54 protein-coding genes and 2 pseudogenes (1 of these 56 running past the window's edge) are annotated in these 57,671 nt (G+C 42.3%); 47 read left to right on the forward strand and 9 right to left on the reverse strand.

Features of this window, described 5'->3' with window-relative positions; genetic code table 11:
* The first annotated feature begins 94 nt into the window (after positions 1-94).
* Entirely contained in the window at positions 95-1,348 is a 1,254-nt protein-coding gene (locus DXB52_RS03210) for an RNA-binding domain-containing protein (protein ID WP_118106557.1), read from the forward strand.
* Positions 1,349-1,426: 78 nt separating this feature from the next.
* Here the strand turns inward: DXB52_RS03210 and DXB52_RS03215 are convergent, their stop codons facing one another.
* Positions 1,427-2,947: a sodium/proline symporter gene (locus tag DXB52_RS03215; RefSeq protein ID WP_117541340.1), complete on the reverse strand. Its 1,521-nt coding sequence runs from the start codon at positions 2,945-2,947 to the stop codon at positions 1,427-1,429.
* A 344-nt stretch (positions 2,948-3,291) separates the two neighbouring features.
* Between DXB52_RS03215 and nagA the strand changes: the two genes are divergently transcribed.
* From nagA to dnaB, 13 genes are all read left to right on the forward strand, one after another.
* Positions 3,292-4,416 carry an N-acetylglucosamine-6-phosphate deacetylase gene (gene nagA / locus DXB52_RS03220; protein WP_118106526.1) on the forward strand — a complete coding sequence of 375 codons (1,125 nt, stop codon included), beginning with the start codon at positions 3,292-3,294 and terminating at the stop codon, positions 4,414-4,416.
* 121 nt (positions 4,417-4,537) lie between these two features.
* Positions 4,538-5,263 carry a glucosamine-6-phosphate deaminase gene (gene nagB, locus DXB52_RS03225; protein ID WP_118106529.1) on the forward strand — a complete coding sequence of 242 codons (726 nt, stop codon included), beginning with the start codon at positions 4,538-4,540 and terminating at the stop codon, positions 5,261-5,263.
* A gap of 308 nt (positions 5,264-5,571) precedes the next feature.
* Positions 5,572-6,321, forward strand: coding sequence for a copper homeostasis protein CutC (locus tag DXB52_RS03230; RefSeq protein WP_117541346.1), 750 nt, complete (start codon positions 5,572-5,574; stop codon positions 6,319-6,321).
* A 94-nt stretch (positions 6,322-6,415) separates the two neighbouring features.
* Complete coding sequence (locus DXB52_RS03235; RefSeq protein WP_118106531.1) at positions 6,416-7,303, forward strand: Cof-type HAD-IIB family hydrolase; 888 nt, start codon at positions 6,416-6,418, stop codon at positions 7,301-7,303.
* A gap of 209 nt (positions 7,304-7,512) precedes the next feature.
* Positions 7,513-8,148 (forward strand): lactate utilization protein, encoded by a 636-nt coding sequence (locus tag DXB52_RS03240; protein WP_117541350.1) that lies wholly within the window; start codon positions 7,513-7,515, stop codon positions 8,146-8,148.
* Positions 8,149-8,174: 26 nt separating this feature from the next.
* Positions 8,175-9,026, forward strand: a complete 852-nt coding sequence (gene srtB, locus DXB52_RS03245; RefSeq protein ID WP_118106533.1) for a class B sortase — start codon at positions 8,175-8,177, stop codon at positions 9,024-9,026.
* 1 nt (position 9,027) lies between these two features.
* Complete coding sequence (locus DXB52_RS03250) at positions 9,028-9,216, forward strand: DUF951 domain-containing protein (protein ID WP_117568712.1); 189 nt, start codon at positions 9,028-9,030, stop codon at positions 9,214-9,216.
* A gap of 127 nt (positions 9,217-9,343) precedes the next feature.
* Positions 9,344-9,631 (forward strand): 30S ribosomal protein S6, encoded by a 288-nt coding sequence (gene rpsF / locus DXB52_RS03255; protein ID WP_015527517.1) that lies wholly within the window; start codon positions 9,344-9,346, stop codon positions 9,629-9,631.
* Between the two features lie 16 nt (positions 9,632-9,647).
* A complete protein-coding gene (locus DXB52_RS03260) occupies positions 9,648-10,094 on the forward strand; it encodes a single-stranded DNA-binding protein (RefSeq protein WP_117541356.1) in 447 nt (148 codons plus the stop codon).
* Positions 10,095-10,115: 21 nt separating this feature from the next.
* Complete coding sequence (gene rpsR, locus DXB52_RS03265) at positions 10,116-10,382, forward strand: 30S ribosomal protein S18 (RefSeq protein ID WP_015527519.1); 267 nt, start codon at positions 10,116-10,118, stop codon at positions 10,380-10,382.
* A 195-nt stretch (positions 10,383-10,577) separates the two neighbouring features.
* Positions 10,578-12,623, forward strand: coding sequence for a DHH family phosphoesterase (locus DXB52_RS03270; protein WP_015527520.1), 2,046 nt, complete (start codon positions 10,578-10,580; stop codon positions 12,621-12,623).
* A 2-nt stretch (positions 12,624-12,625) separates the two neighbouring features.
* Positions 12,626-13,075: a 50S ribosomal protein L9 gene (rplI, locus tag DXB52_RS03275; RefSeq protein WP_015527521.1), complete on the forward strand. Its 450-nt coding sequence runs from the start codon at positions 12,626-12,628 to the stop codon at positions 13,073-13,075.
* A gap of 15 nt (positions 13,076-13,090) precedes the next feature.
* Entirely contained in the window at positions 13,091-14,446 is a 1,356-nt protein-coding gene (gene dnaB / locus DXB52_RS03280) for a replicative DNA helicase (RefSeq protein WP_015527522.1), read from the forward strand.
* Between the two features lie 104 nt (positions 14,447-14,550).
* Here the strand turns inward: dnaB and DXB52_RS03285 are convergent, their stop codons facing one another.
* Both DXB52_RS03285 and DXB52_RS03290 read right to left on the reverse strand, forming a co-directional pair.
* Positions 14,551-15,168, reverse strand: coding sequence for a helix-turn-helix domain-containing protein (locus tag DXB52_RS03285; RefSeq protein ID WP_015527523.1), 618 nt, complete (start codon positions 15,166-15,168; stop codon positions 14,551-14,553).
* Between the two features lie 190 nt (positions 15,169-15,358).
* Positions 15,359-15,528 (reverse strand): annotated as a pseudogene (locus DXB52_RS03290) (DUF362 domain-containing protein).
* Between the two features lie 309 nt (positions 15,529-15,837).
* Between DXB52_RS03290 and DXB52_RS03295 the strand changes: the two are divergent.
* Positions 15,838-17,169: a substrate-binding domain-containing protein gene (locus DXB52_RS03295; protein WP_117541358.1), complete on the forward strand. Its 1,332-nt coding sequence runs from the start codon at positions 15,838-15,840 to the stop codon at positions 17,167-17,169.
* 144 nt (positions 17,170-17,313) lie between these two features.
* On the opposite strand, the gene DXB52_RS03300 is transcribed toward DXB52_RS03295, so the two are convergent.
* The 3 genes from DXB52_RS03300 to DXB52_RS03310 all read right to left on the reverse strand — a co-directional run bounded on the left by DXB52_RS03300 (position 17,314) and on the right by DXB52_RS03310 (position 21,914).
* A complete protein-coding gene (locus DXB52_RS03300) occupies positions 17,314-18,717 on the reverse strand; it encodes a sensor histidine kinase (protein WP_117835823.1) in 1,404 nt (467 codons plus the stop codon).
* A gap of 67 nt (positions 18,718-18,784) precedes the next feature.
* On the reverse strand, positions 18,785-19,486 hold the full coding sequence (locus tag DXB52_RS03305) for a response regulator transcription factor (RefSeq protein WP_117541362.1): 702 nt from the start codon (positions 19,484-19,486) through the stop codon (positions 18,785-18,787).
* Between the two features lie 52 nt (positions 19,487-19,538).
* A complete protein-coding gene (locus DXB52_RS03310) occupies positions 19,539-21,914 on the reverse strand; it encodes an endonuclease MutS2 (RefSeq protein WP_117541364.1) in 2,376 nt (791 codons plus the stop codon).
* Between the two features lie 238 nt (positions 21,915-22,152).
* Here DXB52_RS03310 and DXB52_RS03315 point away from each other — a divergent pair, with 238 nt between their 5' ends.
* From DXB52_RS03315 to DXB52_RS03395, 21 genes and pseudogenes are all read left to right on the forward strand, one after another.
* Positions 22,153-23,463: a S1C family serine protease gene (locus tag DXB52_RS03315; protein ID WP_118106535.1), complete on the forward strand. Its 1,311-nt coding sequence runs from the start codon at positions 22,153-22,155 to the stop codon at positions 23,461-23,463.
* A gap of 19 nt (positions 23,464-23,482) precedes the next feature.
* Positions 23,483-24,427, forward strand: a complete 945-nt coding sequence (locus DXB52_RS03320) for a 3'-5' exoribonuclease YhaM family protein (RefSeq protein ID WP_117541368.1) — start codon at positions 23,483-23,485, stop codon at positions 24,425-24,427.
* Positions 24,428-24,522: 95 nt separating this feature from the next.
* Entirely contained in the window at positions 24,523-25,917 is a 1,395-nt protein-coding gene (gene rlmD, locus DXB52_RS03325) for a 23S rRNA (uracil(1939)-C(5))-methyltransferase RlmD (RefSeq protein ID WP_118106537.1), read from the forward strand.
* Between the two features lie 286 nt (positions 25,918-26,203).
* Positions 26,204-26,671: a DUF6075 family protein gene (locus DXB52_RS03330; RefSeq protein ID WP_096241087.1), complete on the forward strand. Its 468-nt coding sequence runs from the start codon at positions 26,204-26,206 to the stop codon at positions 26,669-26,671.
* Entirely contained in the window at positions 26,658-26,822 is a 165-nt protein-coding gene (locus DXB52_RS16095) for a hypothetical protein (RefSeq protein WP_173700017.1), read from the forward strand. The genes DXB52_RS03330 and DXB52_RS16095 overlap by 14 nt, the downstream gene beginning before the upstream one ends.
* 15 nt (positions 26,823-26,837) lie before the next feature.
* A complete protein-coding gene (locus DXB52_RS03335) occupies positions 26,838-27,614 on the forward strand; it encodes a ParA family protein (protein WP_118106540.1) in 777 nt (258 codons plus the stop codon).
* Positions 27,607-28,512: a ParB/RepB/Spo0J family partition protein gene (locus DXB52_RS03340; protein ID WP_118106542.1), complete on the forward strand. Its 906-nt coding sequence runs from the start codon at positions 27,607-27,609 to the stop codon at positions 28,510-28,512. The genes DXB52_RS03335 and DXB52_RS03340 overlap by 8 nt, the downstream gene beginning before the upstream one ends.
* Positions 28,493-29,659: a DUF6017 domain-containing protein gene (locus tag DXB52_RS03345; protein WP_055214045.1), complete on the forward strand. Its 1,167-nt coding sequence runs from the start codon at positions 28,493-28,495 to the stop codon at positions 29,657-29,659. The genes DXB52_RS03340 and DXB52_RS03345 overlap by 20 nt, the downstream gene beginning before the upstream one ends.
* Before the next feature lie 15 nt (positions 29,660-29,674).
* Entirely contained in the window at positions 29,675-30,004 is a 330-nt protein-coding gene (locus tag DXB52_RS03350) for a DUF6050 family protein (protein ID WP_242856332.1), read from the forward strand.
* Positions 30,005-30,113: 109 nt separating this feature from the next.
* Positions 30,114-30,470, forward strand: a complete 357-nt coding sequence (locus tag DXB52_RS03355) for a helix-turn-helix domain-containing protein (protein WP_096241082.1) — start codon at positions 30,114-30,116, stop codon at positions 30,468-30,470.
* A gap of 126 nt (positions 30,471-30,596) precedes the next feature.
* Entirely contained in the window at positions 30,597-30,746 is a 150-nt protein-coding gene (locus tag DXB52_RS16100) for a hypothetical protein (RefSeq protein ID WP_004612798.1), read from the forward strand.
* Positions 30,747-30,915: 169 nt separating this feature from the next.
* Positions 30,916-31,203 (forward strand): hypothetical protein, encoded by a 288-nt coding sequence (locus DXB52_RS16555; protein WP_472519933.1) that lies wholly within the window; start codon positions 30,916-30,918, stop codon positions 31,201-31,203.
* Positions 31,194-31,550 (forward strand): sigma-70 family RNA polymerase sigma factor, encoded by a 357-nt coding sequence (locus tag DXB52_RS16560; protein ID WP_472519934.1) that lies wholly within the window; start codon positions 31,194-31,196, stop codon positions 31,548-31,550. Before DXB52_RS16555 ends, DXB52_RS16560 begins: the two co-directional genes overlap by 10 nt.
* 3 nt (positions 31,551-31,553) lie before the next feature.
* Entirely contained in the window at positions 31,554-31,976 is a 423-nt protein-coding gene (locus DXB52_RS03365; RefSeq protein ID WP_096241080.1) for an RNA polymerase sigma factor, read from the forward strand.
* 409 nt (positions 31,977-32,385) lie between these two features.
* Positions 32,386-38,367, forward strand: coding sequence for a SpaA isopeptide-forming pilin-related protein (locus DXB52_RS03370; RefSeq protein ID WP_118106544.1), 5,982 nt, complete (start codon positions 32,386-32,388; stop codon positions 38,365-38,367).
* Positions 38,368-38,468: 101 nt separating this feature from the next.
* Complete coding sequence (locus tag DXB52_RS16105) at positions 38,469-38,621, forward strand: hypothetical protein (protein WP_004612794.1); 153 nt, start codon at positions 38,469-38,471, stop codon at positions 38,619-38,621.
* 39 nt (positions 38,622-38,660) lie between these two features.
* Entirely contained in the window at positions 38,661-39,188 is a 528-nt protein-coding gene (locus tag DXB52_RS03375) for a PcfB family protein (protein ID WP_118106546.1), read from the forward strand.
* Positions 39,189-39,277: 89 nt separating this feature from the next.
* A pseudogene (locus tag DXB52_RS03380) lies at positions 39,278-39,874 on the forward strand (type IV secretory system conjugative DNA transfer family protein); the annotation flags it as partial.
* A 681-nt stretch (positions 39,875-40,555) separates the two neighbouring features.
* The gene (ltrA, locus tag DXB52_RS03385; protein WP_181989151.1) at positions 40,556-42,433 is read left to right on the forward strand and encodes a group II intron reverse transcriptase/maturase; all 1,878 of its coding nucleotides are present in this window, start codon (positions 40,556-40,558) and stop codon (positions 42,431-42,433) included.
* 561 nt (positions 42,434-42,994) lie between these two features.
* Positions 42,995-44,881: a DUF4368 domain-containing protein gene (locus DXB52_RS03390; protein ID WP_416242136.1), complete on the forward strand. Its 1,887-nt coding sequence runs from the start codon at positions 42,995-42,997 to the stop codon at positions 44,879-44,881.
* Complete coding sequence (locus DXB52_RS03395) at positions 44,878-45,222, forward strand: TnpV protein (RefSeq protein ID WP_117553333.1); 345 nt, start codon at positions 44,878-44,880, stop codon at positions 45,220-45,222. The genes DXB52_RS03390 and DXB52_RS03395 overlap by 4 nt, the downstream gene beginning before the upstream one ends.
* A gap of 249 nt (positions 45,223-45,471) precedes the next feature.
* Here DXB52_RS03395 and DXB52_RS03400 read toward each other — a convergent pair whose 3' ends face one another.
* Together DXB52_RS03400 and DXB52_RS03405 are read right to left on the reverse strand one after the other, a co-directional pair.
* Positions 45,472-46,767, reverse strand: a complete 1,296-nt coding sequence (locus tag DXB52_RS03400) for a tyrosine-type recombinase/integrase (RefSeq protein ID WP_009321335.1) — start codon at positions 46,765-46,767, stop codon at positions 45,472-45,474.
* A 160-nt stretch (positions 46,768-46,927) separates the two neighbouring features.
* Positions 46,928-47,557 carry a helix-turn-helix domain-containing protein gene (locus DXB52_RS03405; RefSeq protein ID WP_009243739.1) on the reverse strand — a complete coding sequence of 210 codons (630 nt, stop codon included), beginning with the start codon at positions 47,555-47,557 and terminating at the stop codon, positions 46,928-46,930.
* Between the two features lie 175 nt (positions 47,558-47,732).
* On the opposite strand from DXB52_RS03405, the gene DXB52_RS03410 reads away from it, so the two are divergent.
* The 6 genes from DXB52_RS03410 (at position 47,733) to DXB52_RS03440 (ending at position 53,083) form a co-directional block, all read left to right on the forward strand.
* Positions 47,733-47,963, forward strand: coding sequence for a helix-turn-helix domain-containing protein (locus tag DXB52_RS03410; protein ID WP_002578307.1), 231 nt, complete (start codon positions 47,733-47,735; stop codon positions 47,961-47,963).
* A gap of 144 nt (positions 47,964-48,107) precedes the next feature.
* Positions 48,108-48,422 (forward strand): DUF3847 domain-containing protein, encoded by a 315-nt coding sequence (locus tag DXB52_RS03415; protein WP_002578306.1) that lies wholly within the window; start codon positions 48,108-48,110, stop codon positions 48,420-48,422.
* 328 nt (positions 48,423-48,750) lie between these two features.
* Positions 48,751-50,472, forward strand: a complete 1,722-nt coding sequence (locus DXB52_RS03425) for a MobA/MobL family protein (protein ID WP_109214826.1) — start codon at positions 48,751-48,753, stop codon at positions 50,470-50,472.
* On the forward strand, positions 50,456-51,160 hold the full coding sequence (locus tag DXB52_RS03430; protein WP_117485168.1) for a DUF6040 family protein: 705 nt from the start codon (positions 50,456-50,458) through the stop codon (positions 51,158-51,160). The genes DXB52_RS03425 and DXB52_RS03430 overlap by 17 nt, the downstream gene beginning before the upstream one ends.
* Before the next feature lie 155 nt (positions 51,161-51,315).
* Complete coding sequence (locus DXB52_RS03435) at positions 51,316-51,774, forward strand: MarR family transcriptional regulator (protein WP_117485166.1); 459 nt, start codon at positions 51,316-51,318, stop codon at positions 51,772-51,774.
* Positions 51,764-53,083, forward strand: a complete 1,320-nt coding sequence (locus tag DXB52_RS03440) for an MATE family efflux transporter (protein WP_117485164.1) — start codon at positions 51,764-51,766, stop codon at positions 53,081-53,083. The genes DXB52_RS03435 and DXB52_RS03440 overlap by 11 nt, the downstream gene beginning before the upstream one ends.
* 133 nt (positions 53,084-53,216) lie before the next feature.
* Here the strand turns inward: DXB52_RS03440 and DXB52_RS03445 are convergent, their stop codons facing one another.
* Positions 53,217-53,474: a DUF6061 family protein gene (locus DXB52_RS03445; RefSeq protein ID WP_009321643.1), complete on the reverse strand. Its 258-nt coding sequence runs from the start codon at positions 53,472-53,474 to the stop codon at positions 53,217-53,219.
* Positions 53,475-53,764: 290 nt separating this feature from the next.
* Between DXB52_RS03445 and DXB52_RS03450 the strand changes: the two genes are divergently transcribed.
* The 5 genes from DXB52_RS03450 to DXB52_RS03470 form a co-directional block, all read left to right on the forward strand.
* Entirely contained in the window at positions 53,765-54,283 is a 519-nt protein-coding gene (locus DXB52_RS03450) for a ClbS/DfsB family four-helix bundle protein (RefSeq protein ID WP_117485977.1), read from the forward strand.
* Between the two features lie 297 nt (positions 54,284-54,580).
* Complete coding sequence (locus tag DXB52_RS03455; RefSeq protein WP_015516227.1) at positions 54,581-55,105, forward strand: hypothetical protein; 525 nt, start codon at positions 54,581-54,583, stop codon at positions 55,103-55,105.
* Between the two features lie 127 nt (positions 55,106-55,232).
* Positions 55,233-55,592 (forward strand): DUF3847 domain-containing protein, encoded by a 360-nt coding sequence (locus tag DXB52_RS03460; RefSeq protein WP_118106548.1) that lies wholly within the window; start codon positions 55,233-55,235, stop codon positions 55,590-55,592.
* Positions 55,558-57,054, forward strand: a complete 1,497-nt coding sequence (mobQ, locus tag DXB52_RS03465; RefSeq protein ID WP_118106549.1) for a MobQ family relaxase — start codon at positions 55,558-55,560, stop codon at positions 57,052-57,054. Before DXB52_RS03460 ends, mobQ begins: the two co-directional genes overlap by 35 nt.
* A protein-coding gene (locus tag DXB52_RS03470; protein WP_118106550.1) for an AAA family ATPase crosses the window boundary here: on the forward strand, positions 57,051-57,671 show its beginning. Its footprint extends 1,251 nt past the window's final position; the window shows 621 of its 1,872 coding nt (coding positions 1-621); it begins with the start codon at positions 57,051-57,053; its stop codon lies off the right edge, out of view. Before mobQ ends, DXB52_RS03470 begins: the two co-directional genes overlap by 4 nt.

A 57,671-nucleotide genomic window follows, 5' to 3' on the forward strand; every position in this document is an offset into this window, starting at 1 on the left:
AAACGTTCATAAATCGGTCTAAATATTTACGATTGTTTTTATGAACGTTTTTGTATATAATAGAATCAATAGGATTGGAAAGGATGTGGGTGATATGCGTGAAACACGAATATTAGAATTCAAGGAAACGATTACAAATACTTTTTTGAAAACAGTAAGTGCCTTTTCGAATTATGATGGAGGAACCATTGTCTTTGGGATTGATGACGATGGAAAGATCAAAGGGTTAGCAGATGCTAAGCAATCGTGTCTGGATATTGAAAATAAAATAAACGACAGCATTTCTCCACAACCGAATTATACACTTGAGATACAGAATAATGATCAGACAATAAAACTTACTGTAAAAAGTGGACTTCAAAAGCCGTATTTATACAAATCAAAAGCATACAAACGAAATGATACAGCAACGATAGAAGTCGATACACTAGAATTTTCAAGACTTATTTTAGAAGGGCAAAATATCAGATTTGAAGAACTGACATGTAAAGACCAGGAGTTATCTTTTGAAGTGTTGCATCGCAAATTATCAGAAAACATTCAGATTGAAAGTTTTAGCAAGGATACATTGAAAACACTGAACTTATATGATAATGACAATGGTTACAATAATGCAGCAGGGCTGTTAGCAGATAAAAATCATTTTCCAGGAATTGATATGGTAAAATTCGGTGAAAATATCAGTATCATTCAAAAAAGATCAACATTTGAAAATATATCTGTATTAGAAGAATATGATAAGTCAGTAAATGTGTTTAGAGATTATTATCAATATGAAGTAATTCAAGGAATTGAAAGGAAAAAGGTCGAGAAGATTCCGGAAGCTGCGTTTAGAGAGGCGATTGCTAATGCATTGATTCACAGGGCCTGGGATGTAGAAGCACAGATCAGGGTATTGATGTTTGATGACAGGATTGAAGTTATTTCTCCTGGAGGTTTGCCATCCGGAATAACAAGGGAAGAATATTTGTCTGGTAAACTTTCTGTTTTAAGAAACTGGAATCTTGCCAATGTATTTTATCGTTTAGGTTTTGTTGAGATATTCGGAACCGGAATCACACGAATAAAACAACTGTATGAAGAAGGATTGATGAAACCAGAATTTGAAGTATCAGAGAATACGATTAAGATTGTACTTCCATTATTTGCAAAGAACATGAATCTTTCAGAGGATGAAAAGATGATTTATCGGATTCTTAGCCGAACAATGCTGAAACCAGTGAGTGAAATCATACCGTATGTACCGTTTGGTAAATCAAAGACGACAAAGCTGTTGAAAGAGATGGAACAAAAAGGTGTTATAGATATCCAAGGGCGAGGAAGAGGTACGAAATATATAATAAGATAAATATGAATCATAAACGCACAAAAAATCAGCCGTAAATATTTACGACTGATTTTTGCGCATTTATAATTCATTTGCAGTTTATTCAGTTTCAGCTTTGATTCCCTGCTCGAAAATCTCAACAGCTTTTTCATTCGGTTCGGCAGTAAGATTAGCCACAACGACAGCAATCAAAAGACTTGCGAAGAATCCAGGGATGATCTCGAAGATACCTGTGGCATCTGTCATTCCTGTCAGCAGCCATCCAAGATCTACAACGAATCCGGAGATTACACCTGCTACAGCGCCCTGGTAGTTAAAGCGTTTCCAGAACAGAGACAGCAGGATTGTAGGTCCGAAGGAAGCACCGAAAGCGCCCCATGCATTTTCAACCATATCCATAATAGCCTGAGCACCGCTTCCCTTGGAGTTCGCGATACCGAAAGCAATCAGGGAGAGGATCAGTACGAGGATACGTCCAACCATCAGTGTCTCTTTTTCAGAAGCATTTTTTCTGAAGAAAGGCTTGTACAGATCCGCTGTGAAGGAGCTGGATGCTACCAACAGCTGGGAATCTGCTGTGGAGATTGAAGCGGCAATGATCGCTGCAAGCAGAAGTCCACAGATGCCGGCAGGGAAGAACTTTCTGGCCATAGCAATGAAAACAAGTTTCTGATTTCCCTGAGTAAGCAGTTCCGCACCCATAACCATTCTTCCAAAGTAAGCAATCAAAACAGCAGAGAACAGTGAGATGATTACCCATACGATAGCTACGATAGAAGATTTCTTGATCATGGATGGTTTCTCGATAGACATAAAACGTACCAGGATATGTGGCATACCGAAGTATCCTAATCCCCATCCAAGTCCGCTGACAATATCCTGCCAGCTGGCATCAAAGATACCGCCTCCGAAAGCACACTGTGTTACAGCGCCTGTAGCGGCATCAGTATACTCATATACCGTAGTAAGAGCAGTAGGATCCAACAGATCACTGTGACCGATACAGACTACAAGAGGTACAAGCATCAGTGCAAGCATCATCAGTAATCCCTGGAAGAAGTCTGTCCAGCAAACAGCAGTAAAGCCACCAAAGAAAGTGTAGGCAACAATGATCAGCAAGAATGCGAACATAGCAATCTTAGGAGAAACTGTTGGGAACAAAGTTGTAAATACGGAAGTACCGGCTACCAGTGCAGATGCTACATAAATGGTATATGCAAACAGGAAGATCAGTGCACATGTCAACTGCAGTGATCTGGAGTCTGTTGCAAAACGATTTGTCAGATACTGTGGTAATGTGATCGCATCATCTGCAGCTTTAGAGAATGTACGCAGACGTTTTGCGCACAGAATCCAGTTGGCAGCTGTACCTAATGCAAGACCAATACCAATCCACATCTGTCCGAAACCGAAAGCTAAGATCGATCCCGGAAGCCCCATCAGCAGCCATGCAGACATATCGGATGCCTGTGCGGACAGTGCTGTTACCCAAGGTCCCATGGATCTTCCACCAAGGAAGAAGTCCTCGGAGTTCTTATTGGTACCGTTAAAGTAAAATACTAACGCTACGCCAAGCAAAATGGCGAAATACGCAATAAAAGTAATGATTTCCCAATTCATATTCTTTTATCCTTTCCTTATATTATTTTATATGATGATATCGGGCAGGATTGTAAGAAGGCATAGCATTTATACAATCCATAGGTATCAAAATCATAACTGAAGGCGTTTTTAACCCACAATAACATTTAATTTACCGCAATTGGACGGATATTGTCAATAGTTTGAGGAAAATACGTTGTTGCCCGGTATTTTTCATGTTTTGCGGTTAGTTAAAGCGAACAGATTATTTTTTAACAAATTATGTAAAAATCACGAAATATTGATGGAATATCGCGTGGTATTGTGAGATAATAGAAAAGTAAGAGTTGTGTTCTAAAAAATAGAAAACGAGGTAGAACAGCATGAAACTGATCAAAGAAAAGAAGATCTATACAGGGGATGGTATGATTGAAAATGGTTATATCCGCTTCGATGAGAAGATTGAAGAAGTCGGAGATATGACAGGATTTGAGCCGAAAGAAGATGATCTTGAGGTGAACTGTGCTGGAACGATGGTGGTTCCGGGATTTATCGATATTCATAGCCATGGTGGTTATGGAAAAGATAATATGGATGCTACACCGGATGAGATTGATGAGATGGTTAAGCAGATGACAAAGCAGGAGGGAATCACAACTTACTTCTGTACAACTATGACTCAGACCTATGAGAACATCGAGAAAGCAATGCAGAATATTCATGATGCGGCACAGAAGAACCCGGTGATCAAAGGAATCCACGTAGAGGGACCATTTATCTCAACTGTGTTTAAGGGAGCACAAGATCCTTCTTATATTAAGAAACCAGATGAAAACACACTGGAAAAATGGAATGAGATCAGTGGTGGACTGATCCGTATTGTTACTTATGCACCAGAAGAGGCTGATCCGTCATTTGAGATATGGTGCAAGGAAAATGGAGTTGTCTTAAGCGCAGGACATTCGAATGCATTATACGGGGAATTGAATGCAAGCGGAGCAACACATGTGACTCATCTTTACAATGCACAGCGAGGACTGAATCACAGAGAGCCGGGGGTAACAGGATATGGTATGCTGGCAGAAGGGATACACGCAGAGCTAATCTGTGACGGAAAGCATATTGTACCGGATATGGTGAAACTCGCATGCAAAGTAAGAGGGTATGATGGAATCGAGCTGATCACAGACTCTATGCGTGCGAAAGGAATGCCGGAAGGAAAGAGCGAATTGGGCGGACAGGTCGTAATCGTAAAAGATGGTATGGCAAAACTGGAAGACGGAACGATCGCAGGAAGTATCCTTACATACATTCAGGCATTTAAAAATGTTATGGAATTTACAGGAGCTACTGTTGAAGAAGCGGTTAAGATGACATCCGGAAACCAGGCGAAGGAATTTGGACTTGAGACCAAGGGTGCAATCGCAGTTGGAAAAGATGCAGATATGGTTGTATTAAATGATGCGTTTGATTTAGTACAGACAATCAGCTATGGTAAACTCGCATAAGGAATAAGAAGTTATAAAATATATTTACTGAAGCAGGAAGCAAATAGATTTGATCTATGAAAATATGGGGTGGCTTCCAAAGCACTCGATATAAATATAATGAAATGAGAGGGTATTAAACATGGAAGTAATTGTAAAGAAGAATTATGAAGAGATGAGCAAGGCAGCGGCAACATTGTTTGCAGCAGAGATTATGGAGAATCCAAAGACAATCCTTGGAATGGCAACAGGATCTACACCGGTTGGTCTGTACAAAGAGCTTGTTAAGATGTATGAGGCGGGAGATCTTGATTTCTCTCAGGTTACTACATTCAACCTGGATGAGTATATCGGGCTGGCACCGGAGCATGATCAGAGCTATCATTATTTCATGAATGACAATCTTTTCGATCATGTAAATATCAACAAAGAGAATGTACATGTACCGGATGGGGTTGGATTTGAAGCTGGAGAGTCAGGAAAAGCATATGAAGAGCTGATGGCAAAGACAGGACAGGTAGAAATCCAGCTGCTTGGACTTGGATGCAATGGACATATCGGATTCAACGAGCCGGCAGATGAGTTTACAAAAGTAACAGGTGAGATCGACCTGACAGACAGCACAATTGAAGCGAATAAGCGTTTCTTTGAGAAGAAAGAAGATGTGCCGAGAAAAGCTGTTTCTATGGGGATCGGAACAATTATGCGTGCAAAGAAGATCGTACTTCTTGTAAACGGAGAGAATAAAGCAGAGATCCTGAAAGAAGTAGTAAACGGACCGGTTACACCAAAGGTACCTGGAAGTATCTTACAGTTCCATCCACATGTAACAGTGATCTGTGACGAAGAGGCAGCAAAGTACCTGTAAAATGCCTGTAAGAGGTCCTTAACTGACATACGGTTAACGCTTAATAGCAGCTTGTGTCCAGAGAGACTTCTTAGTAAACGATAAGAACCATGAAGAAGCTGCCAACGGCAGCTTCTTCTAATATATAAAATTCTTGTAACTATTCAGAGCCAACCTCCAAAATGCTATGCATTTCGGAGGTGTGGCGTATCCGCCAAATAAAATTTCAAAAACAGTCTAAAAAATGCAAGCATTTTACACCTTTTTTTGAAATTTTGCTTGGCTCTGAACAGTTACAAATTCTTAATTATTGAAGGAAAACAGAACAGATGAAAACAACAATATTAGAAGCATGCACAGATTGTGTACAATCAGCGATCAATGCGCAGAAAGGTGGCGCAGACCGAATCGAGCTTTGTAGTAATCTTGTGATCGGAGGACTTACTCCGGGAAAAGCATTATTTGATCTTGTAAAAAAATATACGAATATCAAGACAAGAGTTCTTCTTCGTCCAAGATATGGAGATTATTGTTATGACCAGTATGAGTTTGAACAGCTAAAAGAGGAAGTTCAGATGTACTGTGAGATGGGAGCTGATGGAGTTGTCATCGGAATGCTCAATCCGGATGGTACGTTGGATACAGAGCATATGGCAGAGCTTATTAAGGCAGCAGGAAATAAAGAGAAAGCGCTTCACCGTGCATTTGATGTCTGCATAGATCCGATGAAAGCACTCGAAGAAGCCATTGAACTTGGATTTGATACGATTCTGACAAGTGGACAGAAGGAAACAGCATGGGAAGGAAGAGAGATGCTGAAAGCACTTCAGGAAAAAAGCGCAGGAAGAATAGAAATCCTTGCCGCAAGTGGGATTGGTGCAGAATCAATAGAAAAGCTTCTTCCATATACTGGAATTACTTCTTATCATATGTCTGGAAAAATCGTAGTGGACAGTGCGATGAAATATAGAAAAGAAGGAATAGGACTTGGATTGTCAGAGCGTGGAGATTATGCGCTCTGGCAGACTTCGGAAGAAGAAATCGTGAAAGCAGTAAAGGTTTTAAAAACAATAGATTAACTTCAACAGACGTGTCTTGCACAGCTTGAAAAAAACAGTTATACTCATAGACAAAGGTAAAAACAGTAACAATTTTAACAGGAGAAAGCGGATTATGATCAAAGTAATAGCAAGTGATATGGATGGAACACTTCTTGGAGACAATCATAAAGTAGCACCGGAGACAGTAGAAGCGATCCGTGAAGCACAGGCGGCGGGAATCCGCTTTATGATAGCAACCGGAAGAAGTTATAATGGAGCAATGGAAGAATTAAAAGATCTGGATCTTGGCTGTGATTTTATTGTGGGCTCAGGCGCAGAGGTACGCAACCCAAAGGGTGAAATTCTAAAAAGCATAGGATTTACATATGAGGTCTGCAATGAGGTGGCAAAGGTATTGGAAGAATATCCAATCTCGGTATTGTATTGTGCCGGACCTTATGAGTATCGTGTGGGAACACCGGAGGAAGTAGAGGAGAGTATTGTTCGTCAGATTCAGTTGTTCCATTTATCTGAGTGCAGAGACCAAATAGAGCAGTCAGAACTTTATAAGCGAGTGAAGGCAAGTTCAAGACGAATCGATTCTGTGGACGAATTAGAGAAACAGGGAATTATAATCCATAAGATTTTCCTTTTTACAGGCGATCTGGAGATGCTTGATAAGATCAAGCGCAGACTGATGCAGAATCCGGAGCTCGCAGTTGCGTCTTCCTTCTATAATAATCTGGAAATCACGGTAAAAGGAGCGGAGAAAGGACCTGCGATTCAGGAATATATTGAATCTTTAGGTTATACAAAAGATGAAGTGATGGTATTTGGTGACAGCCTGAATGATTACTCTATGTTGTCTATGGATTTTGGCGCAACTGTTGCGATGGAAAATGCAGATGATGAAGTGAAGCAGGTTTCAAAATATGTTACAAAGTCAAATGAAGACTTAGGGGTGGCATATACCATTCATGAACTGTTGAAAAAGCAGGGGATAACTAATTCAAATTGCTAACTGTTCAGAGCCAACCTCCAAAATGCTATGCATTTTGGAGGTGTGGCGTATCCGCCAAATAAAATTTCAAAAACAGTCTTAAAAATGCAAGCATTTTACACCTGTTTTTTGAAATTTTGCTTGGCTCTGAACAGTTACTCAAATTGTGAATAACTTTTCAAAAAATGAAACTGTATGTTGATAACACAAAATGAAGCGAGGCAATTAAGATGGATGCAAGACAGAAAAGAAACAAAGTACTTGGAGAACGTGTGGTGAAAGCGCTTGAATCCAGAAATATGGATGCTTATTATGCTGAGACAAAGGAAGAAGCAGTGAAGAAAGCACTGGAGTGGATTCCGGAAGGAAGCACGATTAATATGGGAGGTTCCTCTTCTGTTCGTGAGTGTGGATTGATTGATGCAATCTGTTCCGGAAATTATAATTTCTGTGACAGAGATAAAGCATCTACACAGGAAGAGAAACAGAAAATCGCGAGAGCAGCTTTTTCCTGCGACTGGTTCCTCGGAAGCGTGAATGCGATGAGTGAGGACGGTGTCTTCATTAATATTGACGGAAATGCAAACCGTGTGGCAGCATATGCATTTGGACCCAAGAATGTACTTTTAATTGTTGGCATGAACAAAGTTGTAAAGACACAGGAAGATGCAATGAGCAGGGCGAGAAATGAAGCTGCACCTGTAAATGCACAGCGTTTTGGAATTGATACACCATGTTCCAAGGCTGGAAGCTGCTTTGACTGTAAGAGTCCGGAATGTATCTGCTGTCAGATATTGATGACAAGATTCAGTCGTCAAAAGGGGCGCTTTAAAATTATCCTTGTAGACGAGAATCTTGGCTTTTAGAGAATAGAATAAGTGGGGGAAAACAAATGGGAAGAAACGTAAAAAAGCCGGTACGCCGCAGAGGGGCAAAACGGCAGGCAGAGAGAAGAGGCGGGCGAAAGAAAAAACGTGTTGCATTTGATGTAGTAACAACGACGATTTTGATCGTGGCAATCTGTGTTTTTGCATTTTCACTTTTTCAGTTGGTTAAAATGCTGATACCGTACTATTCCGGTGGAAAAGAGTACGACAAACTCAAAGATAAAGCAATTACGATAGAGACTACGAAGGATTCAGAGGACACCTCGGAAGCTCGATTTAAGGTGGATTTTGATGTACTCTTGCAGGAAAATCCGGATACTGTTGCATGGATCCGTTTTGATGAACCGTCGATCATTAGTTATCCGGTTGTGAAAAGTGCGGATAATAAGGAATACCTTACAAAGACATTTACGGAAAGTGATAATAAGCTTGGTGCGATTTTCATGGACATGAGAAATACAAGTGATTTCTCAGACAAGAATACAATGATTTATGGTCATAATATGAAAATAGGCGGAGAGATGTTTTCGCAGCTGAAAGAGTATGAGGAAGAATCTTTCTATAAAGAACATCCGAATTTCTATATTTATACACCGGATGGAAAAACAAGGACTTATACCGTGTTTTCAGCAGCTGTTGTGAAGGATACTTCAGATCAGTATAATCTGACTTATGCGACAGACGAAGCGTTTGAGAGTTATTTGAAAATGTGTAAAGAAGATTCAGCATATGACACAGGAACAGAAGTGAATGCGCAGTCTCAGATTGTCAGTCTTTCAACTTGTACCAATGTAAGAGAAGATGAGAGATTCCTTTTGCAGGGAGTATTGACGGCGACAGACGGAGGAGAAAATTAGAATGGCAGACAGATTTGATGTAGGCGACATTATTAAGATGAAGAAACCGCATCCATGCGGAAGTCAGCAGTGGGAGATTCTCCGGGTCGGAGCGGATTTTCGTCTCAAATGTATGGGGTGTGGGCACCAGATTATGGTGCCAAGAAAATTGGTAGAAAAAAATACAAGACAAATTACAAAAAAGGCTTGAAACAACAAATTCTTTATGGTATTATAAGAAACTGTGACATGCTGATGGAACAATTCCAATCAGTCATTCAATTTCCTTGTTCCCGGGAGGAACCGGGGGCCAAGAGACCATAAGGAGGTAAAATAAGATGAATAAGTATGAATTAGCTGTTGTTGTAAGCGCAAAACTCGAAGACGAAGCAAGAGCGGAAGTAATCGAGAAAGTGAAAGCAATGATCACTCGTTTCGGCGGTAATGTAACAGACGTTGATGAGTGGGGCAAGAGAAGATTCGCTTACGAGATCCAGAAAATGAAAGAAGGATTTTATTACTTCATCCACTTCGAGGCTGAAAGTACAGTTCCAGCTGAAGTAGAGCAGCGTATCCGCATTATGGACAATGTACTCAGATATTTATGCGTGAAACAGGAAGCATAAGCGGAAAGAGGTATATATGAATAAAGTAGTTTTAGTAGGACGGTTAACAAGAGACCCAGAGGTGAGATATTCACAGGGAGACAGTGCTACAGCGGTTGCAAGATATACACTTGCTGTAGATCGCAGATTCAGAAGAGACGGTGAGCCGACAGCGGATTTTATTCCGTGTGTTATATTCGGACGTTCCGCAGAGTTTGCTGAGAAGTATTTCCATCAGGGAATGCGTGTCTCAATTTCCGGACGTATCCAGACAGGAAGCTACACGAACAAAGATGGTGTGAAAGTATACACAACAGAAGTGATCGTGGAAGAACAGGAGTTTGCAGAGAGCAGAGCCGAGGCCGAAGCTAACAGAGCAAGTTTCCAGCGTCAGTCTGCACCGAGTCCGGCACCTAGCGCAGATGCAGGTGATGGCTTTATGAATATCCCGGATGGTATCGATGAGGAGTTACCGTTTAACTAAGTCGGAAAGGAGATAACCATCATGGCTTACGAAAAAGGAAGCAGACCAGAGGGTGGATTCAAAAGAAGAGGCCCAGCTCGTAGAAGAAAAAAAGTTTGCGTGTTCTGTGGTAAAGAAAATAACGAAATCGATTACAAGGACGTTGCAAAATTAAAGAAATATGTTTCTGAAAGAGGAAAAATTCTTCCTAGAAGAATTACAGGAAACTGTGCTAAGCACCAGAGAGCTCTTACAGTAGCAATCAAGAGAGCTAGACACATTTCTCTTATGCCTTACGTTCAGGACTAATTGAGATAATTAGCTAATAACAAGATCGAATTTTTGGAGAAATTCAGAAATTCGATCTTTTTGCTTTTTTCTAACTCATTTTTGCATAATACAACCTATAGCATCTTAGGGGAAAAGATGCTATAATAGATTAGCTATATTGTAATTAGTCACATATGGTGGTGATTGATAGTAGTCCCAGGTGAGGTATTAGTTATGAAAAAGAATAAAATGCAGCTGAAGGGACAGCTCAGAATGTACATGCGATGGCCGCTGATCATGACACTTCTCTTGATTGGCATGGATGTATGGGTGTACATGGTAGACAAGAAAGCCGGACTTTTGATGTCAGTGATCATAATTATATATGTAGGAATCGCTTTTTCGCTATATTTCTATAACAGATCTTTGATCCTGGCAGATCTGATCCAGTTTTCAGTACAGTACAAAGGTATTGAAAACCGACTGCTCAAAGAACTGGCAATTCCCTATGCGATTGCGCTTGAAGACGGGAGGATTCTGTGGAAGAATGATTGTTTTTTAAATCTGACAGAGGGTCAGAGAAAAGAACGTTATCTGAACCGTATGATTCCAGAATTACATCCGGGTGTGTTTCCAAAAAATGATGTGGATCATGTAGAATTGGAAGTAACTTATCGTGAAAGAAGTTATCAGGCAGAGCTTCGAAAAGTATCATTGGAGGGATTCAGTGAGAAAGAAGAGTTGCTTCAGATTCCGGAAGAGCAGGAATATTTTGTTGCAGTTTCTTTAAGAGATGTGACAGAACTGAATGCCTACATCCGAGAGAACGAAGACCAGAGAATGATTGCCGGATTGATTTATATCGATAACTATGACGAGGTCATGGAAAGTGTTGAGGAAGTCAGACAATCCCTTCTTGTGGCATTGATCGACCGTAAGATCAATAAGTATATCGGAGACGTAGATGGTATCGTAAAGAAACTGGAGAAGGATAAGTATTTTATCGTACTTCGAAAGGATGCTTACAAAAAGCTGAAAGAAGACAAGTTTTCCCTTCTGGAAGAGGTAAAACAGGTTAATATCGGTAATTCAAGATCAGCAACGCTGAGTATTGGTTTGGGATTGAATACGGCAACGTATGCGTTGAGTTACCAGTATGCACGTGTGGCAATCGACCTTGCACTTGCCAGAGGCGGGGATCAGGCAGTTATTAAGGACTGCAACGGAATTACGTATTTTGGTGGTAAGAAGGAGCAGACAGCGAAGAATACACGAGTGAAGGCGCGTGTTAAGGCTGAGGCACTTCGAGAGTTTATTGTGACCAGAGACAAAGTTATTGTTATGGGCCATAAGATTGCTGACCCGGATTCTTTCGGTGCATGTATGGGTATTTACCGTGCTGCAGTAAGTCTGGAGAAAAAGGCACATATCGTGATCAATGAAGTTACCGGATCTGTTCGCCCGTTGTATGATGAGATTCTGGAGAGCCCTGCATATGAGGATGATATTTTTATTACGTCAGAACAGGCATTGGATTATGTGGATGACAATGCAATGGTCATTGTGGTAGATACAAACAAGCCACAGATGACAGAGTGTCCGGAACTCTTGAAGAGATCAAAGATGATTGCAGTGCTGGATCATCACAGGCAGAGCAGTAATATTATTGAGAACGCGGTACTTTCTTATGTGGAGCCGTATTCCTCTTCCACTTGCGAGATGATCGCAGAAGTTCTACAGTATATGGTAGATGACATCAAATTCCCGGCACTTGAAGCAGAGTGCATGTATGCCGGAATTATGATCGATACGAGAAACTTTATGAACCGCACAGGTGTGAGAACCTTTGAAGCAGCAGCATTTTTGAGAAGATGTGGTGCAGATATTACACGGGTACGTAAGATGTTCCGTGATGATATGGCATCTTATCAGGCAAAGGCTGAGGCAGTCCGCAATGCAGAAGTTTATCGTAAGGAGTATGCGATTGCAGTATGCCCAAGCGATATTGACAGTCCTACAGTGCTTGCAGCACAAGCGGCGAATGAATTGTTGGATATTAGCGGAATAAAGGCTTCTTTTGTATTGACAGAATATGAAAATAAGATTTATATGAGTGCGCGTTCTATCGATGAAGTGAATGTTCAGATTATCGCGGAGAAGCTCGGTGGAGGCGGTCATATTAATTCCGCGGGAGCACAGTTTGACCACACGAATATGCATGAAGCAGTCAGTGCATTGAAAGAGACTATTGATAAAATGATAGAAGAAGGAGATATTTGATAATGAAAGTTATTTTATTACAGGATGTAAAATCTCTTGGAAAAAAAGGAGAGATCGTAAACGTAAATGATGGATATGCTAGAAACTTTATCATTCCAAAGAAGCTTGGACTGGAAGCAACAGGAAAGAATCTGAATGATCTGAAGCTTCAGAAGAATAACGAGAAAAAAGTTGCGGAGGAGAACCTGGAGGCAGCGAAAGAGCTTGCAGCTAAGATCGCAGAAGCTAAAATTGTAACACACATCAAAGTTGGAGAAGGCGGAAGAACTTTCGGTTCTGTATCAAGCAAAGAGATTGCAGAGGAAGTAAAAGCACAGTTGAATCTTAATGTTGATAAAAAGAAGATCCAGTTAAAAGAAGCGATCAAGACACTCGGAACACACAACGTGTCTGTAAAGCTTCATCCACAGGTTACAGCAGAGCTGAAAGTAGTTGTACAGGAAGAAGCATAAGGAGACGAAATCTTTATGGATATGGAAGCAGCAATGAAACGAATTCCTCCGCACAGTGCGGAGGCTGAGCAGGCAGTGCTCGGTGCGATGCTGATGAACAAGGAGGCCATTACGGTGGCCTCCGAGATATTATCAGGGGATGATTTTTATCAGACAGCATATGGAATCTTGTTTAATTCTATGGTGGAACTGTTTCATGCGGGAAAACCGGTCGATCTGATCACCTTGCAGGAATATTTGAAAGAAAAGGATGTCCCGCCAGAGATCAGCAGTATGGAGTTTGCAAGAGATTTGCTGATGGGAACACAGACTTCTGCGAATATCAAGAGCTATGCTGAAATTGTACGTGAAAAATCAATCATGCGTCGCCTGATCAAAGTAAATGAAGAGACAGCAAATGCCTGTTATCTGCAGAATCAGCCATTAGAGGAGATTTTGGAAGATGCACAGAAGCAGGTTTTTGCACTTGCAGAGACAGGGAATTCAGAAGAGTATGTACCGATCAAGCAGGTTGTACTCAATGCATTGGATGTAATTGAGCGTGCGTCCAAGACAAAAGGAACAGTAACAGGAATTCCGACAGGATTCATTGATCTTGATTATAAGTTGTCCGGTCTGCAGCGCTCAGACCTTGTACTGATCGCAGCCCGTCCTTCTATGGGTAAGACAGCGTTCGTATTGAATATCGCACAGCATGTGGCATTTCGTCAGAATAAAGCAGTAGCAATCTTCAGTCTCGAGATGTCCAAAGAGCAGTTGGTAAACCGTTTGTTCTCATTGGAGTCTCATGTGGATGCACAGATACTAAGAACCGGTAATCTGTCAGATACGGATTGGGAGAAGTTAATCGAAGGAGCCGGAACAATAGGATCATCAAGAATGATCATTGATGATACGTCAGGTATTACGATTTCAGAGATGCGCTCAAAGTGTAGAAAATACAAGTTGGAGATGGGACTTGACCTGATCATTATCGACTACTTACAGTTGATGAGCGGAAGCAATTCAAGAAAGAATGAGAGCCGTCAGCAGGAGATTTCTGAGATCTCCCGTTCTTTGAAAGGTCTTGCTAGAGAATTGAATGTGCCGGTGCTTGCACTGTCACAGCTGAGCCGTGCGGTTGAGCAGAGAACAGATAAGCGTCCGATGCTTTCAGACCTCCGAGAGTCCGGAGCAATCGAGCAGGATGCCGATGTCTGTATGTTTATCTATCGTGATGACTATTATAATCCTGACACGGAAGATAAGAATATTGCAGAAATTATTATCGCAAAACAGAGAAACGGCCCGATCGGTACCGTGCGTCTTGCGTGGATGCCACAGTACACTCGTTTTGGAAACGAGCTGCGTCAGCAGGATCAGGAGATGTAAAAAAGAAAAGGACAGGCACTTGTTGGAGAGCCTGTCCTTTTTCGGTATACAAATCCAATAAATCTACCGGTATGTGCAGTGTGCAATTAGAAATCGAAGAAATGCTATGTAAATCTTTTTTTGAATCTCAGTACCGGACTATTCTTCACACTTTCTCTTCGGGTCGCCTGCTGCTGGCGAATCAGGCTGTCCAGTTTACGGAAATGTTCTTCTTCCTGCCGTTCTTTTGCCTGGAAAAGAAAATCCATCTCACGTATGACATCGGCGGTGACCTGAGTGCTGATTTCTTTTTCTAATGTTTTGTTATTTTCAGTAACAACTTCCGTAAGTACCTCTCCGATGAGTGAACGTACATGTTCTAGCTGGGTATTTGTGATGACTTCGACCGGAGTAGTGGTGGTGGCCGGTTTGCACTCAGATGTCAGGTCAGGTGCGGGTGTTTTGGCAATGGCATTCTTTTCCTTGTTTTCAGCGTGTCTCATTATCTGACGTGTAGATTTCAACTCTGGGATCAATGGCTTCAGATCGCGAAGCAGAACCCCTTCATTCTTAAGTTTTTTAATACAGCAAAAGAGCTGGATATCATCCTGGGTATAATATCGATGTCCCATCTCTGTGCGGCCGATAGGAATATGAAGTTCATCTTCCCAGTACCTTAAGACATGGGATTCTACCTGAACTTTCTTGGCAGCTTCAGAGATCATAAATCTGACTTCACCCATTGATTTTCTATCCTCCTGTTAGAATCATTGCGATTACTGTTCTGATTTCGCTACATTCATTATAGCATAGAGAAATTATGAAAGGAGTGCTAATCGTTCGTCAAATTATGGCAAAAAAAGAAATCCTGCTACATCGAATCAATCAGATGAGCAGGATTTCTGCGTTTTGTGATCACTTAGCGCTTATAAATTATGCCTCAGAGATAGCGCCTGTAGGACAAGCAGCCTCACAAGCTCCGCAATCTACACAAGCATCAGCATCGATCTCATATTTGCCATCTCCTTCAGAAATAGCGCCTACTGGACATTCGCCTTCGCAAGTACCACAGCTACACATTCATCACTAATTACGTGTGCCATTGTATGTACCCTCCTTTTTTGGATTACGATAGGTTTTTCCCTTTTCGTTATCCTCATTTAATACAAGATGGGGAAATATACAAGAGTTCCTGATGTATTTATTTGAGTAATTTATAAGTTAGTCTTATAGAACTTGTAAACGTGGAAAATAGAAGATTTCTATCCTAAATTAGTAAAAAACAAAAATTCACGAGATTTTAAGAAATTATCTCTTCCATTTTTCAAGGATTCGTGTATCATAATGGATTGAGAGTTAAAAAGTAGAAAACATAGAGATAAAATTGTGTAAATGAAAAGAAGGAGAAGGTTATGCGGAAACGAAATGTAAGAGCAGCGATTGCGGCAGCACTTTGTATGACGGTACTTGCAGCCGGCTGCGGAAAGAAAGCAGATGATCCGGTTTTTACAGGAGATAAGACAGAAACACCGGTATATCAGGCGAATCTGGATGCAATCAAATCTTCTGCATATGCATCGGTAGACAATCTAGATCTGGAACCTGGAACTTATATTTCTGTAATCGGAAGGGCATCTTCAACACCATATTGGAATCAGGTAAAGGCAGGGGTAGAGCAGGCAGCAACGGACTTGAATACAGCACTGGGCTATTCAGGAAATGATAAGGTAAAAGTATTATACAGTGCACCGGATGAGAATGATAATATCGATCAGCAGGTGAATATTCTGGATGAAGAGCTTGCACGTTATCCGGATGTGATCGCAATTTCCAGTGTAGATGCAAGCGCATGCTCCGTCCAGTTTGATCTTGCGATTGAGAATGGAATTCCGATCGTAGCATTTGATTCGGGAAACAGCTATCAGAATATCCAAAGTACTTGCAAAACGAATAATATAGAAGCGGTAACAACAGGAACAAAGAATTTCTGTGAGAAGATCGGTGACAGTGGAGAAATTCTGCTGCTTGTGCATGATACAGTATCAGATACGGCGAAAGAGCGTGAGGCAGAAATCAAAAATGAACTTGCAGCAAATCATCCGAATGTGACTGTTACAGAGACAATTTATCTGGATCAGCTGGAAATGTTGAAGAAACAGATTGTGGCTGAACAGGTAGGGGTAACACCAGAAGAACTGGCAGCTGCAGAAGCAGGAGAAAAGAAGGAAGAGACAACAGGAACAGGTGATGCTTCCGAGACAATTGCAGATGCAGCATCGAATGCGGCTTCTTCATCAGCAGACGAAAGTGCGAATGAGACAGCACAGGAAGCGGACAATGAATTGTCCGAGAAGATGCAGCAGGTCAACGATGGCGCGGCAAAGATGAGTGATGAAGATGCAATTCAATATTATATGGAGAAACATCCTGATTTAAAGGGATGTATTGCTACGAACGAGACAGTAACCCAGCTTGCAATTAGGACGCTGGATCAGTTTGATTCAGAAAAACATATTACATTAGTAGGGTTTGATGCAGGAAAAGAGCAGGTCAATGCATTGAAAGATGGAAAGGTGGATGGACTTATTGTGCAGAATCCTTTTGGAATGGGATATGCGACAGTAGTTGCAGCGGCACGTACAGTTCTTGAGATTGGAAATGAAGCTGAGGTCAACACAGGATATGTGTGGGTGACAGCAGACAATATGAATGACGATACGATAACACCGTTCCTTTACGAATAAGTTGAAAATAAATCGAACAATTTCATAAAAGAAAAGAGCTTGTCAGGCAAAAGAAAAACATCAGGATTTTATTACTTCTATATTTCTGAATTTCAGAATGAAGTATAAAACCTGATGTTTTCTTTGTTTTATTCACGTTGTCCTTTAAGCTTTGCTTAAAGAAAAAATAAATTCGGTGCCAACCCCTTCCGTACTGATTACATTGATATGTTCATCGTGAGCCTGTATGATTTCTTTTACGATCGAAAGTCCAAGTCCGGTTCCTTTCTTATCTTTTCCACGGGAAAGATCTGATTTGTAGAAACGCTCCCAAATCTTATTGATTTCCTTTCTTGAGATTCCGATTCCATGATCCTTTACAGAAACAAAGACTTTGTCATTTTTTGTTGTTACTTCTACTGTAATAGAAGAGTCATTCTCACTGAATTTGATCGCATTATCCAGAAGATTATAAAGAACCTGTTGGATTTTGCGTCGGTCAGCCATTACATCAATCTGTTCAGACAGTAGAAAGAGCTTAATGGATATATGCTTCTGAGTACAGACACCCTCGAAAGACTGGGCAGTATGTTTGATCATCTCCTGAATATCAAAGGAAGTTTTATTGAGCAGGAGCTCTTTTGTATCAAATTCGTTCAAAGTAAGAAGATCCGTTGTCAGGTCAGTCAGTCGTTCCGTTTCGAAGAGAATGATATTTAAGTATTTCTCATGAAGCTCTGGTGGGATTGTTCCGTCTGCCATTGCTTCTACATAACCCCTGATTGAAGTCAACGGAGAACGGAAATCGTGGGATACATTTGCTACGATCTTTTTCTGATAATCATCAGAATCCTTCAGTTGTGCAGCCATAAAATTCAGTGATGCGGATAAATATCCGATCTCATCATGCCTGTTTACCGGAATCTCGTAATCCAGATTGCCCATGGCATATTGCTTCGCAGCTTCTGTGATCAGCAACAATGGCCGATGGACGAAGAAATGGAACCCAAGCAGGAAGATGAAGGACAACAGGAAAATAACTCCAAGAGAAATATAAACCGGAACCATCAGCGTGCGGCATCTTTCGTTGATCAGAGAGACAGGGCTGTGAATGATCAGATATCCCTTTGTATAAAATCCCTGTGTGACAGGAGCCATTACAGTAATCATATCTTCCTGAAAATAATTATGATAGGTTCCGATCATGTACTGGTTGCTCCCGATTTCGGCCGGATCAAAATTATTGACTGATTGTGGTGCAGTAGTATCCTTCAGGTTGGCAGAGGTGATCATTGTACCATCTTTTTCAACAAACCACAGAGAAGAATTAAGATACGTCTTCATAGCAGATAACTGAGAATGAACAGCCCAGCTGGAAGATTCGTTTGAAAAATAGGAAGGCAGATAATTATCTGCAATCATGGTTGCTTCTCTGTATAATGTCTGTGAAGTATCTTTTTCCAGACGTTCGGTGATCAGTTCTGTGGTCAATGTTGCCGTTGTGAAAACACACAGAAACCCGAAAATAATATAAAGTACAATAAATTTTAAATGCAGAACTGCTTTCATAATTTCTCCCTAAGTACTCATCGGTCACCAGATGCTGTTTACAGTATCCAGGATCGATGATTTAAATCTATTTTGTCTCAAATTTGTAACCAATTCCCCATACAGTACTGATATTCCAGTGAGGGTGGTCTTTAATTTTTTCACGCAGACGTTTAATATGAACATCAACGGTACGAGTGTCTCCGATATATTCATAGCCCCAGATACGGTCTAAGAGCTGCTCTCTTGTGAATACCTGATTCGGTGATGCAGCAAGACAGTAAAGGAGTTCTAATTCTTTTGGCGGCATATCAACAGGATGTCCGTCACAAACAACAGAGTAGTTTGTAAGGTTGATTGTCAATCCGTCAAACTCTGCACATTTTGTTTTTTCAACAGAAGTATCATTCTGTTGTCCAACCTGATATCTTCTCAAGACAGCTCTTACGCGGGCCACCATTTCCTTAGGGTCAAATGGCTTCATGATATAATCATCTGCTCCGAGTTCCAGTCCGAGAACTTTGTCAAATACTTCACTTTTTGCCGAAAGCATGATAATCGGTGTGGCAGCTTTGGAACGAATCTCACGACAAACCTGATACCCGTCAATTCCTGGAAGCATCAGATCAAGAAGGATCAGATTTGGCTGATAGCTGTTAAAAGCTGCAAGCGCATCTTCTCCATCATATACTAATTTTGTATCAAAACATTCTTTTGTGAGATAAAGAGAAATCAGTTCAGCGATATTCTCATCATCATCTACGATTAGGATTTTCTGTTTTCCAAACATTCTTTTTTCCCCCATTAACCATGATAAGGTAGTTGATAACTGTTTAAAATAATTAGCCAAGTTCTACAATTGTTACACCAGCGTCACCTTCACCGAATTCGGCAAGGTGATAGGATTTTACATGTTTCTGACGACGCAGATATTCATGAATTCCCTTTCTGAGTGCTCCGGTTCCCTTTCCGTGAACTACACGGACAGTATTCAGGTGAGCGAGGATTGCGTCATCCAGGTATTTATCCAGCTCAGCAACGGCTTCATCAACAGTACGTCCGAGCAGATTGATCTCAGGTCGGACAGAAAGAGATTTTCCCATTTTAATTTTGCCTTTTGAAGTACGGTTCATTTTCTTCGGTGCATACGGAGAGACTTCCTCGATAATCTCCAGATCAGAGATGTTGACCTGGGAGCTGAGGATTCCCATACGTACGGTAAGATTCCCTTTGGCATCAGGTAGAGAGCTTACGGTTCCTGTCAGGTTCATGCTGAGAACTTTAACGGATTCTCCGAGCTTGAAGTCAGATGCTTTATGCTCTTTCTTTGGTTTCTGTGCTTTCATTGCAGACGCAGATGCTGTATCTTTGATCTTCTTACGCAGCTTCTCACGTTCCTTTTCCATCTCTGCAGCAGAAATGTTTTCCTTGCCGAATTTACGGAAATCCTTGATCGTCTTGTCGGCAACTTCTTTTGCTTCACGCAGAATGGCGTTTGCTTTTTCATTTGCCTCGCGTAAAATGCGGTCGCGCTGATCATCTAATTTCTCCTGGCGCTGTTTCGCCTGGGCTTTCAGGTCTTCCGCTTCTTTCTTCAATCGTGCGATTTCTTCCTGTTCCTTTTCAATCGTCCGTTTGCTTGTCTCAAGATCAGTGAGAAGATCTTCAAAGGAAACGTCCTGTTCACTGAGCCGTTTCTTTGCATCTTCAATAATATAATCCGGCAGACCTAACTTCCCGGAGATCGCAAATGCATTACTTTTACCAGGAATACCGATCAGCAGACGGTAAGTCGGACGAAGACTTTCTACATCGAATTCACAACAGGCATTCTCCACACCCGGAGTGGAAAGTGCATAGACTTTTAACTCGCTGTAGTGTGTGGTAGCCATTGTACGGATACCTCTCTGGTGAAGATGGGACAGAATAGAAATTGCAAGTGCGGCACCTTCCGTCGGATCTGTACCGGCTCCAAGTTCATCAAAGAGAACCAGCGAACGTTCATCTACTTTCTTAAGGAAAGAGACAATATTGGTCATATGAGAAGAGAATGTACTAAGGCTCTGCTCAATACTCTGTTCATCTCCGATATCTGCATAAATCTGATGGAATACAGCCAGTTCACTGCGGTCTCCGGCAGGAATGTGAAGTCCGGACTGTCCCATCAGACAGAATAAGCCGACCGTTTTCAAAGAAACAGTTTTACCGCCGGTATTTGGTCCTGTGATGATCAGCAGTGTGAAGTCTTCCCCAAGTGTCACGGTGATCGGAACAACTTTTTTCGGATCGAGCAGTGGGTGACGTCCCTCACGGATACGGATGCGTCCCTCTTCATTCAGAAGCGGCCGGCTGGCGCGCATGGATATTGCCAGAGCACCTCGTGCAAAAATGAAGTCAAGATCCGTCAGAGAACGGTAATCCACACGGATTTCCTCGATATATTGTGCGGCTTCTTCACTTAGATTTGCAAGAATCACCTGAATCTCTTCCTGTTCCTTTGCATAAAGTTCTTTTAAGTCATTGTTCAGTTTTACGATTGCCATAGGTTCAATAAAAAGAGTAGAACCTGTTGAAGACTGATCGTGAATGAGTCCCTGTACCTGTCCACGATATTCCGCTTTGACAGGTACACAATAGCGGTCTCCACGCATGGTAATGATTGCATCCTGCAGATAAGTGCGAAGGGAACCGTTGACCAGTGTAGTTAAAGTGGCGTGTACTTTGTCATTGATGTTATTAATGCTTCGACGAATCTGCTTCAGTGTGGAACTGGCATCATCACTGTATTCATCTTCGCCGATAATACAGCGGTCGATTTCATTTGAAAGTGGTGTCAGTGGTTCAAGCAGGTTAAAATATTCATCCAGGCAGTCACAAGCGTCCTCTTGTGTATCATGTCTTCCGTAGGCCTTAACCCTGGCTGCATTTACAAGCAGGCGGGAAATACGGAGAAGTTCTGTGCTGCTGAGTGAGCCGCCAATCTCCAGACGTTTCATGGACTCTTCAACCGGTGCAGCGTCACCAAACGAGATACGTCCCTTTTGCACGATTCGTGTATAAGCGGCAGCAGTCTGTTCCTGATAAGTGTTGATCTTATGCAGGTCGGTCATTGGCTTCAAACGACGGCAGAGCTGTCCTCCACGGAAAGATGTCGCTTCCTTTTCAAGAAGAGCAATGATCTTATCATATTCCAGTTTAAATAATGTTTTTTGATTCATTTATGTTCCTCTGTCATTTCAACTTAATACTAATTTTTTAATCATGTAGCTGTTCACAATACATGTGAACAATAACTATTTCCGAGTCTTATTGTACCTTATTATTTCATTAAATAAAAGGCTTTTATAGATATTGAACAATCTATATGAATCAGTTATACTAAGTAATGGAAATGTCCGTGTCGGTTGATTTTGTAGTTGACACGGAAGTGAACAGTCACGAATGAGGTTCATGTCAATGTCAGAAAAGAAAAGTAATGGTCAGGTTCCGGAAGAGGGTCCTGACGGGAAAAATTTAGAACAGTCAGAAAAAAAGGAATCTTTTGCATTTCTCGAAGAGACGATAAAACCAAAGAAGATCAGCAGACAGCAAGGAATGAAACAGCTCATCCGGATTGCAATATGCGGACTGGTTTTAGGTGGCTTTACGTGCCTGGGATTCTTTGCGTTGCGTCCGCTTGCACAGAAGTTGTTTCCAGAAAAGACACAAGTTGTGACAATTCAGGAGGACGATCAGTCAGGGGAAGATTCAGCAGAAGGTGACGACACGACAGAGCAGAATGACGCGCAGAATCAGCAGGAGATCAGTTATGTACAGATGATGTCCAAAGCATATGAGAAAGCACTGACAGCGAAGAAGAGTGTGGTATCTGTTACGAAAGGAGCAGAACAGGAGAACTGGAATGCAGAAGCGACCGGAATTGATGAGAGCGTATCGGGTGTGATCGTTGCGGATAACGGACCGGAGATACTGATTTTGTCCTATGCTTCGATCTGCGAAGATGCAAAAGAGTGGTGCGTTACATTTTCAGATAAATCAGAATATAAGGCAAGCCTGAAAAAAAAGGATAAAAATAGTGGATTTGCAATATTTGCGGTAGATAAAAAAAGCCTTTCAGATGCCACATGGAGTGCTTCAAGTGTAGCATCACTTGGCAATTCGAATCTGACAGAACAGGGTGATGTTATATTCGCACTGGGAAATATTTTCGGTTATGCCGGAGGAAGCGGATACGGAATTGTCAGTTCGTCAAACTATAAAGAAATCGGACGCGACGGAGAGTATAGCGTGATTGCGACCGATATGAGCAGTGCATCCGAAGGAACGGGTATTTTATTCAATCTGGATGGAGAAGTGATAGGAATGATTTCTTCTGATATTTGGAAAGACCGGGGAGTACGTACCGCAAATGCTTATGCGATCTCAGATCTGAAGTTGGTTATCCAGCTGTTAGCGAACGGTGCAAGTGTACCATATATCGGTGTGTCAGGAACAGCAGTGACAAGTGGAATTCAGAAAGAAGAGGGCATGCCGTCAGGAATCTATGTGATTGACGTGGCAGCAGATTCACCTGCAATGGCAGCGGGCATACAGAGTGGAGATGTGATCTGTTCTGTGAATGGAGAGAAAATTGTAAGCATGAGTGCTTACCGTAAACTGATGTTGACGCTGAAAGCAGGAGATCAGATCAAAGTGGAAGGGAAACGCCGAGGATCTGAAGGATATGTAGATATTAAATTTGATGTTATGATTGAAAGTAAAGAATAATAAGTGAAAGAGGCAGAAAATGAGATTTATAGATGGATTATGCGAGGGAGAAACAATCAGGAATGTATATCTTTGTAAAGGAAAGCGTTCCGCAGAGACAAGAAATGGAAAGCCGTATGATAATCTGATTCTTCAGGATAAGACAGGAACATTAGATGGAAAAGTATGGGATCCGAACTCCCAGGGAATCGCAGATTATGATGAGAAGGACTTTATTGAAGTTTTTGGAGATGTGATCAATTATAACGGAAATCTTCAGTTGAACATCCGTCAGATCAGAAAGGCGGAAGAGGGAGAATACAATCCGGCAGATTATATGCCGACAACAGAGAAAAGTGTTGATGGAATGTACGAGGAGCTGACAGCTTATATTCGTCAGATCTCTAACAAATATTTAAGACAGGTGTTGGAATTCTACTATATAAAAGATGAAGCATTTATCAAAAAATTCAAGGCACATTCCGCAGCGAAGACAGTACATCACGGATTTTCCGGGGGATTGCTTGAACATACACTCAGTGTAACTCGTATGTGTGATTATTTTGCAACAAGCTACTCTATTTTGAACAGAGATCTGCTCCTTAGCTCTGCAATTCTTCATGATATTGGAAAAGTGAAAGAACTTTCTGATTTTCCGGACAATGATTATACAGATGAGGGACAGCTGATCGGACATATCGTGATCGGTGTTGAGATGATCAATGATGCAATCCGTTCCATTCCAGGATTTCCGGAGAAGCTTGCACATGAGCTAAAGCATTGTATCGTGGCACATCACGGTGAACTGGAATACGGTTCTCCAAAGAAGCCTGCACTGGCAGAGGCAGTTGCACTGAACATGGCAGATTCAACAGATGCAAAGCTTCAGACATTGACAGAGCTGTTCAAAGGAAAAACAGGAACAGACTGGCTTGGATATAATCGTCTGTTCGAGTCTAACTTAAGAAGAGCATCTGAGGATTAAATTTAACAATGAGAATAACAAGTGTCACTGTTTGCAGATTCTATGTGAGCAGTGGCTATTTGTATAATTAAGAGTAAAATAGAAGAGAGAAAAGTATGAATAAGAATGATATTGTAACAGTTGAAATAACAGATATCGGAGTGAGCGGGGAAGGAATTGGCCATGTGGATGGTTACACGCTCTTTATCAAAGACGCAGTGATCGGTGATGTGGTTGAAGCGAAAGTCATGAAGGCAAAGAAGAATTATGGCTATGCCAGATTAATGAAAGTCATCACACCGTCAGAATATCGCGTAGAACCAAAGTGTGCATTTGCCAGAAGATGCGGAGGCTGCCAGATTCAGGAAATGTCTTATGATCGTCAGCTTGTGTTTAAAGATCAGAAGATCCGCGGAAATTTGGAACGAATTGGTGGCTTTACAAAAGAGCAGATTGAAGCTGTGATGCAGCCGGTTGTTGGAATGGAGCATCCGTTTAGTTATCGTAATAAAGCACAGTTTCCATTTGGAACAGACAAAGAAGGCAATCCGATCACGGGGTTCTATGCCGGAAGAACACATGATATTATTGCAAACACAGATTGCGCTCTTGGCGTAGATCAGAACCGAGAAATACTCGAGATTATTTTACAATATATGCGTGAAAACAAGATCAAATCGTATGACGAGAAGACTGGAAAAGGTCTGATCCGGCATGCATTGATCCGCTATGGCTTCAAGACAAAAGAGATTATGGTCTGCCTTGTGGTCAACGGAAAGAAACTTCCGAAAGCAGAGCGGCTGATTGAAAAGCTTATTCAGATTGAAGGCATGACAAGTATCACGATCAGCCCGAATACACGAAGAGATAATGTGATCATGGGAGATTCCTATGAAATTCTCTGGGGACAGGGATATATTACAGATTATATCGGAAATGTAAAATATCAGATTTCTCCATTATCATTCTATCAGGTGAATCCGGTACAGACAGAGAAACTATACGGACTTGCACTTGAGTATGCAGACCTCAAAGGTGATGAAACCGTGTGGGATCTGTACTGCGGAATCGGAACGATTTCCCTCTTCCTTGCTCAGAAGGCAAAACAGGTTTACGGAGTTGAGATCGTGCCACAGGCAATCGATGATGCCAAAGAAAATGCAAAGATCAATGCGATTGATAACGCAGAATTTTTCGTTGGGAAGGCAGAAGAAGTTCTGCCGGAATATTATGCAGAGTATGAGCGAGAGCATAATGGTGAGACAGCTCATGCAGACGTGATCGTAGTGGATCCACCGAGAAAGGGTTGTGACGAGACACTGCTGGAGACGATCGTGAAGATGCAGCCGGAGAAGGTTGTGTATGTAAGCTGTGACAGTGCGACATTGGCGAGAGATCTGAAGTATCTGTGTGCGAATGGGTATGAGATTACGGTGTGCAGAGGGGTGGATCAGTTCCCACAGACGGTGCATGTCGAGACTGTGGTGTTGCTACAAAGGAAGAATATGTAGAAATCCTTGAATTTACGCACTTTGTAGAGTTTTTCAGTTTCAGAAAAATAGGTGGAAATCACAAAGAAAAGAGCCTTGTGAAGAAAGTAACCGTTGTTGTTGCGTTAGACCTCGGGACGGGGAACACAAAGAATCTTGAATATGAAAATGAATAGAGAGCTATCAGATCATTGATAGATTATAGGGATACTTGTTAAAAGCGGGTGTCCCTATTTTTTATAGGGCATTTCAGAAATGGAGTGTCTTTTTTATACCAAAATATTAAAAATTCAGGAGGAAAATGAAAATGACAAACACAGCGTTAAGAGCAGAGAATAGCAATTCTCGCACAATTACTTTCAAGAGCAGGGAACACGAAAAATTTTATGAGGAATATCTGAAAAAATGCAGATATCAGGATGTCTACCATCGGGCTTTGGTTTATTGCCTGGGTATCGACAGAGACACAAGAAATAATGTGAATAAAATCTATAATTTTAAAACTGGATGTGTAAAAACGGAATGCCTGCTGGAAGGATGGCAGACTAGTGGAAGTTTACGGATTGTCCGTATGGCATTTAACCTTTACTGTAATGGAACACCAAGTGTCGGAGATTATGAGGCAGAGGAAGATCAGTTAAAAGAGTGTCAGTATTATACCGTAGAAGATCTGTTTTGCTGCGGATATGCCCGGTATTTTTGGGAAGCCATTAAAATCCGTTATCCAGAGTATTGTTTTTACAAAGACTGGGAGGATATGTATGCTGAAAATTAGATTACAGGGTACTTTGAGGGACATTCAATGGTTTTGCCGTATTTTGGAAAATCATAAGGAATTGGATGTCCTGGAAGTATCTGATGCTTATGCAAATAAAGGAACAAGTAAATATTTTCGTGTTTATGTAGAAGTAGAAGAAAAACAGTAAATCGGAGGAAGGTATATGTGTAAAGTAATTGCTATTGCAAATCAGAAGGGCGGAGTAGCCAAAACAACGACAACCATCAATCTGGGAGCCGGACTGACAAAGAATGGGAAAAAAGTAGTGCTGGTAGATGCAGATCCGCAGGGACATCTGACAATGGGAATGGGATTTCCCAAAAATCTCAAAGTGACTTTAAAGAGTATGATGGAAAATATCATCATGGGACTGGAGTTTGATCCAAAGGAAGCAGTCTTGCACCATGAAGAAGGGATGGATCTGATTCCGTCCAATAAATTGCTTGCCGGAATGGATATGTCCTTATTTACAGTTGAGGATAGGGAAAAAGTACTGAAAGAGTATCTGGAACTGTTGAAAGATGAATATGATTATATTCTGATTGACTGTATGCCATCATTGGGAATGCTGACAATCAATGCGTTGAGTGCAGCGGACAGTGTATTGATTCCGGTACAGCCACAATATTATGCGGCAGATGGACTTATGGAATTACTGAAAGTGGTAAAAGGAATCCATCAGAGGTTTAATCCGGAATTGCAGATAGAAGGTATTTTGTTCACAATGGATAATTGCCGTTACAATAATGCAAAGAGAAACAAACAGGCAATTAAAACTACATACGGAAATGACATTAAGATTTTTGAGCAGACGATTCCGAGAACGGAAAGCCTTGCAGAAACAGCATCGGAGGGTGTAAGTATCTTTTCTTATGATGGAAAAAGCAAAGGTGCAGACAGTTATCGAGAACTGGTTCAGGAGGTGTTGAAACATGCGTAGACCGAAAAAAGAGATTCAGCTTACCTCTTATGATGAGTTACTGGGATTGGAAGAATCACCGGAAAAGAGTATGAACCAGGTTGTGGAAATAGAATTGGAAAAGCTCCATCCTTTTAAAAATCATCCATTTCGTGTGAGCGATGATGAAAAAATGGCTGAGACAGTAGAGAGTATTAAAAACTATGGTGTTTTAAATCCTGCTCTGGTAAGACCCCGATCAGAAGGTGGATATGAACTGATTTCAGGTCACAGGAGAAAAAGAGGCTGTGAACTGTGTGGCAAAACAACTATGCCGGTCCTTGTCCGAAACTATACAGATGATGAAGCTGTCATAATTATGGTCGATTCCAACATTCAGCGTGAAAATATTTTGCCAAGTGAAAAGGCCCATGCCTATAAGATGAAATATGATGCTATGAAGCACCAAGGAAGTAAAGGTGAAAAATATACGGCAGATATGGTTGGTGAAACAGCCGGGGACAGTGGAAGAACCGTGCAGAGATATATCCGTCTGGCTTCATTATCAGATGGATTATTGGAATATGTGGACGATAATAAAATCCCTATGATAGTGGGAGAAAAATTGTCTTATCTGAAACCACAGGAACAGGAATGGCTTCTGGAAGGAATTGTCAACAGTAATATCTTTCCGTCAAAACAACAGGCAGAACAATTAAAGGAATGCAGTGCAAATGGAAAATTAAATCAGGGTTATATCTATGCCGTTTTATTGAAAAAAGAAAACAGTAAAATCAATGTGACGATTCCGGCAAAAAAAATCGGCAATTATTTTCCAGAGACATATTCTAAAGAACAGATAGAAGAAGTTATTTTTATGCTTTTGGATAAATGGAAACAAAACAGAGAAGGAGTAGCAGATGCAGAAGATACAGTTTGATTATTTTACGGGAATGGAAGCGGAACAATACAGCTTTTACCGTGTCCCGAAAGTGCTGTTTACAGAACCATGCTTTAAAGCTCTTTCTTGTGAAGCAAAGGTATTATACGGTCTGATGCTGGACCGTATGAGCCTGAGCATTAAGAACCGATGGCTGGATTCAGAGGACAAGGTATATATTATTTTCACGGTGGAAGAAATCGCAGAGCTGATGAACTGTGGAACCCAAAAGGCAGTGAAGCTGGTAAAAGAGCTGGACAGTAATAATGGGATTGGACTGATTGAGAAAAAACGTCTGGGACTGGGAAAGCCTAATGTTATTTATGTGAAAAATTTTATGATCAGAGAAGTGCCAGATCAGAAGTCGACGGATAGCTGTGCAGATTTGCAACCAGAGCATAAAAAATGTGCAGATCTGCAATCTGAGCATAGAAACCATGAAGAATGTGCAAATTTGCAATCGGAAGCTGAAAACGGGGAAAAACCAGGCACTTTTCTGAATGGTGAAAATCATCATTCAGGAGTAGTGAAATCCACAATTCAGGATTGTGTGGAATCACAATTACAGAATGGTGAAAATCACAATTCAGGAATGATGAAAACCACAAATCAAGAATTTCCAGAATCACAATTCCAAAATGGTGAAAATCATCATTCAAGAATAGTGGAAATCACAAAACCAGAATATCCGAAATCACAATCTAATAATACTGATATTAACAAGACTGATATTAGTGAAACTGAGATAAATCAATCCTATCCAATCATATCAGGTAATCTGAAAAAGAAAAGAGATGTGATGGAGGAGATGCGGGCATATCGTGAAGTGATTCATGAAAACATAGATTATCAATATCATGCAAAAGAAGATGTGGATGAACTGGTAGAACTGATGATTGAAGTTATGATGATGCCAGAGGACAGTATGATTCGGATTGCAGGGACAGAAAAGCCAGTTGCTTTGGTGAAAAGCAGGTTTATGAAGCTGAACTATTCACATATCGAATATGTGCTGTTTTGCCTGAACCGAAATACGACCAAGGTTGGAAACATTAAAGCATATCTTTTGACTGCCCTGTATAATGCTCCGGTAACGATAAACAGCTATTATCAGGCAGAGGTTAATCACGATATGTATGGAGGATAAAGGAAGATGAGAAATATGATAAAAAAAGTTGTTGTGCCAGTACTGGTGATTGCTGTATTGTTTGCAGTGCTGAGACCGCTTTGTATCCAGGATGGGAAGTGCAATTATTTATTGCTGTTGCTTCTGATGGGGATACCGTTTGGAATTGGAAAAATGTGTGTCTGGATGGTTCCAAGAGGATTTGACCTTGGAGGAACACTGGCAGTATGGACAATGAATTTTCTGATCGGAGGATTGATAGGAAGTGTCGTCCTGCTGGCAATGATTGGACAGGCAATCATTTATCTTAGTGTTTTCCTGCTCACAGTTATTACAGGAATACATAAAATACCGAGAATAAAATGAAATAGATCTTTTGAAAAGCAGCTAAGACAAAATTAGCTGCTTTTTTTCTGGAAACTTTGCGACAAAATGTCGTAAAGCCGGGACAAATTGCAGGAAAGGAGACACCGTATTGAGCAATCGTGCAATTTCCACAGAACTTATTGAATTGGGAGAACGGATCAGAAAACGCAGGCAGGAAATGAAGTTATCACAGGAATCTTTTGCGGAAAAAGCAGGTATCAGTGTCAATACGGTCAGCAGGATAGAAGGAGGGCAAACAGCAATGTCTGTTGAGATTTTCAGGAAGATGATTGAGATCCTGGAAACAGATGCCAATATCCTGATGGGAAAAGAGGGGGACGATGCAGAAAAAAGAAAGCAGTTTGAGGAAGTATTTTATCGTATTCAGAAGATGGAATGGAAAGAGCAGAAAATTATCATGCAGACAATAGATTCACTGATAGAAAGTTTTAATGAGTACAGGTGAAATTTCACTATATATGGGGTGTAAAACAAAAAAACTCCCCATATATGCTAAGGATAATAGTTTTTTGTGCTGTTAAAATAGCAAACAGAGAGAAAGAGACAGAAACAAGGAAGGGAGATAGGATTGATGACCAGACAAGAAAATTTAATCTATCGGAAGCAGTGTCCCTATGATGCAATGGGAGACTATTCTGTTTTAATGGAAAATGAAAAGAACATAAAAACGGAAAGAAATGCAAAGAAGTCTGACCGGGACATCAGACGGAAAATAAAATAGAGGATGCTGTAAATTAGCAGAAAGGGCAGTAAGGAAGTTTCAGGCTCTCGTTAAAAAAAACGGGTGTGCCGGAAGCTGTTTTTTACTGCCCTTTTGCCAGTAGATCAGCAATAATCCTATCCTTTCTGCTGATGGGCACCTGTTGCCAGCAGGCAGAAGGGTGGTAATCATGCTGACATTGCAGGAATTGAAACAGGTTGTAGGTAACAGGGAAGAAAGAAGAAAGGTTCCGTCCGCCAGGTATTTAAGAGAAAACGATGTGGCAGTTGTAAAGCAGAGACTGATAGATGGTGCGGAAATTATTGCGTATCAGACAGGATATGTTTTCTATTGCGTGGGTGATTATGGAACGGTTTTTCCTTTATTTACCTGTCGAGATTATGTATATGAAGCAGGAAGAAAAATAACAGTTGTTAAGGAAGATTTTTTTGATAATCAGCCTGGTATGTGCGGTTGATATTAGAAGGTGAAGATCGGCTGTGCAGGAACAGGGAGGTACGAGAACATAATAATTGCATTTCATACAGCCATATTTCAGAAGGCTGGTGTGAATTGGTGGATAAAAGGCAGAATGTACTTGAAAAACTGATCATAGAAGAAGCTATTGGAGAATTCATGGATCTGCTGACTGACCGGCAGAGACAGGTGATCCATCAAATTTATTTTCAGCAGCGTACACAAAGAGAAGTGTCACGGGTGTTTGGAATTACAGAACCGGCAGTATCAAAATGTATTTCACAGGCAAAGCAGAAAATGAGAAGAAATGCAGGCAGACTGATCGGAGTGCTTCAGAAGGGAGAATAAAAGATGCGTGGTAAAAAACCAAAGGAAAGACAACGGTATGTGCTGCGTGTAAATGAAACTCTCATAGAAGTTACCAGAGACGTATATCTGGCATGGTACCAGTCAAGAAGAAAAGAAAGATACCAGCTTGAAAAAATGCAGAAAAATGGTGTGTGCGGAATAGAAAAAGTAGGGGAAACGAGTTACAACAGTTATTTGCATATATTATCACCAGAAGAAATAGTCATCAGGGTGTCAGAAATACAAGAGCTGCAGGAAGCACTGAAATATTTGTCTGAAGAAGAAATGGAATTGATAAGATTATTATTTTTTGAAGAGTACACAGTTAAAAAAACAGCACAGTATTTCGGGTGTTGTACAAAGACAATCAGAAACAGGAAAAACAAAGTATTGCAGAAACTAAAAGACAGGCTGGAAACTTTGTAAGTTTTTGCTGTTTCAAAAAAATTTTATAAAAAAATTTCAAACAGGTTAATTTTTGCCCTTTCACACATGCGGTTAGTGGAGGGGCAAATGTCTATTTTAATTCAAAACAATAAATTCCCCCCTAAAAGTGAACCTTGACAATTTCATATCAGCAGCAAGAGGATACCTGAATTTCCCAGCTACGCATCTGGCGGCGGGCATTCGGTGACAACGTGAAGGGCAATGGATGAGAGGCACCCTTGGCAGGAATGATTACGAATTACCTCTTGCGGCTTAAATAGCTCAATCCTGTTTTTATTTAAAAGTCAATCCAAGACATAAGGGAGGTGGTTCCTATGATTGATTCATGCAGGTGTAAGCCTGAACGAAAGTGGAGTAAATTATCGAAGAAAGAGAGGACTCAGTCAAAATGAAAATGCGATTTAAAAGATTCTTGTCGGGATTTATGGCAGTTGCAACTTTGGCGTCTGTTATCGTTCAACCAGTCACGGTTTCTGCTTCTGAATTAGAACCAGAGCCAACTTCATTTGAACAGCAATATCCGGAACTGCAGGATGTGCAGGATACTCTTGATGAAGATGAAATTGTGAAAGCAAAGGATATTGAGATTCCCTATGGAGAAGAATTTGAGGTGGAAGTTGATCTGTCCGGTATAGAGGGCGTGAATGAAAAAAAGGTGAAAGTTTTATTCCATGAAGCAAAGAGTGAAGCCGGTACAGATTTTGACGCACATACACCGGATACCTACAAAGCTGTCTATGCAGTAGAGCCGGTCAGCGGTCACCCAGCTTACAGAGTAAGCAGAAACATTACGGTAAAAGAGCCGGAAACAGAAGCACAGGCAAAGAGTTCTTCTGAAAATACAGCTGGTGAAGGAAATGCCGGTGAAACAGAAGATTCCGGTAATGCGGATGAAGATGCTGATTCGGACGGGTCAAAAGAGATTGTAACAGATCTTACAGATGACCAGGAAGTGACGACAGATGAAGAATCCGGTCTGACTGTTTCAGAAGTAATGGATCAGGCAGCGGAGAACGGCATCGCCCTTTATTCTATGGAAGAAGGAGAAGCGGTTACTTTCATGGCAACAGACATTGCAACACAGAGTACCAAGAAAGTTACAGTGACAAGAGGAACCTGTTATCAGTATTCAGACTACGGATATGGAAGTTACCTGACTTACAAATATACGGTTCAGTTTGGTAATGTTTCTGCAACAGCATATTGTGTGGAGCCTTCTAAATCCAGTCCGGGAAGTGGTACTTATGACATTACAAAGCTCAGTGACGGTAAGAAGCTGGCAAAGGTTTGTTACTATGGCACAAAGGCTTCTGGTGATGAAGGATTTTTCACAGAGGAAAATGGATATGGAAACCTGAGTGCAGGTGCCAGATTTATTCTGGTACATCTGGCAGCATCTTATGCTAATGGTGGAGATTCTGCCTTTTCCGGTGCAAGCGGTACAGCAAAGACACTTGCAATGAAACTGTATAATTACTGTATTTCACAGCCGGAGATTCCAGATGTAGATATGAGTTTTTCTGATGCAAATGTGACAGCTTATGTAGATGGCAACAGCCAGAGAACAAAGGAAATCACTTTTAAAGCAGATGAACTGCAGAGTATCACAATGAAACTTCCAAGTGGTGTGAAACTTCACAATGTGACAACCGGAAAGACAAGCAAAGCTGGTGAAGCAGTAGAAATCAGTGGTGGAACCAAGTTTTACTTATCTGCACCTCTTACACAGGTACAGGATGTCACAGGAAACTGGTCGGCAACGATGAAAGGCAGTGTAACAAAAGATTATTCTGCGTATAAGATCAGTACCGGATCTGGTTCACAGGACCTGGCCCTGGTATTTGGTGAAGGTGTTGATGATGAGAAATATGTGGACTTCAAAGTAACCTGGGTGCAGCACGCAAGTGTGAAGGTGATTAAAAAAGATGCAAAAGCAGACGCAAAGCTGGCAGGTGCCGTGTTTGGTTTATACAGTGATGCAAACTGTACAAATCTGATCACAAAGTTACCGGCAACCGATGCGAATGGGGAAGCGTCCGTACAGATCATTAAGACACAGGATACCGTATATCTAAAAGAGATTACAGCTCCGACAGGATACCGTATCAATGCAACTGCCTACAACGTAAAACTGGAAGTCAGTAAAACAACAACTGTGACTGTTCCGGATGAAGAACAGATGGGACAGCTGACTGTTTATAAAGAAGGTCAGGTTCTGACAGGTGCAAATGTCACCGAGAATGGAACAACATTTAAGTATGAGAAACGCAGACAGAAAGGTGCGATTTATGATGTGTATGCCGGAGCAGATATTAAAACTGCTTATGGTGCCAAGGTTTACAGCAAGGGTGATCTGGTCAAAGAGAATCTGACAACAGACTCGAATGGGGCAGTCATTCTGAAAAACCTGCATCTTGGTACATATATCGTCAAAGAAAAACAGGCTCCGACCGGATTTTATAATGCTGGGGAAGAAAAGTCAGTCACTCTTTCTTATGCAGGACAGAATGTAGATGTTGTTTTTTCTGAGACAACCTTTACGAATGACAGACAGAAAGCAGAAGTGATTGTGACAAAGCAGGATAAGGATACGGAAAATCCTCTGGATGGAGGAATTTTTGGACTTTATGCAGCCAGTGACATTAAAAATGCAGATGGAACGGTTGTCGTAAAGAAAGGAACTCTGATTGAGAAAGTGACAACTGGCAATGATGGAACGGCGAAGTTCACTGCAGACCTGCCGCTGGGATTTTCTTATGATGTAAAAGAAGTACAGGCTCCGGAAGGCTATTTGAGAAATGCGGATGATGTTTATACGTTTGCCTTTTCTTATACAAACGATAAGGAAGCAAAACTGACATTTAAGCATACCTTCAAAAACGAGCGTGTGACAGCAAAGATTTCCTTACAGAAGCAGGACAAAGAAACTAAGAAGGCAGTTCCACAGGGAGACGCTACTTTAGAAAAGGCGGTCTATGGACTGTATGCCCGTGAGGATATTGTCCATCCGGATGGAGCAACTGGCGTGATCTACAAAGCAGGCGAGCAGGTTGACACTCTTACAACGGATAAGAATGGACAGGCTTCCGTAGATGGATTATATCTTGGTAATTATTATGTAAAAGAGATTACTCCGTCAACGGGTTACCTGGCAGATGAAGAAGAACATGATCTGATCTGCAACTACGAGGGTGATCTTGTAGCGGAAGTGAAGCGTGACTGCCTGTCTCTGGAACAGGTGATGAAGCAGCCATTTGAAATCATCAAGGCAGCGAACAACGGAAAGACAGATGCCGATTTACTGAAAGGTGCAGGATTTACCGCTTATCTGGTATCATCCCTGACAGTAAAAAAAGATGGCAGCTATGACTTTGATTCTGCCAAGCCGGTAGTGATTGGAGAAAATGGTGCAACAGAGATCTTTACGGATGAGAAAGGGTATGCCCGCAGTATTGCGATTCCTTATGGAACATACATCGTCCGTGAAACAACCACACCACATAATTACACTCCGGTCAATGATTTCATCGTACAGATTACAGAGAATCATCCGACTACACCGCAGGTATGGAGGGTGCTGCTTGACAAAGAGTTTGAAGCGAAGCTGAAGATCATCAAACAGGACGATGAGACAAAGAAAGCAGTCCTTCAGAAAAATACGGAGTTTAAGATTTTTAACCTGGATACAGAAAAGTATGTGGAGCAGGTAACAACGTATCCGACGACGGTAAAACACAAATCTTATTTTACAGATGAGCAGGGATACTTAATCCTTCCACAGAATCTGAAGATCGGACATTACCGTATTGAGGAAGTGAACGCACCTTATGGATATACGCTCAATGAGAATTACTATGAGGTGGATGTAGATTCCAATACAGCATATCAGATGGACGGAACTTCCGGCGATGTGATCATTGAGATTGCATACGAGAATCATCCGGTCAAGGGAGAACTGAACATTGTAAAACAAGGCGAGGTCTTAAATGGTTACAAAGATGATTTTGCTTATCAGAAAGAAACTCTGGAGGGAGCAGTCTTTGAGGTATATGCTGCCGAGGATATTTATACAGCAGACTTCCAGAAAGATGATAACGAAAACCGTATCCTGGAGTATGCTTCTGGGGCATTGGTAGGAACTATTATCACAGATAAAGATGGAAAGGCACAGATCACAGACCTTCCACTTGGAACCTATAAGATTGTTGAAAAGACAGCACCAGAGGGCTTTGTGTTAAATGAAGAAGCACCGACAGTAACATTTGAATACAAAGACCAGAAAACACCAGTTATTGAGCAGACAGCAACCTTTGAGAATGACCGCCAGAAAGTGGAAGTGTCCGTAGTAAAACAGGATGCAGAGACAGAAACGGTTGTGGCAGGTGCAGAGTTTGGTATCTATGCAAAAGAAGATATTCTGGCACATGAAGAAGTGATTGTAAAGGCAGATACCTTACTTGGAAAAGCAGTTAGTGGAGAAGATGGAAAGGCAGTATTTGACGTTGACCTTCCATTCGGTACTTACTATATCAAAGAACTTGCAGCTCCGGCAGGGTATGTCTCTTCTTTTGAGACTTTGGAAGTGACTGCCAAATATCAGGGACAGGATGTGAAAGTGGTAGAGCTGGAATCTGTATTTAAGAACCAGCCGACAAAAGTAACCTTTACGAAGTCCGATATTACGACAGGCGTGGAGCTTTCCGGGGCGACGCTTACGGTGCTTGATAAGGATGGAAATGTGGTAGATACATGGAAGTCTGTAAAGGGTGAGGAACATCTGATTGAAAGACTCACAGCCGGGGAGACATATACTCTTCGTGAAGAAATGGCTCCTTATGGCTATCTGATGGCGGAAGAAGTTTCCTTTACGGTGGACGATACTGCTGAGATCCAGAAGGTAGAGATGAAAGATGCAGTGCCAACCGGAACGCTTATCATCAATAAAAAAGGTGAGTTCCTGGAGAAAGTATCTGCACTGGATTCCATTGGCGGATGGATGAAGCATCTGTTTGAATATCTTTCCGGTTCCCTGAAAGATGTTACTTTTGAGGTTTATGCCTTAGAAGATATAAAAGCGACAGATGGTGAGAGTGAAGATTATTACAAAAAGGATACACTGGTGGCAACGATCACGACGGATGAAACAGGCGTGGCGAAACTGACAGACCTTCCTCTTGGCAAATACTATGTTAAAGAGAAAGAGACAGCAAGTGGATATGTCCTGGATGGAGAAATCCGTGAAGTGGATCTGACTTACCGTGATCAGAATACCACAGTTGTTACTTATTCCGCTGACTGGCAGAACAAACGCCAGAGGGCAGAAGTAAACGTGTTAAAGAAAGAAAAAGATTCCGACCGTGTATTGGAAGGGGCTGTATTTGCCTTGTGCAATAAAGAAGATATTGTCAATGCAAAAGGCGATGTGATCCTGAAAGCGGATACGGTTATTGAAGAGCAGGCTACGGATAAGGAAGGAAAACTGACCTTTACGGCAGATCTGCCACTTGGTTATACCTACTATGTGAAAGAAACTTCCCCGGCACCGGGATTTGCGACAACAGACCAGGTACAGGAATTTACTTTTGAATATGGTGGGGCAGATAAGGAAACACTGTCTTATGCGTTCACTTTTGAAGATGAGCCGACAACCGTAGAGCTTACCAAAACATCCCTGACAGACGGAAAGGAGATTGAGGGAGCAAAACTGAAAGTCACAGATGAGAGTGGAAACACTGTGGATGAATGGACTTCCGGTAAAGAAGCACATATCATCAAAGAACTGACCGCTGGCAAGAAGTACACCATGACAGAAACACTTCCTGCGGATGGTTATGTGACAGCAGAGAGCATCACTTTTACGGTGGAAGATACCAGTGAAGTACAGAAAGTGGAAATGAAGGATGATGTGACAAAAGTGCAGATCTCCAAGACTGATATTTCCGGTAAGGAGCTGCCAGGAGCGAAACTGACAATTCTTGATAAAGATGGAAAGACCGTAGAAAGCTGGACATCTGAAGAAAAACCACACTATATTGAGATGCTTCCAATCGGGGAATATACTCTCCGTGAAGAAAATGCACCGGACGGTTATCTGGTTGCAGAAGATGTGAAGTTTACGGTCAAAGATACTGGAGAAATCCAGAAGGTTGTGATGAAGGATGAGGCGAAACCGGAGGAAACTCCAACAGAGACACCGACGGAAACACCAGAAATCACACCAACACCGGAGACGAAAACCACAGAAGAAACAAAGAAATCGACTTCACCAAAGACAGGAGATAATACTCCGATTCTGTTCTGGATTCTGCTTGCAGGGGGTGGAATGGCTGGTCTTGGTGGCACAGTGATTCTTCGCAAAAAGAAAAAATAAGAGATCATAGGATTTCTCAGTAATGGATGGGGGCATTTATGGACACAGGATTCATAGATGCCCTCTTATAAAATTTAAAGAGAAGTAAGGGAGAAAAGAAGATGACAAAGACAGTATTGATCGTTGCTGCGGCTGCAGTATTTCTGGTATATGGATTTGTCCTTTGGTGCTGTATCAAAGTGGGGGCGGAATCAGAAAAAGAATATATGAAACTGGCAGAAAAGAGAGGAAAGGAGCAGCAATGTGATAAATGAGGATAAGACAGCAGTGAGAGAAGAAAGGGCGTGGTGTGATTGCAGGATGAAGTGAATGAGAAAACAGTCTCACTTTGTATCCGCTGTGGTAAGGTCACTGCCAACCTGTTGAAAGCTGCCATGGTAAAGGCTCTTGCAAAGATGGAGCAGGAGAAAAAACAGCGGGGACAGAAAATAAGCCAGAAGCAGCCCCAGAAGGAAAAGGAGGACAAGACCTACAAGGGAAAACAGAGCCTTGATAAGCTGATGAAGCAGAATGTACAGCTGTCCAACATTGAGATCACAGATGGAAATATCAAGTCTTTTGAACGGGTAGCAAAGAAGTACAGCATTGATTTCAGTCTGAAAAAAGATGTGACTGCGGACCCGCCAAGATATTATGTGTTCTTTAAGGCAAGGGATGCCGATGTGATGACTGCCGCTTTTAAGGAATACACGGGCAAGTCTCTGAATAAGGACAAAAAACCATCTGTGAGGAAGAAGTTACAGCAGGCAATCACCAAATCGCTTGCAAAGCACAGAGAGTTGGAGAAAACAAAAGGAAAGGAGAAGGAGCCGTCATTATGAGCAGATTACAGAAGTTGCTTGGTGTAGGAAAAGGATACCTGGAGAGATTACCGCCAGTGGATGTACATAAGCTGCTTCGGGTTGTTCTGATGAATTTTCCGTATATTGTGATCTTTTATGTGGGAAATAAGCTGGCATGGTTATACCAATACTGTGTGGGTGATTCCATGATAGAAAGATTGATGGTGCTAATCTTAAATTTCCAGATGGCATTTAGCAGGATTCTCCCAAGTATGCACAAAAATGAATTACTGGTTGGGCTTACAGGAGCTGTGGCAGTGAAGCTTATGGTCTACATGAAAGGGAAAAATGCCAAAAAGTTCCGGCAGGGAGTGGAGTATGGTTCGGCAAGATGGGGGACGGCAAAAGACATTGCACCCTTTATCGACCCGGTATTTGAGAACAATATCCTGCTGACCATGACGGAACGACTGACCATGAATGGCAGACCAAAGAATCCGAAATTTGCGAGGAACAAGAACGTGATCGTGATTGGCGGATCTGGCTCAGGAAAGACACGTTTTTATGTAAAGCCCAACTTGATGCAGATGGGAAAATACATCAGTTATGTGGTCACGGACCCGAAAGGGACGATCATCATTGAGTGCGGAAAGATGCTGGTACGGCATGGATATAAAGTAAAAGTATTGAATACGATCAATTTTTCCAAGAGTATGCACTATAACCGTGCGACTTGTTCGCTGCTGAAAAGGTGGCGCACAGCGCTGTTTCAATCAGTTCTGTGAACTGATAATTCGAGAGGTGGAATGAAGGAGTAACGCCCTGAAACGCCTCCCCTGATACTCCGGCATGCAGAGGCCAAACTCTGTGTGAAGCCCGGTAAAGCCGGCAGAGAGATGCCGTAACAGGTTAAGCTGACGAAAGCTGTCCAGAGGTGGACGGTGCATCCTATATGCCGGGGGTCTATAAGATACCCATGGTGAGAATGACAGAGATGTCTGACGAAACTCCCGAATGTAAAGGTCTAAAAGTGCCACGCTCAGAAATGGGCGTGTGGGTTAAAGCCCAGGCAGTACGGTTTAGTAGAAATGGTTGTTACGAAACGCCGTGGCACGTTACAGGCGTGTCCAAGCTGTCAGGCCCAGAGGGAACACCTAAAGGTATGTATGTACAGATAGGATTATCGGAACAAGGAAAGGCAGGAAGTCTACTGGATAATCCGGCGAAGGATAATAAGCGGATGAATTCCTGCTGAAAAGCAGTGGTCGAACCGATGATATCGTCTGCGAAAAAGAGGACGGTTAGGAATGGCCACAAGTCAGGCAAAACGTCAGCAGTACACAACCACTATTCATGCAGTCGAGTAAGAAAAAGAAATTGTCGCTCGGTTTCATAGAAATGGGGTGATGTACATGGCACAAAAAGCTAAGAAGAAAAGCAAGCTACGCCATGCGGAATACTATGACATGCAGAAAACCTTTGACAGTCTGTATGCAGACAGCAAAAGCGGTGAAGTCTTTGGGCATCTGATGGATATCATCAGCGCCCCCAACAACATCAAGCTGGCATTTAGAAATATCAAAGGCAATGATGGCAGTCATACCGCAGGCACGGATGGGCGGACAATAGAATCATTGGCAGTCATGTCAGAGGATAAGTTTGTAAAGCTCATCCAGAAACAGTTCAGGAGGTATGAACCAAAAGCAGTAAAAAGAGTAGAAATACCAAAGCCAAACGGAAAGATGAGGCCTCTGGGAATACCGTGTATTATTGACCGAATAGTACAGCAATGTATTTTGCAGGTCATGGAGCCAATCTGTGAAGCAAAGTTCTATGAGCACTCTTATGGGTTCAGACCGTGTCGGAGCGCAGAAAATGCGATTTCCTATGCGTATGGACTCGCCCAAAGGAACAAGCTTCACTATGTAGTCGATGTGGATGTTAAAGGATTCTTCGATAACGTCGACCACAGAAAGCTGCTGAAACAGATCTGGACTTTAGGTATACGGGACACCAAGTTGATTCAGATCATCAAGGCCATGCTGAAAGCGCCAATCGAAATGCCTGATGGGGAAAACGTCCTCCCATCCAAGGGAACGCCGCAAGGTGGTATCCTTTCACCATTGCTGGCAAACATTGTCCTCAATGAACTGGACTGGTGGATTGCCTCTCAGTGGGATGAAATGGTGAGGCACATGAAACATCCGTGTAAAGTGACCTACTATCCCAACGGCGCAGAGAAAAAGTGCAACAGCTATACAGCCTTGAAGAAAAGCAACCTCAAGGAGATGCGGATTGTCCGTTATGCGGATGATTTCAAGATATTTTGCAGAACCAAAGAGGATGCAGAGAAAACCTATTATGCAGTCAAAGACTGGCTATGGAAACGGCTAAAACTGGAAGTGTCTGATGAAAAGTCAAAAGTGACTAATCTCAGGAAACGTGACAGTGAGTTTCTGGGTTTTCGCATAAAACTGCGGCGCAAAAGTAACTCATGGGTGATAACTTCAAATGTCTGCGATAAAGCCATACACAGAATCGGCAAGGAAATGGCTGACAGTGTCAAGGCAATACAAAGCAGTAAGACGGCTGAAGAAATAAGCCTGAATGTGGGGGACTATAATGCCAAGGTTATCGGAGTGCAGGACTATTACTGCATTGCGACAAGGGTCAACTTGAATTTCAGCGATATCGCCCGTCCAATCAATGGACAGCTTCTTCATCGTATTGACGGAATCAAGAAGCAGGGCGAGATCAAAAACAGATATCTGAGGAAACGATACGGAAAATCGAAGCAAATGCGATGGATTGGAGAAACGCCACTGGTTCCATTAGCTTACGTGCAATTCAAGATTCCAATGCGGAAAAGCCGAAAAATCAATCCGTATACGCCCGAAGGTAGAGCAGAGATACACGATAATCTCAGGATTGACGTAAATTCAATGCTCTGGCTGATGAGGCATCCGATACCGACCGAATCAGTGAGATACAACGACAACCGGGTCTCCCTCTATGCAGGGCAAGACGGTAAATGTGCAATCACCGGGAAGAAACTGGATGTTCAAACCTGTATCTGTTACAGGAAAACAAACAATTGTAAGAAGGGCAATGACAGCTACCAGAACCTGTTGCTTCTTTCTTTGCAGGGATTGGCAATAGTCAGCTCGGAAGACATGATGTCTGTAGCGGCGTTGGTGAAGGAATACTCTCTGAATGCCAAAGTTATTACCAAAGTGAACAAACTGCGTGCTACCGCAGGACTGCCGCTACTGGCGGCAAAGTAGCAAACTTAGCCAATGTGAAAGAGTGATTGTGTATCACTGCTGAAACTATGCTTGATGGAACGCCGGATGCGGTGAAAGTCGCATGTCCGGTGTGAAGTGGGGGAAAACCCGGAGATAATTTCAAAGGGTTACCTATCACTATCCTTCCACTATATCCATTCAGAAAAGGATATTTTGAAACTGGTAAATACGATCATGGTGAACACGAAAGGAGAAGGCGAGAAGTCCAGTGAGGATTTCTGGACGAAAGCAGAGAGACTTCTTTACTGTGCCCTGATTGGCTATATCTGGTATGAAGCACCGGAAGAAGAACAGAACTTTGCGACCCTGCTTGAGTTTATCAACGCTTCGGAAACAAGGGAAGATGATGAGACATTTAAAAATGCAGTAGATATGCTGTTTGAGGAACTGGAAAAGGAAGAACCGGAGCATTTTGCAGTGCGTCAGTATAAAAAATATAAGCTGGCGGCAGGTGTTGTATGCTCTAAAAGACTTCTTAATCAAGCGGTTGGGAAGTCTCTTAGAACACACAACCTAAAACCGAAGAAAGGAGCGCAAGTTATGAGAAAAAACGAGAAAATCACTGCTCTGTATGAACGATTGAGCCGTGATGACTTTGGCAAAGATGATGACCAGCAGCGTGAGAGCAATTCCATTTCCAATCAAAAGGCTATGTTGGAGGAGTTCGCCGCACGGCAGGGGTTTACGAACATTGTCCATTTCACGGACGATGGCATTAGTGGTACTTGCTTTGACCGTCCCGGATTTTTGGCAATGATGAAAGAAGTGGAAGCCGGGAATGTGGAGTACCTGTGTATCAAGGACATGAGCCGCATGGGTCGTGACTATCTGAAAGTCGGTCAGATTATGGAAATCCTGCGTCAGCGTGGCGTGCGCCTTATCGCCATCAATGACGGCGTGGACAGCGCCAGAGGGGACGATGATTTTACCCCTTTCCGCAACATTATGAACGAATACTACGCCAGAGACACCAGCCGTAAAATCCGTTCCACTTTTCAATCCAAAGGCAAGTCCGGCAAGCACCTCACAGGCACGGTTATTTACGGCTATCTCTGGAACGAAGCCAGAGACCAATGGTTGGTTGACCCCGAAGCCGCCGAAGTGGTAAAGCGTATCTTTTCCATGACGATTGACGGCTACGGTCCGTATCAGATCGCCAGCAAGCTGAAAGAAGAAAAAATCCTCATTCCGTCCGCTTACCTTGCCCGGCACGGCGAGGGTGTGAATAAAAACAAGACTTTCAAAGATGTGTACGGCTGGGGTTCTTCCACCATCTGCAACATTCTTGAAAAGCGTGAATATCTGGGACACACCATCAACTTCAAGACCCGAAAGCACTTCAAGGACAAGAAAAGCCATTATGTCCCGGAGGACGAATGGACGATTTTCGAGAATACCCATGAAGCTATCATTGACCAGCAGACCTTTGACCTTGTGCAGAAAATCCGTGGGAATGTCAGACGCTACCCGGACGGCTGGGGCGAAGCAGCTCCCCTCACAGGCTTGCTTTATTGTGCCGATTGCGGCGGCAAGATGTATGTCCACCGCACCAACAACGGCAAGCGCATTTCTCAATACACCTGCTCACAGTACACCAAAGTTCCTTGCGGAACGCTCTGCAAGACCCAGCACCGTATCAATGAAGATGTGGTACTGTCCCTTGTCTCGGAAATGCTCAAAGCCATTGCCGAGTATGCGAAGCATGACCGAGCCGAGTTTGTCCGTGTGGTGCAGGAAGCGCAGTCCAGCCAGCAGACCACAGAGGTCAGGAAACAGCGGACACGCCTTGCCACAGCAAAGCAGAGAGTTTCCGAGCTGGAAGTCCTGCTCTGCAAAATCTATGAGGACAACATTTTAGGAAAGCTGTCCGACAGCAGATACGCCACTCTGGACGCTCAATACGCAAAGGAGCAAGCCGAGCTTACCGCTGAAATCTCTGCTCTGGAAAAGGCTGTCAAGAGCTATGAAACGCACGAAAAGGACGCTGACCGTTTTATCGCTCTGATTGATAAATATGAGAACTTCGACAAGCTGACCATTGCCATGCTCAACGAGTTTATCGAGAAAATCCTTGTGCATGAGCGTGACCGCAAAGGCAGTATACAGACCACACAGGAGGTCGAGATTTACTTCAATTTTGTTGGGCGATTCGTTCCCCCGGCGTTTGGAGAAGTGGAGCTGACCCCGGAAGAATTAGAGGAAATCCGCAAGCGTGAGGAACGCAAGGACAGGCTTCATCAGAACTACTTGAAGCGGAAAGCCAGCGGAGCGCAGAAGCGATACGAGGACAAAATCAAGGGGAGAAAAAAGGCAGAAATCGAAGCCAAGAAAGCCGCCATTCGTGCGGAGGACATTGCAAAGGGAGTGTTCGTCCCTGTCAGCAGTTTACCGCAGAGAGAGCCGATGAAAGGAGTGCAATCAGCATGAATATCACTTACACACAGAACGGAGATTATCTTATCCCGAACATCGTTATCCGCAAGACAAAGCCCCTCGGACACCACGGCAGACTTCGCAAAGCATATTTGGAAATGCGCCGCCCGATACTGTTCAATGAGCTGGTGCTATCCGACAAGCTCTTTGAGCATTGCGCCGAGATTGACGAAGCGGCACGAAACCGCATGGAGCTGATCGTGCGGTCACTGGCAAAGCAGTACGGCGTGACCGAACAGCTGAAAGCCGAAAACCAAATGGAATGGGTGCGGCAGATGAACGCTTGCAAGGCACAGGCAGATGAGATTGTGAAAGCGGAATTGATTTATGATTGAGTGAGAAAGTCCGGGCAGAAAACCGTCCGGACTTTTCTCATACAGTCCAAAGTTGCGGTAGAATTGTTCACAAGTTTTATGGTATAATTTGAATACGAAATTGAGAAACAAATCGGAATTTGTGGAGAGATTTCCTGAACTTTCCTTATTTTACAGGCTTTTCAGCCCATTAAATAGTGAAATGATATGTATTTTCCCTTATTTTTGCCCTTATGCGGAATCCGCAAGGGAAATAAGGGAAATTTTTAGTTAAGCATTGCTCGCTACTTTATCAAGAAGTCTTGCGGAATCCCGTTTTGCTTTTCTTGTTGAGTGAGCGTAAATATTCATTGTGGTACTGACATCAGAGTGTCCTAACAGTTCCTGTACATCTTTCGGTGCAGCTCCATTGGAAAGCAGATTGCTGGTATAAGTGTGACGCAACTGGTGAAAATGGAAATCTTCAAATCCTTCCAGCTTCTTTGCCACTGATCTGCATACAATGCTGAGTGTACTCGGCAGTTCCAAAGAGCCATCTGGTCGCAGGCAGACAAAGGAGATTTCTTTGTAATCTGTCGGGACTTCCTGTGTTCCGTCAAGATGATAGTATTCATAATATACCCTGTTTTTCACATGCACTTCTTTGTAGTAATTGCGGTGATATAATTCGCCATACTGCATCCGGTTTTTGAGCTGTTCTTTTCTGGCAGCTTTCAGTATTTCAGTCAGCGTATCTCCAAAATCAACAATCCTTACTTTTTTCCGTTTCGTTGGTCCGATAATATTTTTGTGTTTCATGCCGTCGTAGCGGATACTGCGTTTTATGGTCAGGCATTGTTCCTCAAGGTTAATGTCCTGCCATGTAAGACCACAGGTTTCCCCGATACGGAGCCCGGCATAATACGCAATTTGAATCGGAAGAATAGCAGGTGGATTTTTCTTTTCCAGATATTGGATAAGCCGTTCATAATCCTCATGTGAAATCGGCTGTGTACCTTCTTCCACTTCATCATCGGAAAAGAGGTCAACTTCCTCTGCCTGCTTTTTCAGCTTAATATACTGCATCGGATTGAAACTGATTAACTGTTTTGGAAATACTGCAAAACGGAATGACTGCTGTAACACTGCGGAAAAAGAATGGATATAATCTTTGCTGTATCCCTTTTTTACTTTCCCGTCTGGAAACTCACCACCGAATGTAAGCAGATCAAGAAATGCCTGTAAATGTTCGGCAGTAACTGTTTTCAGTTTGCGGTCTGCAATCGGGTGTTTTTTGATACATCGGATTGCACCAAGATAATTTTCCACTGTACCGTTGCTGAGTGTCCCAGTTTTCAGTTCTTCTTCTGCCCACATATCCAGAAGTTCCCCTACGGTAAGATTATCTGCCTTTGCAACAAACTTCTTATCTTCGTAGTCTTCCAGTGCCTTGCGGAGAAGCTTTTCCGTCTCACTTTTACTTTCGGTTCCGGCGTATTCTTTCTGAACCATTTTACCGCTTGCATCTTCTACATAGAAACGATAGTACCATTTTTTTCCTTTTTTTCTAACAGATCCTTTTGCCATAATCGTATGTCTCCTTTCGATATCAGACAATCGGAACTGCTGAAATGCTTCTTGCGTGTAGGCATCTTATGGACAAGTCCATAAGCCAATTCGCCGCTCGTCAAATCTGTAAACAGCTTGACTCGCTTGCGCTCATTGTATCATAACTCCGATTATCTTACTATACCGATTCAGAATCGTCATACATAACTTCGGATAAAAGATTTGCAAGCCTTTGTTCTGCCGCTTCCGGTTTCTTTGAATAGAGCCTTACAACATCTGCCATATCATTAAATGCGTTGACAGTATGTGTGATCTCCCTGAGAAACATAATCTCATTATATTCATCTTTCGATTCAAATCCCATTACTTTGGCAATGTCCGCATCTTTGGTACTGCCTTTGTAATTTTTACAGGCGAACTGAAACGAATCCAGAAACAGTTCATATTGCTTTAACATTAACAGCAGTAAGTCTTTAGAAAAAGCGTCTTCTGTTTTATTGAGGTCAAGAGGAAACTGTTTGAGAATGTCGCCCATCGCATCACGAATCTGCAATTCTTTCTTATCCGTAATATCAGTTTCATATTCATCGGTTTCCCCTTTGAGCCATTCAATCGATACATGAAGTGCTTCCGAAAGACCTTCCAGTACCATCTTTTTGGTATTGTCAATCGAACCATTCTCATAACGCAGGATTGTGGAAGCGGTAACTCCCATCTTCTCTGCGACATAAGGCTGTGTCAGATTTAATTCCAGACGGCGCTGTTTTGCCCTGCTGCCAATCAGCTTGCGTAGTTCTTTATCTTTCATGCTGATGTGCCTCCTTTTTCGGTATGTCATTACTATACCACGCAACAAAATATATTGCAATATGCAATTTTAAGAAAAGCAGAAAAATTTCATAATGCTTGACAAAGCAATATAAACACGCTATACTGACAGCACAAATGAAATTGCATAATGCAATTCGAAAGGAGGTGGTCATATGACGCAAAGAAAGATTGCCTTATCTATTGAGGAAGCTGCTGATTATACGGGAATTGGCAGGAACACCCTGCGAAAGTTGGTAGAGTGGAAGAAACTTCCGGTATTGAAGGTTGGGAGAAAAGTCCTGATCAAAACGGATATGCTGGAACTTTTTATGGAAGCCAACGAGGGCAGGGACTTGAGGGATAAGGGAAATGTGAAAGCAGTCACAAGAAACGGTTCAACTTAAAAAAGCGGTTCCCGAAGAAACCGCCAAAGGTTCTATCAGACCGGAGTCATGATATACCTACACGCAAGCAGATTATACCATGTACTTCGTCTGACAGACAACAGGAAACTTATGTTTGGAAAAAAAGAAAGGACGATGATATTTATGGCAAGATCAACAAAGAGTTATGAGGAGCGTATGCTCCAGTTGGAAAAGAAAGAACAGGAAAGCCTTGAGAAAGCAAAACAGTATGCAGCACAGAAACGGGAACTGAAGAAACGTCAGAAAGATGTGGAAACCAAAAAACGGACACACAGGCTCTGCCAGATTGGCGGTGCAGTGGAATCGGTACTGGGTTCTGCGATTGAGGAAGATGATATCCCAAAGCTGATCGGCTTCTTAAAAAGGCAGGAAGCAAATGGGAAATTCTTCTCAAAGGCAATGCAGAAAGAGCCAGTTGCAAATACGGAGGAAGTGTAATGCCGGAGGGAGTGGAGTTTCCATTCCCTTCATTGCTTTTTTATGAAGGGCGCACTTATGGACAACCAGAGGTCGTCCGTATAAGTTTGCCACAGGTGGCAACCGGTCTGCGCTTACGCTTGCCGGGCTCGTTCCGTCGGCGGGGCTTTCAGCCAGACCTGCTCATGCCGCAGGAGGCACTCTTCGCCAGAGGGGCACATTCCATGCAGGCTGTTATGCACAGGGCACTCTTACGCAGAGGGTGCTCCGGCAGATACCATTTTCTTTTAGGAAAAACGTTACCTGCCGGAAATCAAAGCCGGATACGGCAGAATGGGGGAAACGGAGCATGGCGATTTTTCATTATACAGTAAAGATTGTTGGACGCAGCAAAGGAAAATCCATCATATCGGCGTCTGCTTATCTCAATGGCGATGTGATGAAAAATGAAGAAACAGGCAGGATCAGCTACTATACTTCAAAAAAAGAAGTCGTTTATACCAGCCTGCTGATGTGTGAAAATGCACCACAGGAATGGCAGAATGTACCTGCTGAAAATATCAGACGGTTCCAGAAATCTGTCCGATATAAAAGGGCAGATAACCAAAATGCTGCACTGGAAAAATTCAAACTTACTTTTCAGAAGCAGCGTTTATGGAATGAAGTCTTGAGGATAGAAAAAAGTTCAGATGCACAACTCGGCAGGTCATTTGAGTTCTCACTTCCGAAAGAATGGAGCCGACAGGAACAGATTGATTATACAACTGAATATATTCAAAAGACCTTTGTAGATAAGGGAATGTGTGCGGATTGGAGTATCCACGATAAAGGAGATGGTAATCCCCATGTGCATTTATTGGTGACGTTGCGACCATTCAATTCAGACCACTCATGGGGTAACAAAGAAATCAAGGATTGGGAGTTTGTCAGAGATGAAAATGGAAATATTGTGGTGGATGAATCCCATCCGGACTGGTGGCAGGATAAAAAGAACCCTGACCGTCATGGAATCCGAATCCCCGTACTTGATGAAAATGGAGTCCAGAAAGTCGGGACAAGGAACCGCAAACAGTGGAAACGTGTATTAACCGATGCTACCGGGTGGAACAATCCGAAAAATTGTGAGCTATGGCGGAGCGAATGGGCAAACGTCTGTAATGCACATTTGAAAACGGAAAATCACATTGACCATCGTTCTTATGCAAGGCAGGGAAAATTAGAGATACCGACGATCCATGAGGGCGCAGATGCCAGAAAAATTGACGAGAAATTTCAAAACGGACAGACATCCTCTACTTCATGGAAAGTAGAGGAAAACCAGATCATAAAAAGACAAAATGCACTGCTGGATAAAATACAGATTTCTTTTGGAAAAGTATCCAGTGCATTAACACAATGGAAGGAGCGATTGCGTGACATTAGAAGAAAGCCGGGAAGTCATTCCCATGATGGAGACAATGATAAACCAGATCGAGGAACAGCAGAATCTTATGGCAGAGATGGTACAGGAATTGCAGGAACGGGACAGGCAGCTCCTGTCTTTTCAGGAGCAGAACCAGAGTTTAAAAAGCTTAAACAGCGAATTATCCAGGCTGCTAAATCTTTTGCCAGATACAGAAGAACTGCTCTCACAGATCGAGCAACAGAAAACCAGAATCGAACAGTTGGAAAACGAGAATCAGCAATGGCAGGAATTAACGCAGAAGCTGAACAACGAGAACAGCTTATTGCAGAAACAGAACAGCGAATTGCTGACCTTAAACAGCAGATAGAGAAAGCGAGGGAGATCGATGAGCGAATGCAGAAACTTAGAGAACGTCGGGCAGGTGGAAGAACTTCTGCTGATGACCGAACAGATGCAGGACGAACTGGATCAGAAAGACCAGACAATCCAGGAACTAAACAGGCAGCTAAGCGAATCGCTGACCTTGAACGAGAAATTGAACAGCGAAAACAGAGCCGAGAATATCGAAGCATTGCGGACAAGATTAAGGCAAACAGAGGAACGATTGACCAGCGAGACAGACAGCAGGAAAAGAGCCGACGCAGAAGCCGTGGCATGGAAATTTAAGTATGAAAAAGCAGAGCAGGAAAAACTTTATGCACAGACACACCAAAAGACGGTAGAGGTAGCTGTTGAGAAAAAAGTGCCTTATGAGAAATGTGAAAAATGTGACCGTACTGCTTACCGGAAAGCAAAAGAAAAATGCGATAGCCGTAAAAGCCAGTTAGAAAAGAAATATAAAAATATGACGATTGGTTATGAAAGTATCTTGTTTCTACTGGCATGGTACAGCATAACAACAACACTGTTTACTGCGATTCTTTCGCCGGTTTTCCTTAACGACTGTGTCGTCTTTTTCGGTGCGTTAGGAAAAGGAATGGGAAGTTTATTTCGGGAGTTTGTGACAGGTGCAGACTCTTTCGGACAGTTAAGCAGTGGAATACCTAACAGTATTCTTTCCGGGATTGTGTACTGGCTGATTGCCGGTACTGTCATGGCAATTTTATTCGTAATAACCGGGTGGCTGATAATCGGGATTGGTTATCAGGTAGGAAAAATCTACCGGAAATATTGTTGGGATATCATCAGTATCGTGGTAGCGATAACGAGTACAGCTGTTGTAATTTACTTTGGAGAATGGATTAAAAACGCTAATCCGATAAATCTTATTGTATTGCTATTACTGTCGCATATTATTTATATTGGAATCAGATGTTATGTGAAAGACTGGATGGAAGAACGAGGATATTATTAAAAGAGGACAGGGAAATTTCATAATCTTCCTGTCCTTAGTAAGGGACTATTGATTGTTTATATAAAGAAAAAGTATATAAATAAATCTTGACAATTAGTACGAACTCGGACTATAATACAAAAGTCCGGATTCGTACTAATTTAAGGAGGAAAAAGATGAGAAAAGATAATAATATGATAATACAGTTGCAACGATATTATGCTTTATGGAAAGAATGTACAGCAATGTATGAGGAATGGTCAAAGGATCAGGGACTGTCTTCAAATGGAGTTTTTGTTTTGCATTCATTTTATGAAAGTAATGGAAGATGCACGCAGAAAATGATAAGTGAAAAATGGAATATACCTAAGCAAACGGTAAATACGATACTAAAAGATTTTCAGAAAAAAGGATACATCAATATGGTATCTGATGATTCAGACAAGAGAAATAAGCTGATATGCCTCACAGAATCAGGAATGGAATATACGAAAGATATCATAGAAAAACTGCACTCAAAAGAAATATATGTAATCGAAAAAATGGGATTAGAGAATATAGAAAGTCTTAATGATAATACAGAGCTGTTTATCAGACTTTTCAAGGAAGGAGATTGTAAGAAAAATGAATCATAAATCATTATTTTTTAAATATGTTATTCCATCTATTATAGCATTTGCATTATCAGGAATATATGCGATAGTGGATGGATATTTTGTAGGCAATACCATAGGAGATGCTGGACTTTCGGCTATTAATATTGTATATCCGATTGAGGCTTTGATTCAGGCTCTTGGAACAGGAATTGGTATGGGAGGAGCTGTTTATTACTCAATTAATGCAGCAGAAAAGAAAGGAAAACGGGCAGAAGAATTTATTGCTACAAGCTGGTGGCTTCTTGTAATAGTAAGTGTTATCAGTACCATAATTATTTACTCCTTTTCGTCTAAAATTTTAGGATTGCTTGGAGCAGATGGAATTATATTAACAAATGCGACAGATTATATCAAAATTATAGCACTTGGAGCAATATTGCAGATTCTTGGAACTGGAATGATGCCATTCATTAGAAATTATGGAAACTCTTTCTGGTCAATGTTTGCGATGGTTGGTGGATTCATAACCAATATTGTTCTGGATTTTATCTTTGTATGGATATATGAAATGGGCATGAAAGGTGCAGCCACAGCTACAATAGCCGGACAGGGTGTGACTGCAGCAATTGCAATCATATACGCATTATATAATAAAAAGTTTTATGTGTATGTATCCTTAAAAAATGTAAAAGAAATGTGTGGCGCTATATTCAGAGTAGGTCTTGCACCATTTGGGCTAGCATTGACTCCTAATATTTCATTGGTGTTTATAAACCGATTCTCCGCTTCTTATGGGGGAGAAAAAGCTATTGCAACTTATGCATGTGTATCCTATATTATCTGTATCATATATCTCATATTGCAGGGCGTAGGTGATGGAAGTCAACCTTTAATGAGCCGTTTTTATGGTGAGAAGGATCAAGAAAGCCTGAGAGGAGTTCAGAGAATGGCATACATTTTTGCAATAATTCTTGCTGTTTGTGGTGGAATTATCATGTATGTAAACAGAGCAAATATTGGAGGGGTTTTCGGAGCTTCTTATGAAGTAAGTATTGAGATTTCTAAAATTGTACCTATATTTTTAGTGTCATTACCATTTGTTGCGATTACCAGAATAGCGACAGCTGGATTTTATGCTACTGAAAAAAGTGGATTGTCATACATTCTTACATTCATTGAACCAGTATTGATGCTGATATTTATGCTTGTTTTACCACCTTTATTTGGTGGACAGATTATGATATGGTGGAGTACGGTATTGGCACGTGTTTTTTCAGCGATTCTGGCATTCATACTAATAAAATATTGCGAAAAGGGAGATTTGCAATATGGAATACAGAAAATTTAACAATCAGATAGTAGCAAGAATAATCTAGGTTTATCTATTGTATTTTTAAGGACAGCCTCATAGCAATAGGGCTGTCCTTTTAAAATTATGAAGCTAATTTTTAATAAATTCTAGTAGATTTTGATTGGAATAATCATAACTCTAATGAATCTTCAGCATCTACCCACATCTGTAAATTCCCATCAAGATATAACCTTGCATATTCTAATGGCTCATCGATTGCAAGCGATGTCAAAGCACAATCAGATCCAGGTGTGGTTCTTAAATTTTTTTCTGCTTCCCAACAATCAATACGGAGTATATAGCCCGTATTAGTATATACATCAATGCTGTTGCACTGTGGATTGTATTCTGCAAATATTGTTCTCATCGTATCCCATCTCCTTATCATTTAATCAATCAGTAGTAGCAAAAATTAAGAAGCATTTCAATCAGTTCACCATGTCACTTTTATTTTGTGTTATACTGTCTTATAGATTTTTCTTGCCCTTGTATTTGCCCTTATCAGAGTGCATAAACACTGATGGGACGATATAACACAAGGGAAATAATAAGGGAAAGCTCACCTGCGACAAATCCAGTGTTTTCAAGGGGTTGCGAAGAATTTAATAATAAAATATAACAGTTATTAAATTTCTTAAAACAGGTGAAATCTCAATCGGAATTTGAGGAGATAGAATAGTGAGAACATATGTGAATAAAGACGAACTTAAAAACGAGATAAATAAAAGCTTTGCAAAGTATATATCAGAATTTAATGATATTCCAGAATCCTTAAAAGATGAGAGAATTGATGAGGTTGATCGAACTCCTGCAGAAAATCTTGCTTATCAGGTTGGATGGACAGCGCTCATTCTTAAATGGGAAGCAGACGAAAGAAAGGGTATTCAGGTCAAAACTCCCTCTGATAACTTTAAGTGGAATCAGCTTGGTGAATTATATCAGTGGTTCACAGATACATATGCGCACCTGTCACTGCAAGAGTTGAAAGATATGTTGAATGAGAATATCAATTCTATTTATGCAATGATTGATTCGCTAAGTGAGGAAGAATTATTCAAACCACATATGAGAAAATGGGCTGACGAGGCAACTAAAACAGCTGTCTGGGAAGTATACAAATTCATACATGTTAACACAGTTGCTCCATTCGGAACCTTTAGAACTAAGATTAGAAAATGGAAAAAGATAGCACTATAACTTCAAGTTTGTCGAGAAGTTAAGCCGGAGCAAATCCCTTTAGGAACTAAAGGGCGCACTTCTATACTCTCTGTCGAGAGTAGTGCGTCCTGCGGAGCTTCATTCTCCGTCAGCAGAAGAAAACTGCATGACCGAGAATGTTGCGTCACTTCGTTCCGTCAAGGTGGCTACACCCCCTTGCGCCGCTAAAGCGGCTATCCCCTGTGGACTTGCCGTCCGCAAACGGTTTTGACAAACCGTTCGCCGCCAGCAAGTTTGAAAATCAAGAATCTTAATTTGATAAAGGAGTGTGATTCTATGAAAAAGAAATTACCCATAATCCTCTTGGGTGTTATTTTGGCTTGTGTGTTGGTTTTCGGTTTCCTTTATGCAAACAATGACATTGGTAAAACCGCAAACAGTTTAGAAGCAGACATTCGCCAATCTCAAAAAATTTTGGATGATTGGATTGTTGATGGAAGCATTTCCGACACAATGGCTGCATTTATTTCTTACCCACAGGACAAGACAGACCACACTTTTTCTGTCTATGTAAATCGCCCTGGCTTGTCTTTTGGATATTTCTTCCGTGGTGGTGGAGATATAGTTGAGGTTGATGATTACATTGCAGAGTTTGTTGTTGAGGGAAATAACGAAAGGGCATTTATCTCAATGAATACCCAAAATATTGTTCGACTTGAAGTAGATGATGGCAACGGCATTCAGGTGATTGATATTGATAGTGGCAAGCCTTTCGCCATTGTCCTGCCCCTCAATGTAGGAAACATCTGTTTCTATGATACGAATGGAAATGTTGTGGAATATCTTCGCCAACAACTTTGACCAACTTCAATTTACCGAACTGAACACAACAACTGAATACCGAAAAACTGACCGTTGACTGGTCGCACTATGCGAAAAGTTGACGGTCTTTTTTTATCCCCAAAATCAAAAAAGGAGGTCAATCCCAATGGCAAAACCGAAAACCCTTGAACAGCTCCGAGCCGAAAAGGAACGAGCCGAGACGCAGCTTGCACAGGAACAGCACAAACTTGAGCGTCTGGAGAACCGAAAGAAGTATCTTGAGAAAGGCGAACGCACCAAGCGCACCCACCGCCTTTGCAATCTGGGCGGCACGGTTGAGAGCCTTGCCCCGGAGATCAAAGATCTCACACGCACCGAAATGACAGAGCTGATGGAACACATCTTTTCTCTGTCCGAAGTCCAGCGAGCCGTCCGTCACATGGCGATTACCCACATCAGCCAAGCAAACAGAGAAAAGGAGTTGAAAGCCGATGGCACTATTTCATCTGAGCGTCACGCAGACTAAGCGAAGCGCAGGACAGTCCGCTATCGCTTCTGCTGCCTACCGAGCCGGGGAGCGATTGTATAGCGAGTATTACGGCGAATACAGCGACTACACCCGCAAGGGCGGCGTGATCTGCTCTGACATTCTCCTGCCGTCCCATGCACCGCCCGAATACGCAGACCGCCAGACCCTATGGAACGCCGTGGAAAAAGCCGAGCGTGGAAAGAACGCCCAGCTTGCATACAGCTTTGACATTGCCTTGCAGAATGAATTTTCCCTTGAGGAAAACATCGCTCTTGCAAGGCAATTTTTGTTGGAGAACTTTGTGAGCCGTGGCATGGTGGTTGACTTCGCCGTACACCAGCCAGACCGGGAGGACGGCGGCATACCAAACCCGCATTTTCATGTGCTTTGCCCCATCCGCCCCATCGAGCAGAACGGCAAATGGGGACTAAAGCAACGCCGGGTGTATGAGCTGGACGAGGACGGCAACCGTATCCGAGACGCAGACGGAAAGTTTGTGTTCAACGCCGTTCCCACTACCGACTGGGGCAGTCCAGAAACGCTGGAACATTGGCGGCAGACATGGGCGGAACTATGCAACGCCAAGTTTGCGGAGAAAGGGCTTGATGTTCGTATCGACCACCGAAGCTATGAGCGTCAGGGCGTGGAGCTTCTTCCCACCGTCCATGAGGGCGCAACCGTCCGGGCAATGGAGAAGAAAGGCATACGCACCGAGAAAGGCGAGTTCAACCGCTGGATCAGAGCAACCAATGCCGTTATCCGGGACATCAAGAAGAAAATCGCTCTCCTGTTTGATTGGATTGCCGAAGCGAAAGCGGAGCTTGCCAAGCCGCAGGCACCCAACCTTGTTTCTCTGCTGAACGCCTACTACACCCAGCGCAAAGCCGGGGCTTATTCCCAGAAAGGCAAAATCAGCAACCTAAAGGAGATGAACGAGACTTTCAATTATCTCCGGGCAAACGGCATTTACAACCTTGAAGATTTGGAAAGCCGTGTCAATGAACACAGCTCCACCACAGAGAGCTTGAAGAAAACGCTGGACGGGCAGACCGCACGAATGAAAGAAATCAAGCAGCTCTATGACAGCTCCGCTGCTTTCCAGAACTTGAAGCCTGTCTATGACGGCTTGCAGAAAATCAAGTTTGAGAAGCCCAGAGCCAAGTACAAGGCAGAGCATGAAGCGGAACTGATACAGTTCTACGCCGCCAGACGAAAGCTGACCGGGGAGTTCCCGGACGGCAAGGTGGATATGAAAAAGCTGTCCGACGAGTATGACGAGCTGGAACAGGCGCACGAAACCACCTATGGCGAGTTTAAGGCTGTCAGAGACGATTTACACCGCCTTTGGAAGGTCAAGTCATGCGTAGATACTGCCGCCCGATTTAACGAGCGTACAGAGGAACAAAAGCTCCAAAATCGACCCCAAACACGACAGAAAAAGGAGGAACTATCCCGATGAATTACACCCAAGCACAGATTGACCGGGCAAACGCCGTCAGTCTGGAAGATTTTCTCCGCACACAGGGAGAGACACTTATCAAAAGCGGACGGGAATACCGTTGGAAAGAACATGACAGCCTGACCGTCCGGGGAAACAAGTGGTTTCGCCACAGCCAGAGCAAGGGCGGCTATCCCATTGATTTCGTCATGGAGTTTTACGGCAAGTCCTTTCCCGAAGCTGTTCAGATGTTGACAGGCGAAAACGGCGAGGGACAGACCGAAGCCACCACAGCACCGCCCACAGCGTTCCACTTGCCCTTGCACAACCGAACAGCCGACAGAGCAATTCAATATCTTTGCGAAAGCCGAGGTCTCAACAAAACGCTTGTTGAGACTTTTCTTCTTTCCGGGGATATTTACGAGGACGCAAAGCGGCACAATGTTGTGTTTGTCGGCAGAGACCGAAGCGGTACGCCGAGATACGCCCATGTGCGAGGAACGGCAGACCCATTCAGACAGGACATTGCCGGGTCTGACAAGTCCTATCCGTTCCGCTATGAGGGAAACGGCAATCAGCTCTTTGTCTTTGAAGCACCGATAGACCTTTTGTCCTTTATCTGCCTTTACCCGCAGGAC

Origin of the sequence: Ruminococcus sp. OM04-4AA (assembly GCF_003462585.1) — a bacterium.
Lineage (GTDB): Bacteria > Bacillota > Clostridia > Lachnospirales > Lachnospiraceae > Mediterraneibacter > Mediterraneibacter faecis.

Bases quoted from the DNA above. Each gene is read 5' to 3' on its own strand.
- DXB52_RS03210 (WP_118106557.1), top strand. From the start codon at position 95: ATGCGTGAAACACGAATATTAGAATTCAAGGAAACGATTACAAATACT.
- DXB52_RS03215 (WP_117541340.1), bottom strand. From the start codon at position 2,947: ATGAATTGGGAAATCATTACTTTTATTGCGTATTTCGCCATTTTGCTT.
- nagA (WP_118106526.1), top strand. From the start codon at position 3,292: ATGAAACTGATCAAAGAAAAGAAGATCTATACAGGGGATGGTATGATT.
- nagB (WP_118106529.1), top strand. From the start codon at position 4,538: ATGGAAGTAATTGTAAAGAAGAATTATGAAGAGATGAGCAAGGCAGCG.
- DXB52_RS03230 (WP_117541346.1), top strand. From the start codon at position 5,572: ATGAAAACAACAATATTAGAAGCATGCACAGATTGTGTACAATCAGCG.
- DXB52_RS03235 (WP_118106531.1), top strand. From the start codon at position 6,416: ATGATCAAAGTAATAGCAAGTGATATGGATGGAACACTTCTTGGAGAC.
- DXB52_RS03240 (WP_117541350.1), top strand. From the start codon at position 7,513: ATGGATGCAAGACAGAAAAGAAACAAAGTACTTGGAGAACGTGTGGTG.
- srtB (WP_118106533.1), top strand. From the start codon at position 8,175: ATGGGAAGAAACGTAAAAAAGCCGGTACGCCGCAGAGGGGCAAAACGG.
- DXB52_RS03250 (WP_117568712.1), top strand. From the start codon at position 9,028: ATGGCAGACAGATTTGATGTAGGCGACATTATTAAGATGAAGAAACCG.
- rpsF (WP_015527517.1), top strand. From the start codon at position 9,344: ATGAATAAGTATGAATTAGCTGTTGTTGTAAGCGCAAAACTCGAAGAC.
- DXB52_RS03260 (WP_117541356.1), top strand. From the start codon at position 9,648: ATGAATAAAGTAGTTTTAGTAGGACGGTTAACAAGAGACCCAGAGGTG.
- rpsR (WP_015527519.1), top strand. From the start codon at position 10,116: ATGGCTTACGAAAAAGGAAGCAGACCAGAGGGTGGATTCAAAAGAAGA.
- DXB52_RS03270 (WP_015527520.1), top strand. From the start codon at position 10,578: ATGAAAAAGAATAAAATGCAGCTGAAGGGACAGCTCAGAATGTACATG.
- rplI (WP_015527521.1), top strand. From the start codon at position 12,626: ATGAAAGTTATTTTATTACAGGATGTAAAATCTCTTGGAAAAAAAGGA.
- dnaB (WP_015527522.1), top strand. From the start codon at position 13,091: ATGGATATGGAAGCAGCAATGAAACGAATTCCTCCGCACAGTGCGGAG.
- DXB52_RS03285 (WP_015527523.1), bottom strand. From the start codon at position 15,168: ATGGGTGAAGTCAGATTTATGATCTCTGAAGCTGCCAAGAAAGTTCAG.
- DXB52_RS03295 (WP_117541358.1), top strand. From the start codon at position 15,838: ATGCGGAAACGAAATGTAAGAGCAGCGATTGCGGCAGCACTTTGTATG.
- DXB52_RS03300 (WP_117835823.1), bottom strand. From the start codon at position 18,717: ATGAAAGCAGTTCTGCATTTAAAATTTATTGTACTTTATATTATTTTC.
- DXB52_RS03305 (WP_117541362.1), bottom strand. From the start codon at position 19,486: ATGTTTGGAAAACAGAAAATCCTAATCGTAGATGATGATGAGAATATC.
- DXB52_RS03310 (WP_117541364.1), bottom strand. From the start codon at position 21,914: ATGAATCAAAAAACATTATTTAAACTGGAATATGATAAGATCATTGCT.
- DXB52_RS03315 (WP_118106535.1), top strand. From the start codon at position 22,153: ATGTCAGAAAAGAAAAGTAATGGTCAGGTTCCGGAAGAGGGTCCTGAC.
- DXB52_RS03320 (WP_117541368.1), top strand. From the start codon at position 23,483: ATGAGATTTATAGATGGATTATGCGAGGGAGAAACAATCAGGAATGTA.
- rlmD (WP_118106537.1), top strand. From the start codon at position 24,523: ATGAATAAGAATGATATTGTAACAGTTGAAATAACAGATATCGGAGTG.
- DXB52_RS03330 (WP_096241087.1), top strand. From the start codon at position 26,204: ATGACAAACACAGCGTTAAGAGCAGAGAATAGCAATTCTCGCACAATT.
- DXB52_RS16095 (WP_173700017.1), top strand. From the start codon at position 26,658: ATGCTGAAAATTAGATTACAGGGTACTTTGAGGGACATTCAATGGTTT.
- DXB52_RS03335 (WP_118106540.1), top strand. From the start codon at position 26,838: ATGTGTAAAGTAATTGCTATTGCAAATCAGAAGGGCGGAGTAGCCAAA.
- DXB52_RS03340 (WP_118106542.1), top strand. From the start codon at position 27,607: ATGCGTAGACCGAAAAAAGAGATTCAGCTTACCTCTTATGATGAGTTA.
- DXB52_RS03345 (WP_055214045.1), top strand. From the start codon at position 28,493: ATGCAGAAGATACAGTTTGATTATTTTACGGGAATGGAAGCGGAACAA.
- DXB52_RS03350 (WP_242856332.1), top strand. From the start codon at position 29,675: ATGATAAAAAAAGTTGTTGTGCCAGTACTGGTGATTGCTGTATTGTTT.
- DXB52_RS16100 (WP_004612798.1), top strand. From the start codon at position 30,597: ATGACCAGACAAGAAAATTTAATCTATCGGAAGCAGTGTCCCTATGAT.
- DXB52_RS16555 (WP_472519933.1), top strand. From the start codon at position 30,916: ATGCTGACATTGCAGGAATTGAAACAGGTTGTAGGTAACAGGGAAGAA.
- DXB52_RS03365 (WP_096241080.1), top strand. From the start codon at position 31,554: ATGCGTGGTAAAAAACCAAAGGAAAGACAACGGTATGTGCTGCGTGTA.
- DXB52_RS03370 (WP_118106544.1), top strand. From the start codon at position 32,386: ATGAAAATGCGATTTAAAAGATTCTTGTCGGGATTTATGGCAGTTGCA.
- DXB52_RS16105 (WP_004612794.1), top strand. From the start codon at position 38,469: ATGACAAAGACAGTATTGATCGTTGCTGCGGCTGCAGTATTTCTGGTA.
- ltrA (WP_181989151.1), top strand. From the start codon at position 40,556: ATGTACATGGCACAAAAAGCTAAGAAGAAAAGCAAGCTACGCCATGCG.
- DXB52_RS03390 (WP_416242136.1), top strand. From the start codon at position 42,995: ATGAGAAAAAACGAGAAAATCACTGCTCTGTATGAACGATTGAGCCGT.
- DXB52_RS03395 (WP_117553333.1), top strand. From the start codon at position 44,878: ATGAATATCACTTACACACAGAACGGAGATTATCTTATCCCGAACATC.
- DXB52_RS03400 (WP_009321335.1), bottom strand. From the start codon at position 46,767: ATGGCAAAAGGATCTGTTAGAAAAAAAGGAAAAAAATGGTACTATCGT.
- DXB52_RS03405 (WP_009243739.1), bottom strand. From the start codon at position 47,557: ATGAAAGATAAAGAACTACGCAAGCTGATTGGCAGCAGGGCAAAACAG.
- DXB52_RS03410 (WP_002578307.1), top strand. From the start codon at position 47,733: ATGACGCAAAGAAAGATTGCCTTATCTATTGAGGAAGCTGCTGATTAT.
- DXB52_RS03415 (WP_002578306.1), top strand. From the start codon at position 48,108: ATGGCAAGATCAACAAAGAGTTATGAGGAGCGTATGCTCCAGTTGGAA.
- DXB52_RS03425 (WP_109214826.1), top strand. From the start codon at position 48,751: ATGGCGATTTTTCATTATACAGTAAAGATTGTTGGACGCAGCAAAGGA.
- DXB52_RS03435 (WP_117485166.1), top strand. From the start codon at position 51,316: ATGAGAAAAGATAATAATATGATAATACAGTTGCAACGATATTATGCT.
- DXB52_RS03440 (WP_117485164.1), top strand. From the start codon at position 51,764: ATGAATCATAAATCATTATTTTTTAAATATGTTATTCCATCTATTATA.
- DXB52_RS03445 (WP_009321643.1), bottom strand. From the start codon at position 53,474: ATGATAAGGAGATGGGATACGATGAGAACAATATTTGCAGAATACAAT.
- DXB52_RS03455 (WP_015516227.1), top strand. From the start codon at position 54,581: ATGAAAAAGAAATTACCCATAATCCTCTTGGGTGTTATTTTGGCTTGT.
- DXB52_RS03460 (WP_118106548.1), top strand. From the start codon at position 55,233: ATGGCAAAACCGAAAACCCTTGAACAGCTCCGAGCCGAAAAGGAACGA.
- mobQ (WP_118106549.1), top strand. From the start codon at position 55,558: ATGGCACTATTTCATCTGAGCGTCACGCAGACTAAGCGAAGCGCAGGA.